Below are 57,671 nucleotides of genomic sequence, written 5' to 3'. Positions count from 1 at the left end.
GTTCCCGACCACGCTGAGGGCCGAGTACGGCGTCAGCATCAGGCCCGCGACGGCCACCGAACGGCCGAGCCCGTAGCCCTCGCCGGGCGGGCTCTGCGCGATGACCAGGACGCAGGTCAGAAGCACGTACATGCCGATCCCCGCGAGGACCGCGGTGAGGTGGGCGCCGAGCACCACCGGCAGCCGCGCCAGCCGGAAGTCGATCAGCGGGGCCGCGACGCGGCCGAACCAGCGCAACGCCATCAGCACGAGCAGCACGCCGACCCCCGCCACCACCAGCGTCCGGGGCGAGGCATAGCCCCAGAGCCCGCCACGGCTCACCGCCAGCAGCACGGCGAAGGTGCCGCCACCCAGCAGCAGCGCGCCCACCAGGTCCAGCCCACCGGGTGCGATCACCGCCGACGGCGGTACGACGACCACGCCGACGACCAGGGCGACCACCATCAGGGCGAAGCCGAACCAGAGGGCACCTTCGAGGCCCGCGACCATGGCCACGAACGAGACGAGCGGAAAGCCCAGGCCGGCGGCGGCGACGTTGGCCACCGAGAGCGTGGAGAGCCCGCCGGCGATCCGGTCCTCCGGAAGGACGTTGCGGGCGACGGCGAAGAGCAGCGGCGCGACGGCGTACGGGAACCCCTGGAGGGCGCGCCCGGCGAGGATGCCCCAGATCCCGAGTGGCAGCGCGGCCAGCAACGCGCCCAGCACGCCCAGCCCCAGGGTGACGATCAGCGTCGGACGCAGCCGACGGCCGACGCCGAGACGTCCCAGCAGCGGCGCCATGACGCCCGCGACCAGGAAGCTGCCGGTGAGCGCCCATTGGGCGGTGGCCAGCGCGACGCCCTCCTCGCGGGCGATCATCGGCACCAGGGGGGCGGCCAGGCTGACGGCGATCCCCGTCGCCAGCGCGACGAGCACCAGACCGTGGAAGCGCAGCCGGTCACTCACCTGCGCAGCGACCGGCCGGTGGCCGCGCCGACGCCGGAGGCGCCGCCGGACCCGATCTCCCCGAGGGTCGTGATGAGCATGTCGGTCAACCTAGCAAATGCTTGTTTTCCTGCGGCAGCCCTAGGGTTCCGGCATGACCGAACCCTCCGGCCGCCGCGAAGAGGTCCTGCGGCAGGCGGGCGAGCTGTTCGCCGCCAAGAGCATCGCCGGCACCACCGTGCGCGACATCGGCGACGCGGCCGCCATGCTCCCCGGCAGCCTGTACCACCACTTCCGCTCCAAGGACGCGATCGTCAGGGAGCTCCTGGAGCGTTACATGGTGGCGATCCGCGAGGACCTGGAGGGCGTGCTCTCCAGTGCGCCGGACACCCTGTCCGCCATCCGAGGGCTGGTGCGCCAGACGCTCACCCTCATCGCCGAGCACCCGCACGTCACGTCGATGTACCGGAGCGACCATCAGTACCTGCGCGAGCACGACCTGCTCCAGCCGGTCGAGGAGACGACCAGCAAGGTGCGGTCGCTCTGGATGGAGACCATCGAGGCGGGCGTCGCCGACGGCACGCTGCGCGACGACGTACCGACCGACGTGATCTACCAGACGATGCGCGACACCCTGTGGGCGACGCACCGCTGGCCCACCCGCGAGAACTACTCGACCGACGAGCTCGCGGACCTGCTCGTCCGCATCCTCCTCGACGGATCGGCCCGTCGCGCCGGGACTCCCTCCGACGCCTGACTGGAGCGCGTGCCGCCCACGACGGACAAGCCTCTGCACGGCGGGCGCCGCCGCTGCTGACGCCCACCCTCGGGGCTGTCGCCTCGTCGTCCTGGTCGCGGTGGTCGTCGCGGTCCTCACCTACCTGCGCGACAAGACCTGCGGGTTGCTCCGCGCGGCTCGCGTCTCAGGCCAGGACGGGGGCGACGCGCTCGGCGAACAGGGCCGGGTGCGTCATCGGCACCAGGTGCGCTCCGGCGGGGATCTCCACGACCACCCGCTCAGGCGCCGTCCCCGCGAGGGTCTGGACCCAGTCCCGCCGGGCGATCCGGTCGCGGACGCCGCGCACCAGCACGACCGGGCACCCGACCCGGGACAGCGTGACCTGGAGGCTGTCGTGGCGGCAGACGTCCATCGTGGCGTACATGGACCGCAGCGTCGTACGGCGGTACTGCCGGACGAGCGACGGCAGCTGGCGCGGTTCCTCGTGGACGGCGGTGCGCAGCCACAGCCCGGCCAGTCCGGCCCAGGAGCGAGCGCGCGGGTCGGTGGTGGGACCGACCAGGACGATCCGGCGCACCAGATCCGGGCGGAGCCGGGCCGCGTGAGCGACGAGCTGACAGCTCGAGGAGAGGGCGAACACCGTGGACGAGGGCGCGAGCCGGTCGCACAGCCGTCCGGCGAGCTGGGTCGGGGACGGAGTGCGCGCAGATTCGATCGGTGCGCCGTACCCAGGGAGCAGGTGGATCGTGGCGTGCCCCGCACCGAGCGCGGCGAGGGCGGGGCGCCACGCCTCGACCCCGAGGCCCAGGCCCGGCACGGCAGCCACCGGATCCGCGTCCATCACGGCTTGTCCGGCGGCTCGGCCACAGGAGCAGTGGGTGCCAGGGCCGCCACCGTGGCCAGGCCAGGGACGAGCTCGTGCAGGCCCGCCGCCCGTGCGGTGCGCGTGAAGGCCGCCGAGGCCCTGGTCACCCGCAGTGCCCCGCCGACCGATTCCAGATACGCCTTCGCGGCGGACAGAACCGCCAACGAGCCCCACCCGGCCTGAACGACCCGGCGGCAGTCGACGTCGAGCCGCAGGCAGCCCGCAGCGATCGCGTCGTCGATCCTGCGCTGCAGGTCCTCCTCCGCCTCGCCGTCGAGAACGTCGGCCACGCGCAGGGTCCCCTGACGCAGGGTGTAGCTGATGAGCAGTTGGGAGTACACGCACCTCGACCCGACCGATCCGCGAACCTGCGCCGCTGCTCGGCGTACCTCGCCCAGCGGTGTCCGGTACCCCCGTACAGACGTACGCCTGTCCCACCCCAGTGGGTGAACCTGTCGAGAACTCCGGGCGCGGTGCCGCCGAGCAGGCCCCAGGATCGGGGTCGATTCCTCAGCCGGTGCGGGCTACGGCGCGGGCCGCCGGGGCGGCTGCGGCGGGCGACGCAGGAGAAGAGCAGGGTCGAGGGTGCGCAGGGTGTCGGGCTTGAAGCCGTTCTCGACCCCCCAGAGCACCGCTTGCGCCCGGCTGGTCACCCCGATCTTGCGATAGGCCGTGCGGATGTGGGTCTTCACGGTGTTGACGCCGATGAAGGCACGCTTGGCGATCTCCTCGTTGCTCAGACCCTGGGTGATGAGCGCCATGATCTCGGCCTCACGAGACGACAGGTCGTGCGAGCGACCGGGCCAGTCGCCGGCGCCGCCCACACTCGTCTCGTCGTCGCCGGTGACGACGACGATCTCCCCGTTCATGACCCGCTGGAGGGCAGCCACGATCTCGGGGCCGGTGAGCACCTTGGACAGGTAGCCACTGGCGCCGGCGGCGAGCGCCTGCGTGACCATCTGCGGCTCCAGGTTCCAGCTGTAGACGACCACCTTGGCGCCACTGTCGCGGACGAAGTCCACGAGATCGACGCCGTCGCCCTCGATCTGGCCGAACGTGTCGTAGAGGACGATGTCCACGTCGCTGACGACGGGCACCGATGCGCCCGTCTCGACCACGTCGATGCGTTCATCCGCCAGGAACGCCGCCACCCCGGCGATGACGACCGCGTAGTCGTCGACGATCGCGATCCGAAGGGGCTGCTCCACCGTTCTCCTCATCAGCTCTGTCACCCGGCCCGATCTCGTCGATGCGGGCCGTCCCTACCCTCGCACGTCGGTCGGCGGCCATCACGTCACGACCACGACCCGGTGCCGAGACGACCGGGCACGGCTCACCTGCGCGGGTCATCATGGAGCACCGCGCGAGCGGCACCGAGGTGTGAGGCTCGCCACCCGGGGCAAGGGGAGATATGGCCGACGACCTCGGCAGCCTTCAGCTGCAGACTCTGCTCTCCCAGACTTCGGCCGGAATAGCCGCCACCGACGCACGTGGACGCATGACCCTGCTCAGCCCCGCCCTCCAGCACCTGTTCGGCGTCCAGGACAAGCCGTACGCCGAGGACGAGATCCCGGAGCGCTTCCGGCTCTACGACGAGAGCGGCACCGTCCCGCTCCGCCCGCACGAGGTGCCTCTGGTCCGGGCTCGCGCCGGCGAGGTCGTCACGGACGTGGTGGTGACCGCCCAGGTGCCGGAACGCGGACTGATCCACCTGCGCTGCAACGGTGCGCCGCTGCGGAACCAGGACGGCATCATCGTCGGCGGGATCGTCATGGTCGAGGACATCACCTCGGAGCGCGCCGCACTTCGTGAGCAGGCCGAGCTTCGCCGTCGCCTCATCGAAACCGTCAACCACGAGTTCCGGACCCCCCTCAGCACCCTGTTCGGACACGCCGAGCTCCTCGCCGACGCCAAGGACCGTCTCCCCGCAGACCTGGCGCGCAGCGCGACCGCTGCACTGAGGGCGGCCGAGTCCCTCAGCGACCTGGTGCACACGGTCTCCGACCTCGTCGACCTCGGCGAGGCGGCCCGCGTCGTACGCATCGCCACCGACCTGCGGCCGATGCTCGTGCAGGTGGCCGAGGAACAGCAGGCCGCCGCGACCACGGGCACCCGGGTGAGAGTCGAGGCGGACGAGCACGTCCGGGCACCTGTCGACCCGGACCGGCTGCGCAAGGCGATCGCAGCCCTCGTGGCGAACGCCGTCACGTACGCGCCGTCCGACAGCGAGGTGCTGGTGCGGGCCTGGACCGACGAGTGCCATCTGCATGTCGTGGTGATCGACCAGGGCAGCGGGATCCCGGCTGCGGATCACGAGCGGCTGGTCGAGCCCTTCGAACGAGGCAGCCACCCGCAGCAGGCCGTCAGCAGCCGGGGCCTCGGTCTCGCGGTCGCCCACACGGTTGCCCTCGCCCACGGCGGAGTCCTCGAGCTCGCGAACGCGGATCCGCGCGGCCTCCGAGCGACCCTCCTGCTGCCGTGTCTGACGACGGCGACCGATCGCGCAGTGGTGTAGGCGCCCGGTCTACGCTCGTCTCGAGTCAGCCGAGCGGTGGCGTTCGTCGCCGCTGGCTCGGGTCGTTTCTGAGCGCGGTCGGCGGGGAAGGAAGCGCCGTATGGGCACGACACCACCGATCCGGGTCGCGGTCTTCACGCCGCACCCCATCGTCGCCACCGGGATCGCCACGATCCTCGGGGAGACCCAGGGCCGGTTCGTCCCCGCGATCTTCGACATCGAGGGGCCCGAGCCCGACATCGCCCTGTACGACGTCGCCTTCCTCGCCGACGGCGACACCACCGCGCTCGACGTCCTGGTCGAGAAGACCGCGACCATCGTCATGCTCATCGGGACCACGCTGCGCCCGGACCTGACCGCGAGAGCCCTCGACCACGGCGCCGACGGCTTCTTCGACCTCGTCGCTCCCGTGAGCGAGGTCCTGCAGGCCCTGGAGTCGACCACCACCGGATGGCAGGCCGGCGACACCGGTCCGAACCCCACGGTCGGCTCGAGCAAGGAGTCCCGCACCGACCTCACCTCCGGCGACATCGGCCTGAGCGACCGCGAGCACCAGATCCTCGCCCTCATCGCCCAGGGCTACACCAACCGGGAGATCGCCCAGGAGATCTTCCTGGGCGTCAACACCGTCAAGACCCACATCCGTGGCGCCTACCGCAAGATCGGCGTGACCCACCGCTCGGGCGCCGTGGGGTGGGCCATCGACCACGGGTTGCCCTCGGACTGAGACCACCCGATCAGGGACGACACCGCCTCCGCGGGGTCCTCCCCTCCAGGGTGATCTCGACGACAGTCTCGCCTGGACCCGGGCCGGCACCCCGGTTAGGGAGCACTCTCAGAGTGTGCGAGAGCTCGCTCGGGGCTACTCGGTGCTGGGCGCGCCAGTTCGGCTGCCTGGTCCACGTGACCCCCAGCGCGACCGCCCACCGACCGACGGCCGCGGCACCCCGGGCCTCGCTCTCCTCTCCCGGGGAGAGAGCGGGGCCCGCAGGGTCCGGGTGGTCGTGACAGACGACAAGGAACTGAGGACATGGCAAGCCAGTCGCTGACCGACGAGCTCGAACAGGTCGTGAGCGCGCGCCTCGACGCTCTCAAGCCGCGCCTGCGCGGCTGGCTGCACGCCGGTGTCACGCCCGTGGTCCTGGCCGCGGGGATCGTCCTGGTCTGCTTGGCGCCGACCCCGGCCACCACCTGGGCCGCCGTCGTCTACTCCCTCGCCGGGCTGGTCCTGTTCGCGACCAGCGCCGTCTACCACGTCGGCACCTGGAGCCCCGGCGCCCACGGCGTACTCAAACGCGTGGACCACGCGAACATCTACCTGATCATCGCGGGCAGCTACACCCCGCTGGCGGCCACCGTGCTCACCGGCGGCACCCGGGAGGCACTCCTCGTCGTCATCTGGGTGGGTGCCGCCATGGGGGTCGTCTTCCGCGCGGTGTGGATCGACGCCCCGCGTCTGCTCTACACCGGCCTCTACCTCGTGCTGGGCTGGTCCTTCGCACCCTTCATTGGCGACCTCTTCGCCACCAGCGCGAGTGCCGGGATCCTCACCGTCGCCGGCGGCCTCCTGTACACCGCCGGAGGAGTCGTCTACGGACTCAGACGACCCGACCCCCGACCGACCTGGTTCGGCTTCCACGAGGTCTTCCACGCCCTGACCATCGGCGCCTGGGTCTGTCACTACGTCGCGATCTCGGTGCTGATCTACCAGCACTGAGCAGCACCGTCGGCGGACGTCGAGGCGATCGTCGCCTCGCGAAGCCGCCCGCGATCTCAGTCCTCACCTCACCCGTGGAGCCGGTCGATGACGTCGGCCAGGTCGCGGCCGATCTGCTCTCGATCGCCCGGCTCGAAGACGATCCGGCCCTCGACCATCACCTGGGTGACGTCGGCCGCGGTGGCCGCGAACACGGCCGTGCCGCCGTTCGCGCCGGTGCCGGCCGTGCGCGGGCTGGCGGTGTCGAGGGTGACGAGGTCGGCCCGGTGGCCCCGCTCGATCGCCCCCGCGTCGGGGAAGCCGAGGCTGCCGTGTCCCGTGGTGGTCGCGGCCGTGAGCAGCTCGGCGGCGCTCCAGTGGCCGCGCTGACGGGTGGCGAGCCGCTCGTCCATCTCGACCGCGCGCATCTCCTCGAAGAGGTCGATCACCGCGTGGCTGTCGGAGCCGAGGGTGAGCGGACTGCCCGCGTCGTGGAGCCGGCGGCTCGGACCGACGCCGTCGCCGAGGTCGCGCTCGGTGGTCGGGCAGAAGCAGGCGCGGGTGCGGGTCGCGCCGAGCCGGGCGATGTCGTCCGCGGTGAGGTGGGTCGCGTGCACCGCGCTGGTCATCGGGCCCAGGACGCCGTGGTCGGCGAGCAGCTGGGTGGGCGTGACGCCGTATGCCGCGAGGCAGCCGTCGTTCTCCTGCACCTGCTCGCTCAGGTGCACGTGGAGCGGTCGGCCGCTGCTCGCCTCGGCGACGGTGGCCAACTGCTCCGCGGGCACCGCTCGCACCGAGTGGATCGCCGCGCCGATCACCGTGCCGTCGTCGCCGGGCAGCTCGGCCACCCGCGCCGCCCACCGGTCGGCGTCGCCGTCGGAGTAGCGGACCTGCACCCCGTCGACCGGTTGCCCGAACCCGCTGGAGAGGTAGCAGGTATCGAGCAGCGCGATCCTGATCCCGGCGTCCCGGGCGGCCTCGATCAGGGCCCGGCCCATCGCGTTGGGGTCGTCGTACGGCGACCCGTCGGTCCGGTGGTGCAGGTAGTGGAACTCCCCGACCGTCGTGATCCCGGCCGCGACCATCTCCCGGTACGTCGCCCGGGCGAGCGCGAAGTAGGTGTCGGGGTCGAGCCGCTCGGCCACGGCGTACATCTGCTCGCGCCAGGTCCAGAACGTGCCCCGGTCGCGCTGGGTCCTCCCTCGGAGGGCTCGGTGGAAGGCGTGGCTGTGGCTGTTGGCCAGGCCGGGGAGGGTGAGGCCGGGTATCCGTGTCGGCCGGGGACCTCCGCCCGTTTCGGAACCAGCGGCAGCCAAGGAGTGTCCGAAGGGGCCGCCCACGGTGACGGAGGTGAACCGTCCCTCCTCGATGGCGACCAGCACCTCGTCGTGGACGGCGCCGTCGACCCAGGCCCGTTCCAGGAGGTACGACGCCGGGCTCACCCGGCCAGCCTCTCCAGGGTGTCGGCCAGCGCGGTGACGCCGGCGTGGCAGTCGGGCACGGTCGCGCTCTCGGCCGGGGAGTGCGAGACGCCGGTGGGGTTGCGGACGAACAGCATCGCGGTCGGCACGCCGGCCGCGGACAGGATGCCGGCGTCGTGGCCGGCCGCGGTCGGGATGATCGGCCAGTCGCGGTCGCCGTGGTCGGCCGCGATCGCGGCCGCCAGGTCCGAGGAGAAGGCCACGGCGCCCGACACCGACTCCGGGGTCACCGACAGCGCCGTCCCGTCGCGCGACGCCCGCTCGGTGCCGTGCCGGGTCACCTCCGCCACCAGCTCGGCCAGCGCGTCGTCGGAGGAGCAGCGCGCGTCCAGCCAGCCGGTCACCCGCGACGGCACGGCGTTGGTGCCGTTGGGGGCCACCTCGAGCCGGCCGAAGGTCGCCCGCTGACCGGCGAGGCGGGCCTGCTCGTCGGCGGCCAGCGCGGTCGTCGCGTACGCCAGCATCGGGTCGGCGCGGTCCTCCATGCGGGTGGCGCCGGCGTGGTTGGCCTCACCCGTGAAGTCGAACCGGTAGCGACCGTGCGGCCAGATCTCGCTCGCGACCCCCACCGCCGCGCCCCGGTCGACCAGGTCGCGGCCCTGCTCCACGTGCAGCTCGACGAACGTGCCGACGCCGTCGAGGAGGGTCGACGCGCCGCCGGCCACCACGTCGGCGAACGCCCGGCCGTCTCGGTCGCGCAGCTCGCGCGCCACGTCCCACGACACCGCCCCGGTCGCCAGCCGCGAGCCCAGGCAGGCCAGCCCGAAGCGGGAGCCCTCCTCCTCCACGAAGACCGAGACCCCGATCGGTCGGGCCGGCACGAAGCCGCGCTGCCGCAGCTCGTCGACCGCGGCCAGGGCGGAGACCACGCCGAGCGGACCGTCGTACGCGCCGCCGTCGAGCACGGAGTCGAGGTGCGAGCCCGTGAGCACCCCGGCTCCGCTCCCCGCGTCCCACCAGGCGACGACGTTGCCGATCTCGTCGGTCTCCACGCGCAGGCCGCGCGCCGTCGCCTGCTCACGGAACCACGCATCGAGCTCGCGCTCCGCGCCGGTGAAGGGCTGGCGGAAGTAGCCGCCCGACTCCGTCGACCGGCCGATCGGCGCGAGATCGGACCACATCCGCTCGAAGTCGTCGGGCACGAGGTCAGCCCTCCGCCATCGGGATGCGTACGCCGTGCTCGGCGGCCACCTCGGCCGCCCGGTCGTAGCCGGCGTCGACGTGGCGGATCACGCCCATGCCCGGGTCGTTGGTGAGCACCCGCTCGATCTTCTCCGCGGCCAGTGCCGTGCCGTCGGCCACGCAGACCTGACCGGCATGCAGCGAGCGGCCCATGCCCACACCCCCACCGTGGTGGAACGACACCCAGGTCGCGCCCGAGGCCGTGTTGACCAGCGCGTTGAGGACGGCCCAGTCCGCGATGGCGTCGGAGCCGTCGAGCATCGACTCCGTCTCGCGGTACGGCGAGGCGACCGAGCCGCAGTCGAGGTGGTCGCGGCCGATCACGATCGGCGCCCTCAGCTCCCCGTTGGCGACCATCTCGTTGAACTTCAGACCGGCCAGATGCCGTTCGCCGTACCCCAGCCAGCAGATCCGGGCCGGCAGACCCTGGAACTGCACCCGCTCCTGGGCCATGGTGATCCACTTGTGCAGCCGCTGATTGTCGGGGAACAGCTCCAGGATCGCCCGGTCCGTCGCGGCGATGTCGGCCGGGTCGCCGGACAGCGCGGCCCACCGGAACGGGCCCCGGCCCTCACAGAACAGCGGCCGGATATAGGCCGGCACGAAGCCCGGGAACTCGAAGGCCCGGTCGTAGCCGCCCTTGCGGGCCTCGTCGCGGATCGAGTTGCCGTAGTCGAAGACCTCGGCGCCCCGGTCCTGGAACTCGACCATCGCCCGCACGTGCACGGCCATCGAGGCCTGCGCCTGCTTGGTGAAGCCCTCGGGGTCGCGCGCCGCGTGGTCGGCCCAGTCCGCCACCGAGACGCCGACGGGCAGGTAGCTCAGCGGGTCGTGGGCCGAGGTCTGGTCGGTGACGATGTCGATCGGTGCCCCCAGCTCCAGCAGCCGCGGGAAGATCGCCGCGGCGTTGCCGAGCAGCCCGATCGACAGCGGCCGACGCTCGTCGCGCGCCGCCACCGCGCGGGCCACGGCATCCTCGACCGACTCGGCCTGCTCGTCGAGGTAGCGGTGCTCGAGGCGACGCGTGATCCGGGTCTGGTCGACGTCGACGCAGATCACGACGCCGTCGTTCATGGTCACCGCGAGCGGCTGGGCCCCGCCCATGCCGCCGAGGCCGGCTGTCAGGGTGATCGTGCCGGCCAACGTGCCGCGCTCCCCGGTGATCGAGCCACGCTCCCCGGTGATCGAGCCACGCTCCCCGGTGATCGAGCCTGTCGAGATCTTGTCGGCCACCGCGGCGAACGTCTCGAAGGTGCCCTGCAGGATGCCCTGGGTGCCGATGTAGATCCAGGAGCCGGCGGTCATCTGGCCGTACATCGTCAGACCGAGGTCCTCGAGGCGCCGGAACTCCTCCCAGTCTGCCCAGTCGCCCACCAGGTTCGAGTTGGCGATCAGCACTCGCGGCGCCCACTCGTGAGTGCGCATCACGCCGACCGGCTTGCCGGACTGCACGAGCATCGTCTCGTCGTCGGCGAGCGTGGTGAGCGTGCGCACCAGGGCGTCGTACGCCTCCCAGCTCCGGGCGGCCTTGCCGGTGCCGCCGTAGACGACGAGGTCCTCGGGGCGCTCGGCGTTGTCCGGGTCGAGGTTGTTCATCAGCATCCGCAGCGGTGCCTCGGTCTGCCACGAGCGAGCGGTCAGCTCCGTCCCGTGCGCGGCGTGGATCGGCAGTCTCTCGTTGGTCGAGCTTGTCGAGACCATCAGTTCAGCTCTCCGATCAGTTCTTCCACGGCGGCCAGGACGGCGCCTGAGTCGACCAGCCGGAAGGCGGTCTCGATCTCGGGTGAGAGGTGGCGGTCGGGACCGGGGCCCTCGATGCCGGCCTCGCGCAGGAGTCGTACGACGGCCGCGGTGGCCGGCGACGGGGTCAGCGGCGCCCGGAGGTCGAGCGCACGGGCGGCCGTCAGCACCTCGATCGCCACGACCCGGGTGAGCCCGTCGACGGAGCGCCGCAGCTTGCGGGCGGCCGACCAGCCCATCGACACGTGGTCCTCCTGCATGGCGCTGGAGGGGATCGAGTCGACCGACGCAGGTGCTGCGAGTCGCTTCAGCTCCGAGACGATCGCGGCCTGGGTGTACTGGGCGATCATGTGGCCGCTGTCGACCCCGGGGTCGTGGGCCAGGAACGGCGGCAGCCCGTGGTTGCGGGCCTTGTCGAGGAATCGGTCGGTGCGCCGCTCGCTGATCGACGCGACGTCGGCCGCCACGATCGCCAGGAAGTCGAGCACGTAGGCGACCGGGGCTCCGTGGAAGTTGCCGTTGCTCTCGACTGCGCCCCCGATGACCACCGGGTTGTCGACGGCGGACGCGAGCTCGCGCTCGGCCACCGTCGCGGCGTACTCGACGGTGTCGCGGGCCGCACCGTGCACCTGCGGTGAGCAGCGCAGGGAGTAGGCATCCTGGACCCGGTTGCAGTCGGGCCCGCGGTGCGAAGCGACGACGCCCGAGTCGGCGAGCAGCGCGACCAGGTTGGCCGCGGAGGACGCCTGGCCCGGGTGCGGCCGGATCGCCTGCAGCTCGGGGGCGAAGACCCGGTCCGTGGCGAGCTGGCCCTCGACCGACATGGCAGCGGCGATGTCGGCCGTGCGCAGCAGCCGACGAAGGTCCGTGATCGCGAGCACCAGCATGCCGAGCATCCCGTCGGTGCCGTTGATCAGCGCCAGACCCTCCTTGGCCTCGAACGTCACCGGCGCGAGGCCCGCGGCCGCGAGCGCCTCGGCGGCCGGCAGCAGCGTCCCGGACGCGTCCCGCACCTGGCCCTCCCCCATCAGGGCCAGCGCGCAGTGCGCGAGCGGCGCCAAGTCTCCCGAGCAGCCGAGTGAGCCGTACTCGTGCACGACCGGCGTGATCCCGGCCGAGATCAGGGCGGCCATCAGCTCCGCCGTCTCGGGGCGCACCCCGGTGTGGCCGGTCGCCAGGGTGGACAGCCGTAGGAGCATCAGCGCCCGCACCACCTCGCGCTCGACCTCGGGTCCGGATCCCGCCGCGTGCGAGCGCACCAGCGACCGCTGCAGCTGGGTCCGCATCTCGGTGGGGATGTGGCGGGTGGCCAGGGCGCCGAAGCCGGTCGAGATCCCGTACGCCGGTGTGGGGGCCGCGGCCAGCTCCTCGACCACCGCCCGGGCTCGGGCCATGGCGTCCCGGGCCTCCACCGAGATCCGGACCCTGGCGCCGTTGCGCGCGACTGCCACCACGTCCTCGACCGGCACCGGCCCGATCCCGACAGTCACCTCTTCGTCGTCCACGCCCCCATTCGACAGTCCCCGTCGGGGCAGCGCCATGGCACGTCAGGCACGACTGTCTCGGATCGGAGACAGATCGAGTCCCGTGGGCGTGGTGGAAGTAGCGGCCACGCCACGGGACTCGATCTTCACAGTGGGACGGGATCCGAATCGTCGCCACCGGAGTCCGGCTCTGCTCCCCGAACTCACTAGCCAGTGTGCGGAACGAGCCACTGAGACCTGATCGCCACGATTCGACAACGACTGCCGGCTCGCGAACGGCCTGCGTCGATCGGCGCGAGGTACCGGCCGAGACGAGCCGAGCAGTCCCCGACCTCCCAAATACCACGCGTTCCTCCCTCGTGCTCTCGTACCTCGATGGTGAGGCGTGGTGAAGCGCGACTAGCGTGGGGACGCCCGCGTACCGGTAGACGCGACACCCGACATGTCAGAGGGCAGCGTCCCGTCACTACTTCAGGAGGCCTGACGTTGGTCGCTCCGACCCGGATCGCGTCGGAGCTCCCTGCGCCCACCACCCAGCCACGCAGCAGCCCGCGAGTGGTGGTCGCCACGCTGTCGCTGTGCGGCATCGTGGTGTCTCTTCAGCAGACGGTGCTCCTCCCGCTGCTCCCCCGCCTTCCCGAGCTGCTCGACACCTCGGCCGACAGCGCGTCCTGGCTGGTGACCGCCACCCTGCTGACCGGCGCGATCGCTACCCCCACGGTGTCGCGCCTCGCCGACATGTACGGCAAACGGCGCATGATCGCCGTCGCCTTGGCTGTCTCGGTGCTGGGCTCACTGCTCGGCGCGCTGAGCCAGGCGCTCCCGCTGCTCATCACCGCCCGCGCGCTGCAGGGCGTCGGGATGTCGCTGATCCCCGTCGCCATCGCCATCATGCGCGACGAGCTGCCGCGCGACCGGGTGCCACTGGGCGTCGCCCTCATGAGCGCCACGCTGGCCATCGGCGCAGGCGCCGGCCCACCCCTCTCGGGTCTCATCTCCGAGCACCTCGACTGGCACGCCACGTTCTGGCTGACCGGCGTCGTCGGCCTCGTCCTGCTCATCGCTGCCCTGGCGATCCTCCCGGAGTCACCCGTCCGGACCCGTGGCACGTTCGACGTGCGCGGCGCCGTCCTGCTGTCGGTCGCGTTGACCGCCGTACTCCTCGCCCTCTCCAAGGGAGGCCAGTGGGGCTGGACGTCGTCGGCCACCATCGGCCTCGGAGCGGCCGGCCTGGCACTGCTCGCCGTCTGGGGTCCGCTCGAGCTCCGCACACCAAGCCCCCTGGTCGATCTGCGCGTGGCCCGGCGACCTGCGGTGCTCCTGGTCAACATCGCCTCCGTACTCGTCGGCTTCGCCATGTTCACCAACATGCTGCTGACCACGCAGCTCCTCCAGCTGCCCACCCAGACCGGCTACGGCCTGGGTCTGGACGCCCTGCACGCCGGCCTGTGGATGGTGCCCAACGCCATCGCCTTCGGAGTGATGGCTCCCGTGTCCGCCCGGCTGACCACCCGGATCAGTCCCCAGTTCACGATGGTCAGCGGCGCGACGATCATGAGCGTCGCCTACGTGGCCCGGGTGTTCCTCAACGACAACCTCACGCAGATCGTGATCGGCTCGGTGGCCGTCGGCATCGGAACCGCCATGGTGTACGGCGCGCTGCCGACACTGATCATGCGCGCGGTCCCGGTCACCGAAACCGCATCCGCCAACGGCCTGAACGTGCTGCTCCGCTCCCTCGGCACCTCGACCGCGAGCGCCACCACCGCCGCCGTCACCACCGCGTGGACCATCACCGTCGCCGGCCAGGCCTACCCGGACCTACGCGGACTCACCCTGCTGTTCTGGATCTCCGGCGCAGCCGCACTCCTCGCCGCCCTCCTCGGGGTGCCCATGCTGAAGATGCGCGACTTCGCCGAGGAAGCCGACCGCACCGGCACCGACCGCAGCGGCCGCCCGGCCAAGGTCGTCCGCGGTCAGGTCGTCGACCAGTGGGCGCGCCCCATCCGCACCGCCGTGGTCACCGTCCTGACCCCCGACGGCGACGCCGTGGACTGGGGACAGGCCGACTCCGACGGCCGGTTCACCGCAGCGATCCCGGCCGCCGCCGACTACCTCGTCGTCACCGCAGCCGAGGGCTGGCAGCCGCGCTCGCGCATCATGACCCTCGACAGCGACACCCCGCTGCCGGCGATCGTGCTGCGCGACCGGCTCACCCTCAAAGGCACCATCACCGACGCATCCGGGATGCCGATCAGCAACGCCCTCGTCGTCCTGACCCGCCAGTCCGGAGAAGCCGTCGACTCGATCCGCACCGATCACGAGGGCCGCTACGAGATCCCCCGCCCCGCCAACGGCCGCTACGTGCTGACCGCCCTGGACCCGGACGGAGCGATGGGAGCGCGCCCGGTCACCGTGTGGGAGGCAGCACGCAGCGTCGACCTGGCACTGGGAACACCCCTGGCCTGACCCGCCCGCAGCAGCACTCAGGACACCCCCAGGGTGCTCACTCGCGTGCGGCGATCGGCGACCGGCTGTCCGAGAGCCGTGACTCCGGCTACCGCCTGCGGGCAAGGCAGAAGGGCCCCTGACCCACGTTTTGGCAGGTCAGAGGCCCTTCGGTTCCCTGTGTGGCAGATGAAGGATTCGAACCTTCGAAGGCTACGCCGACGGATTTACAGTCCGCTCCCATTGGCCGCTCGGGCAATCTGCCGGGGATGTCGTCGCCCCGGCTTGGCCGGTGGACAACGAGACGAAAGAATAGCGCAGCACCGTCAGCAGCACGAAACCGTCACCCGAGGAGCAGGAATGGCCGACTCGTCCTTCGACATCGTCAGCAAGATCGACCGCCAGGAGGTCGACAACGCGCTGGGCCAGACCGCCCGCGAGATCGCCACCCGCTTCGACTTCAAGGGCACCGGCGCCACCATCGAGTGGCAGGGCGACGAGGCGATCGAGATCACCGCCTCCGCCGACGACCGGGCGAGCGCCGTACTCGACGTCTTCAAGGACAAGCTCATCAAGCGTCAGCAGAGCCTGAAGATCCTCGACGCCTCCGAACCGCGCGCCTCGGGCCAGCAGAGCAAGATCGGGATCGCCCTGAAGGAGGGCATCTCGTCGGAGGACGCCAAGAAGATCAGCAAGCTGATCCGCGACGAGGGCCCCAAGGGCGTCAAGGCGCAGATCCAGGGCGACGAGCTCCGGGTCTCCTCCAAGAAGCGCGACGACCTCCAGGCCGTCCAGGCCCTGGTTAAGCAGCAGGACTACGACTTCGCGGTGCAGTTCGCCAACTACCGCTGACCCCACCCTGCGAACGAGGACGCCGAGCCGGCAGTAGTTGCACAACTACTGCCGGCTCGGCGTCCTTGTCTTCCGGAGGACTCGCGGGCGAGCATTCGTGGTGGCGCCGGAACTCGTCCTAGACTCCTCTTAGTCGAGTTTTTTGATGCCGTTAGGAGAGGTTGGCCAATGACCACAGGACGCCGCCCGCGCGGGCACGGACCGACCGTCGCGGTGGTGGGTGCGGGCGCGGCCGGCACCCTCGTCGCGCTCCACCTGACCCGGACCGCGGCCCGCCGCAGCACCGGACTCGACATCGTTCTGGTCGACCCCGTCGACCGGCGCGGCCAGGGCGTGGCGTTCGGCACCCCCGACGAGCAGCACCTGCTCAACGTGCCCGCCTCCGGCATGACGGCACTCCCCGAGGAGCCCGGCCACTTCGCCGCCTGGCGCCAGCGCGACGCCCAGGAGCTCGACCCCGACGCCGGCACCCTCCCCTACGACTTCGCGCCCCGGCGGCAGTGGGCCCGCTACCTCGACGAGACCCTCGAGGAGGCGCGGCACGCGTCCTTCGGCGAGGTCGGCCTGCGGCACGTCCGCCAGCAGGTCGTCGGGGTACGCCGGACCACCACCGGCATCTCGCTGCGCACGGCCAACGGCGGCGAGGTCGTCGCCGACGCCGTCGTGATCGCCTCCGGGCTCCCCGCGGCCGGCGACTCGTGGGCCCCCGAGTCGCTCGCCTCCTCCGCGTTCTTCGTGGCCGACCCGTGGGCCCGCGGCGCCCTCGACGTCGTACGCCGCGACCGCACCGGACCCGGCGACGTACTGCTGGTCGGCACCGGCCTGACCATGGTCGACGTCGCCTTCTCGCTGACCGACCAGGACAACCGCTCGGACCGGGTGGTGCACGCGACCTCGCGCAACGGCCGACTCCCCCAGGTGCACGCCCCGCAGCCCCAGCTCGCCGCGATCCCGGACATCTCCGAGTGGGGACCGAGCCTCGCCGAGGTGCGCGCGGCGGTCGAGCGGCACGTGGCCGAGGTGCGCGCGACCACCGGCGACTGGCGACCCGCGCTCGACGGGCTGCGGTTCCGCGTGCAGGAGCTGTGGGGTCGCCTCTCCGAGGAGGACCGGCTGGAGTTCCTGTCCCGCGACGCCGGACGCTGGAACACCTTCCGGCACCGGATGGCGCCCTCGAGCGCGGTCCGCCTCGACGCCCTGCAGGCCGAGCACCGCCTGGTGATCAACACCGGCCGGGTCGTGGGCGCCGAGCCGCTGCCCACCGGCGGACTCCGGGTCAGCCTCGACGACGGCAGCACCCGCGACGTCGGCTGGGTGGTCAACTGCACCGGCCCGCAGGCGGATCTCCGGCTGCTCGGCAACCCCGTCCTCGACGACCTGCTGCGCGAGCGCGGCGGCGCCACGCTCGCGTCGATCGACGTCGCCGGCCTCGGCCTGCGCACCGACGAGGGCCGACTGGTGGCCTCCGACGGCGAGACCGACACCCCGCTGTGGACCCTCGGCGCGCTGCGTCGCGGCGAGCTGTGGGAGACCACCGCCGTCCCCGAGATCCGGCTCCAGGCCGCCTCCGTCGCCCGGGCGGTGCTCGACGAGGTGGCTCCGCTCCCCCGTCGGCTCGCCGACGGCCGGGTCGTGGGCGGGCGGCACCCCGTCGCCCGGCCGCGCGACCCGCTGGGGCTGCCCCTGTCGACGACCAGCGAGGCCGCCAGCGCCTACAACGCCGGCCTCGAGCGGCTGATGCGACTCCAGGACGGTGCCGAGGAGCAGCTGCGCCGGGCCACCGAGCTCGACCCGGGCTTCGCGCTGGCGCACGCCGCACTGGCCATGCTCGGCCACGAGGCCGGTGCGGACGCCGACGTACGCGCCTCGCTCGAGGCGGCCCGCAAGGCCGCCCGTCAGCGCGGCGACGACCGCGAGCGCAGCCTCGTGGACGTCGTGGGCCTGCGGGTCAAGGACGTCCGCCGCGCCGGGTCGGATGCCCTGATGCACCACATCTCGCTGCACCCGCGCGACGTGCTCGCCGTCTCCGCGGCGGTCCCCACGATCGCCTTCTCCGGCGTCACCGACGTCCAGCAGGAGGCGTGGGACCTGGTCGAGGGGCTGGCTCCGGCGTACGGCGACCATTGGTGGTACATCTCGCTACTCGCCTTCACCCGCCAGGACCAGGGCCTCTTCGAGGAGGCCGGTCTGCTCGCCGAGAGCGCGCTGTCCTGCGAGCCGTCCTCCGGCCACGCGGTGCACGCGCAGACCCACGTCCTCTACGAGACCGGCCAGCACGAGGTCGGCCGGGTCTGGCTCGACCACTGGGTCGCGGAGAGCGGCCGCTCCGCGAGTCACCGTGCGCACTTCTCGTGGCACGCCGCCCTCCACGAGCTCGCGCTCGGCGATACCGAGGCGGTACGCCGGCGCTACTACTCACAGCTCGCCGCCCCCGAGGTCACCGGCGTGCGCGCCCTGATCGACTCCGCGTCGCTGCTGTGGCGCTGGCGGACGACCACGACCGGCTGGGACGCCGCCGTGGCGCTGGGCGCCCCGGGCGCGGCCGGCGGCGCGTTCCCCGGCGAGGTCGTCCAGCCCCCGGTCGCCCCGGTCCTGGCGGCCGTCGACCCCGCGCTGCTGGACCGGCCGCAGACGCCGTTCGTCGCGCTGCACGCGGCGATCGCCCTCGCCGCGGCCGGTGACACCGCCCGGCTGCGCGACCTGGCCGCGCACTGCCGCCGCTCGCGCGACGGCGTGCTCCGCGGCACGGTCGCGACCTTGTGCCAGGCCCTGGAGGCCACGGTCGAGTCGCGCTGGTCGGACGCCGCCACGCTGATCGAGGACGTGCTCCCGATGCTCGCCCGGGTCGGCGGCTCCGCGGCCCAGCGCGAGGTGGTCGAGGAGACGCTGCTGATCGCGCTGGTCAACGCCGGGATGCCCGAGCGGGCGCTGAAGGTGCTCGACGAGCGGCTGCACCGGCGCCCCTCGCCGCTGGACCAGCGGCGCCGGTGCTCCCTGGAGCCGGCGCCGGCCACGGTCCCGTCCTGACCTGACAGTGAGAGCCGGGCCGGACGTCCCCATGTCGTCCGGCCCTGGCGCTCGCCTCGGGGTCAGGTCAGGTCAGCCGAACCGGCCGTGGACGTAGTCCGCGGTCCGCTGGTCCTGCGGGTCCTCGAAGATCGCATCCGTCGGGCCGTGCTCGACGATCACGCCGGGCGTGCCCTGGGCCGCCAGGAAGAAGGCGCACTGGTCGGAGACCCGGTGCGCCTGCTGCATGTTGTGGGTGACGATCACGATCGTGACGTCCCGGGCGATCTCCCCGATCGTCTCCTCCACCACCCTCGTCGAGGTGGGGTCGAGGGCCGAGCAGGGCTCGTCCATGAGCAGGACCCGCGGCCGCACCGCGAGTGACCGGGCGATGCAGAGCCGCTGCTGCTGGCCGCCGGACAGGGCGGAGCCGGGCTGCTTGAGCCGGTCCTTGACCTCGGCCCAGAGCCCGGCGCGGGTCAGGGAGTCCTCGATCAGCGCCTCCCGGTCCGGGCGGGCGATCTTGGTGCCGGTGATCTTCAGGCCGGCGAGCACGTTGTCGGCGATCGACATCGCCGGGAACGGGTTGGGCTTCTGGAAGACCATCCCGATCGCCTTGCGGGCGTCGGTCAGCCGCCGGGCCGGGTCGTAGATGTCCTGACCGTCCAGGCGCACCTCCCCCGCGAGCTGGGCGCTCGGCACCAGCTCGTGCATCCGGTTGAGGATGCGCAGGAACGTCGACTTGCCGCACCCGGACGGCCCGATCAGCGCCGTCACCATGCCGGCGGGGATGTCGAGCGAGACCCGGTCCAGCACCTTGCGCTGGCCGAACCACGCCGAGACCCGGTCGGCCTCCAACGTCGCTGCGGTGGAGACCACCGTCGAGGCGGCCGCCGGCGCTGCGACCTCCGGACCGGGCGGGACCAACGGTGTCTCTGTCGTCTCGTCCTCCACGACGGCCGGCAGCACACCGGTCATCTCTGCACTCATCGCACCCTCCTGATCACTTCCCGGCCCGTCCGAGCCGGTGCCGACGTGTGGGGGCCGGCGAGCAGCCGGCCCCCACACTGTTTGTCGACGTAGAAACTCTACTTCGACTTGACCTTCGCCGTCTTGGACTTCGCCGGGAGGTACGACGCGTCACCCGCGTAGTCGACCCGCACCTTCCAGGTGCCCTTGGGCAGCTTCGGCAGCTTCACCGTCGCCTTGCCCGCCTTGATCGTGACGACGACCTTCTTGACGGCCTTGCCCTTGGTCAGCACGACCGTGGCCTTGCCGCCCGCCTTCACGAGACCCGCGGGAGCGGCGACGGTGATCGTCGCCTTGCCGGCCTTCTTGCGGGTCGGCTTCTTCGTCACCTTCAGCACCGGCTTGGGGCCTGCGGCCTTGGCCACCGTCACCGTCGCGGCCACCGACTCGGAGGCCACGAACGCGTTCGGCACACCGGCGTAGACGACCTTCAGCGAGTGCGCACCCGGCGCCAGCGCGGTCGCTCCCACGGGCAGGGTCGCGGTCCCCGCCGCCGTCAGCGTGGCCGTGGCCAGCGTCTGGGCGCCGAGCACCAGTCGGACAGAGCCCGACGGCTTCGCGGCGCCGGAGGCGGCGGTGACCGTCGCCCCCACCGCGGCGGCCCTGCCGTAGGCGAACGCCGGCCAGGCGACGGCCACCGAGGTGGCGACCGGCTGCAGCTGGGGATTCGGGTCCGAGCCCAGGATCGGCGCGGTCGTGACCTGCCAGGTGGTGCCGGTGACCTTGACGTACGCCGCGGCGTACGCCGTGCTCACGCCCTTGGTCGCCGAGCTCGTGCGCAGCCGCAGCTCGTAGACGCCCGCGAAGCTCGGGCTGCTCTCGGGGTTCGGGAACGCGGCCTTGACGTCGGCCAGCGTGTAGCCGGCCGCCGTCGTGCGGACGAACGGCTTGCCGTTCAGCCCGGGAGCGGGCGTCACGGCACCGTCGCCGCTGAACTTGTCCGTGCCGCTGACCTGGACGCCGGGCCAGGCACCCTGGGCGGTACTGGTCTGCGGCAGGTGCACGAACAGCGAGGCGTAGGCGTCATCCGCACGCACCGTCGCGTCGGCCGCCGCGAAGGCGGCGATCGGCGTCGTGGTGCTGCCCGTGGTGACCTGGTTGCCTGCGGCGTCGTACAGCTTGAGCGCCACGGCGCTCTTGTCGGGATCGGCGACGGTCGCGTTGTCGCCGTCGTACCAGTCGTCCGCGCCGGCACCGAGGGCGACGCCCCCGACGGTGGACAGGGCGAGCGTGAGGCCGAGTACGGCGACCCACGTCTTCTTCACTCTGATCTTCATCATCTTCTCCTTGTGATCTTGGGGTGACCGCGCGGTCGGCCGACCGGGTCAGGGGACGAGCGCGTCGGCATCGCCACAGGGCGCGGAGCCGCCTCGCACGAGCTCCCAGCGACCGTCGTCGACCCGGAGGTCGGCGGTGTCGTAGGGGTTCGCGGAGAGGGTCCCGGCCTCGGGGGTGCCGAGGACGAGCCGTAGCTGGACATAGCCGTCGTAGGTCGCGGGGAAGGCGGTGACGAAGTCACCGATCGACCAGGCGTCCTCGGTGACCCGCGACGCAGGCCGCTCGGGGTCCGCGAGCTCGCCGGCGGCCGTGATGGCCGTCCCGCTGAACTCCTCGATCCCGACGCCCTCGCGCGGTTGGTACGCGAAGAGCGTGGCGACGGCCCCGGTGGGTTCCACCTCCGAGGGCAGTCCCGTCTCCCCCACCACGAGATCGGCGAACGGTCGGTCCGCGACCTTGCCCTCGGTGACGGTCTTCCCGTCGGCCGAGCACAGGGTGAGCAGTCCGGCGGACTGCGGGTCGTCGTACGGCACGGTGCGCATGGCGCCGTCCTGCTTCTCGTCCTGCTCCTGCCCGGGCCAGAGGACGAATCCGGCCACGATCACCACGCCGGCCACGAGGACGGCGAGTGCTGCCCGCAGGGGCGTGAGCGTGATGGTCATGGCGTGGTGGTCCCTCTCGGCCGACGAGCGGACTCAGTCGACCGGGATCTCGGCGTTGTTGGTCCCGTACACGCGGTAGTTCGGCGTGACGCCGGCCGCCTCGAGCAGGGCCTTGCCGGCGGGCGTGCGGACGAACGGCGCGGGGCCGCCGGGGTTGTAGAACAGCGCCTTGACCCAGTTCAGCGTGCTGCCGGGCTGCCACGGGGTCGTGCTGTTGAGGTCACGCTCGCGCACGATCGCGTTGTAGGCGAAGTTGCCGCCGTACGCCGCGGTGGGCTGGTTGACGTCGGCGTCGCTCGCCCCGTCCAGGAGCTGGATCCCCGAGGCGGACGCCGCGGTGCGGTGCCCGGTCTCGGTGTTGTAGTTGTTCGTCTTCGCACCGTCGGAGGTCTGCGTGTAGTACCCGGCGTTCAGGGTGCGGTACCGCCCGCGCGGGAACGGCACGATCGCGTTCTTGCGCTGCGCCTCGGGCAGGCTGGTGACCGAGATGGGGTCGTTCTGCTGCACCTGGATGCTGTTCGGGTTGCCCCGCCCCGCGAAGCTGCCGTTGCCCGGGTTCTGGCGCTTGACGTTCGCGACGAAGGTGTTCCACATGCCGGCGTCGAGAGGGAGGATCAGCGGGACGATCGTCTCGTTGGCGACGGCAGGGTCCGAACCCGGGACGGCTGGTGTGCCCCACCCGGTGATGTCGCCCCACTTCTTCCACTCACCGCTGTAGATGTTCAGGATCGCCGCGGCGGACAGCGTCGTGGGGGCGTTGGTCGTCGTCGCGGTGGCGATGAGCTGCCGGTCGGTGGCGATCTGGACTCGGATCAGCTTGGTCCCCAGCTTGTTCTGCGCCTCGTTCTGGTAGTCCCTCCCGCCAGGGACGGCGTCGAGCGGGTCGGGGCTGCGGCCCACGTCGATCCAGCCCTGGTCGTCGTTGATGATCGCGTCGCGACCGCCGCCGCCACCACCGCTCGGGCGGACCACCAGGTCCTGGCCCGCGCGCAGGGAGATGGTCGGGTTGAGCAGCTTGATGTCGTCCTGCTTGACGTACTTCGCCCCGCCCACGTCCACCGTCGGCAGCAGCCGCGGGTCGGTGAACGCGCTCCGGCCCTGGGCGTCGCCGGACGAGTCGAAGTTCACGAACCGCCAGCGGTTGCCGGCGGTGTTGTAGCCGGGCAGCTGGTGGTAACCGTCAGCCAGGAAGTTGAACGAGTTCTGGATGATGTCGGACCCGGTGGACACGACGTCGTTGGGCTGCGGCGAGGGGTCGGCCTGGGCGGGCGCGGCCGAGAGGCCGAGCGCGCCGGTCGTCGCGAGGGCGACGATCGTCGCACCCAGACGCTTGCGGTGCTGGTGCATTGAGTTGCCTTTCCTGAGTGAATTACCCGAGATAGACGGCAAACGGATGCCGCGGACAGTGGACGGGACGCTCAGATGAGCGCCGGGAGGAGGCGAGAGGCGACGGAGGTGGCGAGCCACAGCGCGGCCAGGACGCAGGGTGCCCCCGCGATCCAGGTCGCGGCCCGGGACCAGGACGTCCAGGACCAGGCGAACCCCACGAGCGCGATCACCAGGACCTGCAGGGACAGGGCCAGCAGGGCCAGGGTCGTGGTGTCGGTCCGGGTCGACATCAGTTCGACCGCGGTGTCCTTGGTCGAGACGGGGCCGGGCGCGACGGCGCCCTCGGCGAGCGCCGCGTCGACGTAGACGGTCTCCTTCGGCTGCAGCCCGCCCAGGCCGCCCCCACGGGAGGCGGTCACCAGTGTCAGCCGTGCCGCTCCGGCTGCGGGAGCCGGCAGGGTGGGGTCGCCGTCGGTCCGGGCACCGACCACCTCGTAGCTGAAGACCCCCTGGCCGGTGGTCACCGTGAGCGGAGCGCCCAGGGGGAGCTCGGCGATCCGCGCGAACGGAGCACCGAAGCTCAGCGACCGGCCGGCGACCATGCTGACGCCCTGCTGACCGGGGAGCACGCTGCCGAGCACGTGGCCGGCACCGTCCTGCAGCTGGCTCGGCCTGCTGCCCTCGACGACCACCAGGTCCTCGATGCCGGCCGCCGGGGCGGAGAGCAGCGCCACCGGGCTGCCGGGCTCGATCGGCGCACCGGTCGGCGCGGTCCCCTCGGCCAGCTCGGTGCGCAGCCGGTCGTACAGCGCGCTCTGGGACTGCCCCTGCTCGAGCCCGCTCAGCCCGAACAGGTAGACCAGGAGCCAGGTCACCAGGAGCGAGACCCCGATCAGGACCTGCGAGGAGATCCGGCGACCGCTCTCCTCGTCCCGCCCCGGCGGCGGCGAGGCGTCGACCTCGCCCGGGTGCAGGGTCGTACGACGCGCGACCGACTCGACCGTGCTCATCTACGCCGCCAACGGCGCGCCTCGGCCCAGGCCGCCCGGCCGGCCACGGCGAGCTCCTCGGACCAACGCAGCACGGTGCCGGCCAGCGCGCTCGCGATGGCGAGCAGCAGCAGGAACGGGATCCCGAGCCGACCCAGGTCCGACGACTGCCCGGCGGTCGCCACGGTGGCCGCCTCGACGACCGGTACCGCACTGCCCGAAGGCACTGCCGCGGGGACCGGGGCGGTCGGGACCGGCACCGCCGGGGCGGGGACGGCCGGCACCGCGGCGGGCGGGGCGCTCGGAGTCGCCGCCGCCGGAGCCGAGGGCTCTGCTGTGGGAGTCGGCGAGGCGGCCGGCTTCACCCGGGAGAAGTCACACACCTCGTCCCGCTCCGGCGAGGGCGCATCGAGCGCCGGGACTGCTCCGTCCTGGGCCCGTACCGCGGCCACCGCACTGAGCACGTAGTCCTGCTCGGCCCCGAGCCCGTTGGCGGCGGTCACCGGGAGATAGCCCGCGGGCAGCTGCCCGTTGGCCGTGCCCGCGCGCTGGCCCCGGGTGTGGGAGTAGCAGAGCAGCTTCGCGAACCGGGTCGCGGTGCTGTCGTCCAGGCCGCTGGTCCCGATGACGGCATAGACCGGCAGGGCTCCGGGGTAGGCGGCAGCGCCGCCCTCCGTGTCGAGCTGGTCGTAGGCGAGTCGCCAGGTGCCGGCGGCCTTGTCCGCCCTCAGCAGGTCCGCCGCGGCACGGAGTCCCGCGGTGTCGGGCCGGACGAAGGTGCGGCCCGACGCGTCGGCGAAGGTCTGGGCCGGCTTCACCGTGGAGGTGGTCTGCAGCGCTGCCGTCCGCAGGTTGTAGCGCTCCGCCGCGGACACCGAGACCAGGCCGAGCACGAACCGGTAGCCGACCGGCTGACGGCCCTGCTGGCGCAGCGGCAGCGTGGTCAGGTCGTTGCCGTCGAAGCGGCAGACCGTCGAGACCGCGGAGTTGCTGTACTGCATGTTCAGCAGTACGGCGCCGAGGTTCGACGGCGGGTTGGCCACCAGCTGCAGGAACGGGGTCGGGCTGTTCTCGTAGCATCGGTTCTGGTCCTGGTACCACTTCGGCGCGACGAACTCGTCGAGCAGCGGCCAGTTGTCGACCGGCAGCTCCAGGCGCCGGTAGGCCTCGTTGACCTTCATCCCCCACGGGTCCGCGTAGCCGTCCAGCCAGGCGCGGGCCTCCGGGTCGGCGTCTAGCCACGACGTCAGGGCCCAGACGAGGTCGGTGCTCGCGGAGAAGACCTGCAGCGCCGCGGCGGCCTCGAGCGAGGAGTTGCGGGGGAGGCCCGGGTTCAGGGCCTGGAACTCCGGGTCCAGGGTGATGTTGAGCGGGTTGGTGCCGATGCTGTCGTGGTTGTCGCGCACGACAGCCGCAGCCGGGTACGACGCGCTGAGCAGCTTGGCGACCAGCCGCGCGTTCAGGTTCAGCTGCTCGCGCCGCTGCTTGGCCGGATCGTCGATCGTGAAGGCGATGGCGAAGCCCCCGAGGGCGACCGGCGCCTGGGCGACCGGTCGGACGTACCCGTCCTCCGGCGGCGCCGAGCTGAGCGCCGCCTCGGCCTCGCCGGACTCGACCAGGTCGCGCGCCAGGGCGTCGGACTGCTGGACGTGGGTGAAGCCGAACAGCGACTTGGTCGTGCAGAACGCCGGCTGCCAGGACGCGGTGAGCTCGTTGAGCACGACCGAGCCCATCAGCTCCAGCGGCGCCTCCTTGCCCACGACGTCGCAGACGTCGCCGGTCACGGCGAAGTCGAGGGGGACGCTGATCCGGTTGCGCCAGTTCGACGCCGACCACCACAGGTTGCCGCGCACCGCCTGGTCGGGCGTCTCGCTCGAGCTGGGGACGCCGGGTTCGTAGGCACCGGTGCGCCGGCAGTTCGTGTCGGCGGTGGTGAGCTGCTGGTCGCTCAGCGGCACTCCGGCCTTGGTCGTCTGGTGCTCGCCGTCGGGCAGTGCGTGGCCCCAGGCGTCGCAGCTCAGCCCGACGACGGGGACCGCGACGAGCGAGCACGCCACGGTCGCCGAGCAGCCCAGGGACGCGTTCTCGGCGCCCGTCCAGACCGCGAAGTCCGCCTCTCCGCGCCCGTCGGTGCCGGTGATGCCGTACGTCGTGTTGCTCGGCACCCCGCCGCTCTCGGCGCTGTCGGACTCCGGGGGCAGGGCCATGCACCCCTCCGCCGGGTCGGGACCGCCGTAGTAGACCTCGCCCCCGGCGGCCCGGAAGGGCAGCCACCGAGCGGTGAGCGGATCGCTGAGGCCGGCACAGGCCGTGGGCAGCGGGTCCGGCTGGCCGACGACGGCGGCCCGCTCGGCGGCGGGCGCAAAGGCGTCGAAGCGCCAGGAAGGGAGTTGGGACGCCGCCGCGAGGTAGCGCTCGGCAGCGGTCTGGGTCCAGCAGGTCTCCGGGGTCAACCGGTCCTGCCCCTGCGGGACGGTGCCCGTGATGTCCAGGCCCCGGCACTGCAGCAGCACGAAGGGGTACTCCTGGTTGCGGCCCTCGGAGGCGTTCGGGTCGCCAACGACACCGCCGGTGGGGACCGCGCCGGACCAGGAGACGTGGATCTCCTGCCGACCGCGCAGGTGAGCGGTCTCGGAGACCGAGAGCGTGACCTCCTTGCGGCTGACCTCGGTGCGCGTGCCGTCCTGGTCGATGAACGCCCGAGTCGCCGTCACGGTCTTCGTCACCGCCGAGCCGGTGACCGCGCCTGCCGGGGCCTGGACCAGCGGCAGCACCGCCGCCACGGTCGCGAACAGCAGCGCCCCGGCGAACATCACCCGCGAGACGCGTCGGCGGGGGGCGCTCATCGACGGCCTCGCCGTCGCCCGAGGACCTGGCCGACGGTCGCCGGCACGACCAGCGCACCGAGGAACAGGCCGACCACGAGGACGACGAGAACCCCGCGGGACCCGGCGGAGCCGTCGGCGTCGAGCGTGGTGGCCACCACCGGAGCCGTCGCGGCGCCGGTGGTGCCGCCGTCGGCGCCGGGCTCGCCGGACACGACCGGGTCGACCCCGGCCTGCGGCACGTCGAGCAGGCCGTCCCCATCGCTGTCGGCAGCGACCGGAGCCGCTCCCCCACTGGCGGCGGGCGCCGTGGGTGCCACGGCTCCGCCGCCCGCTCCGGCACCGGGCTTGCCGCCCTTGCCGCCCTTGGTGTCCGCGGGCACCTGCCCGTTCTCGTCCGGGTTCTCGTTGAAGGCCCCCACGCCGTCCGCGCACGGCCCCTGTCCCGGCCGGTCGCAGTCGGCGGGGAACGGCGCGATCTTGGCGAGGTGGTTCTCGGCGGGCTTGCCGGCGACGAAGGTCGGGTTGTGGCAGTTCTTGACGTTCTGGATGATCGACGCGTCGAACTGGACCTTGCTGTCGGCCAGCTGGAGCTTGTTGACCTGGGTGAAGCCGGCCTGGACCAGGTTGATCGGGAGCGGGGAGTAGCCGATCCGCCCGATCGTCGCCTGGCCCTCGCAGATCGACTGCTTGAGGAAGTCGACGATCGTCTGCCGCTTGGCCGTGGTCATCCGCGAGTCGTCGGCGGCCGTCGGGATGATCGCGTAGACGTACGACGACAGCGGGTAGGTGCGCTTGTCGGCGTTGACGTAGACCTTGTCGAGCTTCTGGGTCAGGTAGTTCGGGTCGTTCGGGTCGTCGTTGATCTCGGCGGCCGTGAGCGCGACCGCGACGTTGTACTGGGTGGGCAGGGTGAAGTAGCCGGCCTTGTTCAGCACCTTGGCCACCGGGTAGCGCGCCATCAGCGGGTAGGAGTACTCCTCCATGGCGATCGCACCGTTGGCGCCCTTGCTCTTGACGTAGTTCATGACTCCGTCCGAGCCCGACTGCGCCTTCTGCTGGCCGCGGGTCTGGCCGCAGTTGACCGGGAAGTAGTCGGTCGGTGCGAGCTTGCCGCCGTTGCAGGCCTGCCACTGGGCGGGGTACTGGCTGACCATCCAGGTCGTGAACTGGTTGGTGATGCCCGCACCGTCGGCCCGCACGACCGGGATGATCGGGATCGACGGCAGCGCCCGGCCGTTGTTGTCCTGGGTCACCGCGGGGTCGTTCCAGTTGCTGATCTGGTTGGTGAAGATCTTCGCGACCGTCTCGCCCGAGAGCCGCAGGTTGCGGACCATCTTCCCGCCGACCTCGACGTGGTACGGGAACGACGTGCCCCCCGCCACCACCGGCAGGTAGGCGAACGAGCGGCCCAGGGGCGAGTCGGTGGCACCGGTCGTCGGGTCCTTGCCGCGGTAGGGCGAGTCGGTCACCCCGAAGTCGGTGGACTTGTTGGCGTAGTCCTTGCGCCCCTGGGCGGCGCCATTGGCGGTGTAGACGACCTTCAGTCCCTTGGAGTTGCCGTCGGCGACCCACTGGTTGACCGCGTTGGCGGCCCACGAGGAGCCCGACCCCTGGACCAGGGCGTACGACGGCGCGGCGCTGGCGCCGCTGGGACCGGCGAGCAGGGCGACGTGGAACGCGAGCAGGATCGCGACCGCTCGGCGCAGCCGGGGCAGGCAGGAGGTCATCGGGACTTCTTTCCGCCGGCGACGAGCCGGGCCAGGACGAACAGGATGAGGACGACGGCCAGCAGGACGGTCGCCGCGGCGTACGCGCGCTCCTCCATCTGGGGGTTGCCGGTCTGGACGGCGGCGTAGATGAACAGCGGCAGCGAGTTCATCGGGTCCTGGACCGGGTTGGCGTTGAAGTACGTCGAGGCGCCGGAGGTCAGCAGCACCGGGGCGGTCTCGCCCACGGCGCGGGCGATGCCGAGGATCAGCGCGGTCGCGAGGCCGGGCTTGGCCGTCGGGAGGACGACCCGCCAGACCGTCTGCCACTTCCCCGCGCCCAGGGCGTACGACGCCTCGCGCAGACCGCCGGGCACGACACCGAGGACGACGAAGCTGGCCCGCGCCATGATCGGCAGCGCCATCACCGCCAGCGCGAACGCGGCGGCGAGGCCGCTGGTGGGCATGCCGAGGTAGACCAGGCAGATCGTGTAGATGAACAGGCCGGCCACGATCGAGGGCAGCGCGGTCATCGCCTCGATGACCGTGCGGACCAGGTCGGCCAGCCGGCCTCCCACCTCGGAGATGTAGACCGCCGACGCGACACCGAGCGGCATCGCGATGCTGACCGCGATGGCCACCTCGATCAGGGTGCCGACGATGGCGTGCAGGATGCCGCCCCTCGTGAACGGGTCGTCGGCGCGCACCCCGGCCATGTCGGAGGTGTAGAAGTTCGCATGGGTCAGCGCCGGCAGCCCCTTCCAGACCGTCATCACCACCACGCTGACCAGCGCGAGGCCGATCAGGGTGGGCGCGGCGATCACGGCCGTCGTGACCACCCGGTCGACGACCACCTCACGCGGCTGGGTCAGCCCGGTCAGGCCGGCGTAGAAGACGACGAACACGGCGTACCCGACGATGACGAAGCCGACCGCTCCCTCGAACGGGAGGATCCGGGTGTAGAAGAGCCAGGTGGTCGCGAGCGAGGCGGCGGCGGCGCCCCCGAGGGTCTGCAGGTCCTCACGGGTGCGCGCGCTCGGACGCCGCACGTCCTCGTCGACGACCGGGGCGGGCGGCACGGGAGCGACCGGCGCAGGGATCGGGGCCGGCTCGCGCCGCCGCCGGCCCGGCGGCCGGGTAGCGGTCTGGGTCACAGGTCCGTCACCTCCCGGCCACGCGAGCGGGAGACGATGACCGCGGCGAAGCTGTTGACGACCAGCGTCATGCAGAACAGCACGAAGCCCGCGGTGAGCAGCGCGGACAGCTGGGCGGCCGACGCCTCCTTGAAGCTGGACGCGATGAGCGAGGAGATCGTCGAGGTGCCCGCCTCGAGCACGTAGGGCTTGATCTCGAAGGTCTGGGAGATGACCAGCACCACCGAGATGGTCTCGCCGAGCGCCCGGCCGAGCGCGAGCATGGTGCCGCCCACCATGCCGCTGCGACCGAAGGGCAGCACCACGGTGCGCACCATCGCCCAGCGGGTGGCCCCGAGGGCGAGGGCCGCCTCCTTCTCGTTGACCGGCGCCTCGGAGAAGACCTCGCGCATCACCGAGGTGGCCATCGGGAAGATCATCATCGAGACCGCGATGGCCGCGATGAACGCCGAGCCGGCGTACGACGGGTAGCCCGGCAGCTGGTTCCAGATCGGGTAGTCGACGTCGGTGCGCACGTGGAAGAGCGGGAACCAGCCGAGGTGCTTGCTGAGCCAGTGGGCCACCTCGGTGGCGTGCGGCTGGATGACGAACAGCACCCAGAGCCCGAAGACGATGCCGGGGACGGCGGCCATCATGTCGACCAGCCGGATCAGGCTCGGCCGCAGCCGCGCCGGCGCCCAGTCGGAGATGAACAGCGCGGTCAGCACCGACAGCGGGACGGCGACGACGAGCGCGAGCAGGGCCACCTCGATGGTGCCGACCACCACGGCGGCGATGCCGATGATGTCCTGGCTGGGCAGCCAGCGGGACTCGGTGAAGAAGCCGAAGCCGTAGTGGCGCAGCGTCGGGATCGACTGAACGCCCAGGAAGATGCCGATCGAGGAGACGATCGCGAGCACGAGCAGCCCGGTCGCCCGGACCGCGTTGAGGTAGAGACGGTCCTGCAGCGACTCGCGGCTCCGGATGACGCGGGGGCGGTCCTCCTCGGAGACGTCCTCCACGAGCTCGGGCACCGCAGTCATCGCATCCGTTCCTCGGTTGTCGCAGGGCACGGCCAGGACCGGCACCCTTCTTGTCCGAGAGCAAGGTACTGAAAGTCGATCAGATTGATTGGATTTTGACGGATTGGTCTAGCCCGGTCCACAAAAGAGACCGCCCGCCTGAGGAGGGGTGCAATCCCCTCAGGCGGGCGGTCGATCGGAGGCGCGGGAACGCGCGAGCCACAAAGTACTCAAAGTTCATGGAACTGGTAGCCCTTTGGCCGGGAGGTCTAGAACTCCTCGGCCCGGATCAGGTGGACTCCGGTAGACACTCGGGCAGGACCACCCGCCTGAGGAGGGGTGCAATCTCCTCAGACGGGTGGCCGTTCGTGGGTACGGCGGGGCGAGGCATGTCTCTCTCGTCGGCGCCGCAGCAGGCGCTTCCGACTAGAGAGTCATGCCTTCAGCCCGCCGTCAGCGGCGCGACCATGGTGGCGCCGGCGACCGCCGTCAGCCAGACCCGCGCGCCCTGCTCCAGCCCGACCGAGCGGGCATGGGTCCGGGTCATCACGACCGTGACGTCACCGGCGTCGGTGGCGACCGTGGCCCGCACCTCGAAGCCGATGCGCAGCACCCGGGTCGCGGTGCCGGGGACCCCGCCCCCGACCGGGGTCGCGGAGACCTCGATGTCGTGCGGTCGCACGAGCTGGCCGTGGAGGCTGGTGACCTCGCCGAGGAAGCTCATCACGAAGTCGTTCGCCGGCTCGTCGTAGAGCTGGTCGGGGGTGCCGACCTGCTCGACCCGGCCCTCGTTGATGACGACGATCTCGTCGGCGACCTCGAGGGCCTCCTCCTGGTCGTGGGTCACGAAGACGGTGGTCACGTGGACTTCGTCGTGCAGGCGCCGGAGCCAGTCGCGCAGCTCCTTGCGCACCTTGGCGTCGAGCGCCCCGAACGGCTCGTCGAGCAGCAGGACGGTCGGCTCGACCGCGAGCGCCCGCGCCAGCGCCATGCGCTGTCGCTGGCCGCCGGAGAGCTGTGCCGGCAGCCGGTGCGAGAACTGCGACAGGTGCACGAGCTTGAGCAGCTCGTCGACGCGCGCCGCTATCTCGGCCTTGGGCCGCTTGCGGATCTCCAGACCGAAGGCGACGTTGCGGGCCACGGACAGGTGCTTGAACGCCGCGTAGTGCTGGAACACGAACCCCACGTTGCGCTTCTGGACCGGCAGCCTGGTGGCGTCCTTGCCCTCGATCACGACCGACCCGCTGTCCGGGGACTCGAGGCCGGCGATGATCCGCAGCAGCGTGGTCTTGCCGCCGCCGCTCGGGCCGAGCAGTGCGGTGAGCTGCCCCTTCGGCAGCGAGAGGTTGATGTTCTCGAGGACGACGAAGTCGCCGTAGCGCTTCGAGACGCCGGAGACGTCGATACTCATGTTCTGGACCTTTCGAGGCGGGTCTCGCGCGAGCGCAGCAGGAAGACCACGAGGATGGCGACCACGGAGACGCTGGCGAGCAGGAAGGCGATCGCGTAGGCACCCTGCTGGTCGAAGTTGAGGTACTTCTCCTCGACCGCGAGGGTGGCCGTCCGGGTCTCTCCGAGCACGTTGCCGGAGACGACCTTGACCGCACCGAACTCGCCGAGCGACCGGGCCAGCGTGAGCACGACGCCGTAGATGACGGCCCACTTGATACTCGGCAGGGTGATCCGCCAGAACGTCTGCGCGCCGCTGGCGCCCAGGCTGTACGCCGCCTGCTCCTGCTCGACACCGAGCTCCTGGAGCACCGGCACGACCTCGCGGATGACGAGGGGGAGGGAGACGAACGCCGTCGCCATGATGATGCCGGGCGTCGAGAAGATGACCTGGAAGCCCCAGCTCTCCAGCGTCGGCCCCATCCAGCCGTTGCGCCCGCCGTACACGAGCACGAGCGCCAGGCCGACCACGATCGGCGAGACCGACAGTGGCAGGTCGAGCAGGGAGCTGACCACGCGCTTGCCGGGGAACTCGTTGCGCACCAGCAGCAACGACATGGTCACCCCGAAGACCGTGTTGATCGCCGTCGCGATGACCGCCGCGATCGCCGTCAGCCGCAACGCGGCCACCATGTCGGGGTCCTCGACGATGCTGCGCATCGCCTCGCCGCCGTTCTCGAAGGTGTTGGTGACGACCAGCGCGACCGGCCACACGACGAGCAGCACGAGATAGGCGATCACGACGGTCCGGATCAGGTACGTCGTGGGGCTCTTGGGGTAGCGGTGTCGCTCAGCCACGTCGCGCCACCCTTCGCTGGACGAGGTCGAGCACGATGATCACGGCGAGCGAGATCAGCAGCAGCAGCGTCGCGATCGACGCGGCGGACGCCCGATTGTCGTTCTCGATCGCGCTGAGGATCCGCACCGACGTCACCTCCGACTCGAAGGGGAGGTTGCCGGACAGGAGCACGAGCGAGCCGTACTCGCCGACCGCGCGTGCGAACGACAGCGCCGCTCCCGCCGCGATCGCCGGCACCAGCGCCGGCAGGATGATCCGCCGGAACGTGGTGAACCTGCTGGCACCGAGCGAGGCAGCCGCCTCCTCGACCTCCTGGTCCAGCTCCTCCAGCACCGGCTGCACCGTCCGCACGATGAAGGGCAGGGTGACGAAGAGGAACGCCAGGTAGATCGACCACTGCGTGTTGGCGAAGTGGAGTCCCAGCGGACTGTCGTTGCCGTACAGGGAGAGCAGGACCAGGCCCGCGACGATCGTCGGCAGCGCGAACGGGATGTCGATGACGAGCTCGAGCAGGCCCTTGCCCGGGAACCGGTCCCGGACGAGGACCCACGCGACCATCGTCCCGATCACGATGTTGACGAGCGTCACGGCGAACGCTGCCGTCACGGTGACCCGGATGGCGGCTGCGGTCTGCTCATTGGAGATGGCTCGCCAGAACCCGTCCCATCCGCCCGCTGCTGCCGTGGCTACGACAGCAGCGAGCGGGATGATAACGAGCAGGCTGAACCAGATCATGGTCACCCCCAGCCCGATCCCGGACGTCCGGGTCAGGTTGTGGGTCGGCGTACGCCGGGCGGCGGCCGGACGTACGGCCTCGATATGCACGCTCATGGCACCCTCGCGTGAATCTCGGTCGCTCGGACCGCGGACTACTCGGAGGCCTTGCCGGACTTCGCGATCGCGTCGGTGACGATGCCCAGCGACTGGCCGTCCTCGCCGGTACCGAAGAGCTTGTCAGCGACGCCGCTCCAGTCGCCGCCGCCGAAGTTGTTGTCGAGCGTCAGCAGGTTCGCGACCGCCGGGAACGGGTCCTCCGGGTCGGCCGCCCCCTCGATGTCGGACGGCTCGAGACCGACCGCAGCGAAGTCGACGGTGCCCGGCTCAGCGGTGTTGACGGGCCGGAAGCCGCTCAGCGCGAACTGGCGCTGACCCTCCTCGCTGAGCACGAAGTCGAGCCAGTCCTGCGACGGAGCGCTGGCGTCCTCGAGGATCGCGCCCGGGTTCTCGATCAGCATCGTGGTCTCCGGGATCACGTAATCGAAGCCCTCACCCTGCTGGTTGGCGAGGATCGCCTCGTTCTCGTAGGCGAGCAGCACATCGCCGTTGCCCTGGAGGAAGCTCGTGGTCGCGTCACGGCCGGAGCCGGTCAGCGAGACGACATTGGCGAACAACTCGTTGACGAACTCGGTCGCCTCGGCCTCGGTGCCGCCGTTCTCGGTGATGTGGCCCCACGCCGCCAGCGCGTTCCAGCGCGCGGCACCTGAGGAGGCGGGGTTCGCGGTCACGATGCCGACGCCCGGCTTCACCAGGTCGTCCCAGCCCTGGATGTTCTTCGGATTGCCCTCGCGCACACCGAGCACGACGATCGAGGACGACACGATGCCCTTGTTGGGACCCTGGTTCCACGACGTCTCGACCAGGCCGGCGTCGACGAGGCGGGCGACATCGGTCGCCACCGAGAAGTGGACGTAGTCGGCGTCGAGACCCTCCGCGACGGCGCGGCTCTGGTCGCCGGAGGCGCCGTACGACGTCTTGAACCGGACGTCCTTGCCGGCATCGGTCTTGTTGAACTCGGTGGCGATCGCTTTGTTGGCGGCCTCGGGAACGGCGAAGCCGACGATGTTGATCGTCTCCCCGTCGTCCCCGGAACTGGAGCCGCCGCACGCCGCGAGGCCGAGAGCCATGATTCCGGTGGCGAGAACCGCCACCACGCGCTTGGTCTTCATCCTTCTGCACCCTTCGTCGAGCCGGCCCATCGAACCGGCCTTATTACTAATCTCGCCCAGAGTACTCGACTTAGGAGTCGATGCGCACCACGGTCCGCATCGTGTCGCGATACCGCCCGGAACGGGACGCGCGACCTCGCGGATCGCATTCCGATATCGTATATTTCATCGGTCGTCTCAGGTCCAGCACGGGAGACGCCTTCGGTCCGCCAGGTGGGGGTCTCTATCGTGGACAGAGTGGGCCATAGCATCGAAACTGGAACAGGTTCCAGTTTCGACTGTGATCGCCAGTAGGATCGACATGTTATCGGTCAACAATCGTCCGTAAAACGCACGAGCGTGTTCGGCAGAGCAAGGAAGTGGGCCCCAGGTGTCCAAGCAGGTCAAGCAGCTCGACCGGGTGATCATCCGGTTCGCGGGTGACTCCGGTGACGGCATGCAGCTGACGGGTGACCGGTTCACGTCGGAGTCGGCGGTGTTCGGCAACGACCTGATGACGCTGCCGAACTTCCCGGCCGAGATCCGGGCGCCCCAGGGGACCATCCCAGGCGTCTCGTCGTTCCAGGTGCACTTCGCCGACCACGACATCCTGACCGCCGGCGACGCGCCCGACGTACTGGTGGCGATGAACCCGGCGGCCCTGAAGGCCAACCTGGCCGACCTGCCCAAGGGCGCGCAGATCATCGTCGACACCCACGACTTCACGGCCCGCAACCTGACCAAGGCGGGTTACGACGCCAACCCCCTGGACGCGCTCGGCGACGCGGGCAGCCAGCTGGGCGAGTTCACCGTGCACCCGGTCGACCTGACCGGGATGACGGTGGAGGCGGTCAAGGAGTTCGGGCTGTCGCGCAAGGACGCGGCCCGGGCGAAGAACATGTTCGCCCTCGGCCTGCTGTCGTGGATGTACGGCCGCCCGACCGAGTCGACGACGGCCTTCCTCACCAAGCGGTTCGCGCGGGTGCCCGACATCCGCGACGCCAACATCACCGCGTTCAAGGCCGGCTGGAACTTCGGGGAGACCACCGAGACGTTCGCGGTGTCCTACGAGATCAAGCCCGCGCCCCAGCAGGCCGGCACCTACCGCAACATCTCCGGCAACCTGGCGCTGGCGTACGGCCTGGTGGCCGCCGGCGTGCAGTCGGGCCTGCCGGTCTTCCTCGGCACCTACCCGATCACCCCGGCCTCCGACATCCTCCACGAGCTGAGCAAGCACAAGTCGTTCGGCATCACGACCTTCCAGGCCGAGGACGAGATCGCCGGCGTAGGTGCCGCGATCGGCGCGTCGTTCGCCGGCTCGCTCGGCGTCACCTCGACCTCGGGCCCCGGTGTCGCGCTGAAGTCCGAGGCGATCGGGCTGGCCGTGATGACCGAGCTCCCGCTGCTGGTGGTCAACGTCCAGCGCGGCGGTCCGTCGACCGGGCTGCCCACCAAGACCGAGCAGGCCGACCTGCTGCAGGCGATGTTCGGCCGCAACGGCGAGGCGCCGGTCCCGATCGTCGCCGCCCAGTCCCCCGGCGACTGCTTCGACGCCGCCGTCGAGGCCGCCCGGATCGCCATCACCTACCGCACCCCGGTGCTGCTGCTCTCCGACGGCTACCTGGCCAACGGCTCCGAGCCGTGGGCCATCCCGGACGTCGACTCGCTCCCCGCCATCGACCCCGCCTTCGCCACCGAGCACAACCACACCAAGGCGGACGGCACGACGGATTTCTGGCCCTACCTGCGAGACGAGGAGACCCTGGCCCGTCCGTGGGCCGTCCCCGGCACCGCCGGCCTGGAGAACCGCATCGGCGGTCTGGAGAAGGGCGACGGGCACGGCAACATCTCCTACGATCCGGCCAACCACGAGCTGATGGTCCGCACCCGTCAGGCCAAGATCGACGGAATCGCCGACTCGCTGCCGCCGCTGGAGGTCGACGACCCCTCGGGTGCGGCCAAGGTCTGCGTGCTGGGCTGGGGCTCGACGTACGGCCCGATCGGCGCGGCCGCCCGCCGGGTTCGCAAGGCCGGCTTCAACGTCGCCCAGGTGCACCTGCGCCACCTCAACCCGTTCCCGAAGGACCTGGGCGAGATCCTCGCCCGCTACGACAAGGTGCTGATCCCCGAGATGAACCTCGGCCAGCTCTCGCTGCTGATCCGGGCCAGGTACCTCGTCGACGCCATCGGCTACAACCAGGTCAACGGCATGCCCATCAAGGCGGCCCAGCTCGCCGAGGCGGTCGGTGCGCTGGTCGCCGACGCCGAGGGCATCGTCGTCGACCTCACCACCAGCTCCACCCAGGAGGTTTCCGAATGAGCACCGAACAGCTTCCCTTCCCCGGCGTCCGCTCCGGCGTCGAGGACGTCCCGAGCGCCGACGAGGCGCAGACCGCCAAGCAGTTCACCTCCGACCAGGAGGTCCGCTGGTGCCCCGGCTGCGGCGACTACGCCGTCCTGAAGGCCGTCCAGGGCTTCCTGCCCGAGCTCGGCCTGCGCCGCGAGAACATCGTCTTCGTCTCCGGCATCGGCTGCTCCAGCCGGTTCCCGTACTACCTCGACACCTTCGGCATGCACTCGATCCACGGCCGCGCGCCGTCGATCGCGACCGGGATCGCCACCGCCCGCGCGGACCTCTCGGTCTGGGTCGTCACCGGAGACGGCGACGCGCTCTCGATCGGTGGCAACCACCTGATCCACGCGCTGCGTCGCAACGTGAACATGACGATCCTGCTGTTCAACAACCGGATCTACGGCCTCACCAAGGGCCAGTACTCCCCCACCTCGGAAGCCGGCAAGGTCACCAAGTCGACGCCGATGGGCTCGGTCGACCACCCCTTCAACCCCGTCTCCCTCGCCCTGGGCGCCGAGGCCGGGTTCGTCGCCCGGACCATCGACTCCGACCGCAAGCACCTCACCTCGGTGCTCTCGGCCGCCGCCGCCCACCGCGGCACCTCGCTGGTCGAGATCTACCAGAACTGCCCGATCTTCAACGACGGTGCCTTCGACGCGATCAAGAACAACGACACCAAGGCCGACGCGATCATCCCCCTGGTCCACGGGGAGCCGATCACGTTCAGCGGTGGCACCAAGGGCCTGGTCCGCGACAACTCGTCCGGCGGCGTCAAGATCGTCGAGGTCGCCGATGTGGGGACCGACGCCCTGCTCGTCCACGACGCCGCGAACCCCGACCCCTCGCAGGCGTTCGCCATCTCGCGGCTCACCGACATGGGCTACCTCAACCAGACGCCGATCGGCATCTTCCGCCAGGTCGCTCGCCCGACGTACGACGACCAGGCCCGCGCCCAGGTCACCTCGGCGAGCGAGGCCACCCCCGGCACGCCCACCGAGCGGCTGGCCGCCCTGATCGGCGGCGGCGACACCTGGACCGTGGTCTGAGACCCAGCCCACCGGCTCCGCGACAAGCACCGAGGCCCGTCCCCCTGCGGGGGCCGGGCCTCGGTCGCGTCCAGGACGTCTCTAGCAGCGCGCGCGGCGGCAGGCCGTGTAGATCTTGTCGGTGCGCGCGGCCTGGTACCTCGCGGTGCTCTTGACCGCGCCCTTGTAGAACCAGGTGGACCGGGTGCCGCTCGGGAAGGCGACCCGCACCACGAAACGACCCTTGCGGTCGGCCCGGACCCGCTTCCAGGTGCGCCAGGCCTTGTGCGGGCCGAGCTTGCGCTTGAAGACGACGACCTTGCGCGACCCCTCGGGGCTGACCCGGCCCTTGATGAACCAGGAGCTGCCCCGCCTGACGCTGCGGTCGTTGAGCTCGCGGGGGAGCTTGGCGCGGGCGGCGAGCGGTACGACGGGGGCGGCGGCCGCGACCGCGCCGGACGACCCGGCCGGGGCCGCGACGGCCGACGACGAGAACGTCAGCGGCGTCAGGCCCAGGAGGGCGAGGCCGAGCAGGGCGGCCAGGAGACGGTGCGTGCGCATGGGACGAGTTTCCCCTCGAGATCAGCGACGATGGACATCAGACCCCGTGCCCGCTCCACGGCGGCACCAAACTCCGCACGGAATCGGGCAGGGGTCCGGCCCGACCCCGTGCTGGCACGGTGGAGTCGCGGCGCGGGCTGAGGCTGGGGTTTGCGGCGTACCTCATCTGGGACGCGTTCCCACGGTACTTCCCGCTCCTCGAACCGGCCGGCGCGAAGGGGTCAAGTGCCGAATTGCTCCTTACCGTTGCTAGTCTGCCCCCGTGGCGGAGCAACGGCGGGGATTCTTCTTCGGCGTCGCCGCGTACACCATGTGGGGCGTCTTCCCGCTCTACTTCCCGCTGCTGGAGCCCGCCGGCGCGGTCGAGATCCTCGCCCACCGGATCGTGTGGTCCGCGCTGGTCATGGGCGTCCTGGTGCTGGTGCTCCACCGGACCTCGCAGTTCCGCGCACTGGTCGCCGACCGCCGGACCCTGCTCGTGCTCACCGTGGCCGCCTCGGTGCTCGCGGTGAACTGGTGCACCTACATCTGGGGCGTCAACAACGGCAAGGTCGTCGAGACGTCGCTGGGCTACTTCATCAACCCGCTCGTCACGGTGCTGTTCGCCGTGGTGCTGCTCGGTGAGCGGCTTCGCCGCCAGCAGTGGGTGGCGGTCGGGATCGCGACGCTCGCGGTCGCCGTCCTCACCTGGGACTACGGCCGGCTCCCGTGGGTCGCGCTCGTGCTCGCGTGCTCGTTCGGCGTCTACGGACTTGCCAAGAAGACCGCGAACGCCGGGGCCGTCGAGTCCCTCGCGCTCGAGTCACTGCTGCTCGCGCCACTGGCCGGCGCCTACCTGGTGTGGCTCGTCATGAGCGGAGGGTCCACCTTCGCATCGGACGGTCTCGGCCACAGCCTGCTCCTCGCCTCCGCCGGTGTCGTCACCGCGGTGCCGCTGATCTGCTTCGGCGCGGCCGCGACGCGCGTGTCCATGGTGACCCTCGGGCTGTTGCAATACCTCGCGCCGATCTTCCAGTTCGCCCTCGGGGTGCTGTGGTACCACGAGGACATGCCCGCCGGGCGGTGGGCAGGGTTCGTGCTGGTCTGGATCGCCCTGGCCCTCTTCACCGTCGAGGCCATCGGCCACCGGCGGCGTCAGCTGCGGCTCGCGGTCGAGGCCAGCGCGGCCTGACCACAAGGTCGTTCACCGGCCCGTCACCCGACGCACCCCGTCGCCTCACCTCTCATCCCTAGCGTGCGCATGCCCCCTGACGGATCGACTCGAGGACGACGCATGTCAGTTACGCCCGGACACCTGCCCGACGAGACGCCGGCGCCCGCCCGCCGTACCCTCCCCCTCCTCCCCTCCGGCCCGCACGGGTCGCGCAGCCGGATGACCTGCCTGCACCGCTGCGGCAACGCCTGCGACCACCCGGAGCCCAACACCTCCGCCAACAGCCACGTGCGCGAGGAGATCAGCAAGGTGGTGCAGCGCCGCTCCGTCCTGCAGGGCGCGGCGGTCGGCGTCGGCGCGCTGCTCGTCGGCGGCTTCACCGCCGGCGAGGCCGCAGCCGGGCACGGCCACGGTGGTCGCCCCGGGCACAGGCCCTCCGGCCAGCTGTCGCGTGCGACGTTCACCTCCGTGCCCCCGAACAAGCAGGACGCGATCGTCGTCCCCGACGGCTTCCGCCACCACGTGGTCGCCCGCTGGGGCGACCCCGTCGTCGCCGGCGCCCCCCGCTTCAACGCCTGGCGGCAGACGCCGGAGGCGGCGGCCAAGCAGTTCGGGTTCAACTGCGACTACGTCGGGCTGGTGCACCCCGGCGACCGCTCCGGCCGGATGCTGCTCGTGGTCAACCACGAGTACACGACTGCGGACCTGATGTTCCCCGCCGGCGTCTACGACGACGCGACCAAGATCCGCATCGAGATGCAGAACCACGGCATGTCCGTCCTGGGCGTCGCGCCGGGCCGCTCCCGGGGCTCCTGGGTCCCGGTCGACCCGCGCCGGTCGCGGCAGAACCGCCGGATCACGATCGACACCGAGTTCGAGCTCACCGGCCCCGCGGCCGGCCACCGGCAGCTGCGGACGACCTCGGACCCGACCGGCCGGAAGGTCCTCGGCACGCTCAACAACTGCGCCGGCGGCACCACCCCCTGGGGCACGGTCTTGTCGGGCGAGGAGAACTTCAACCAGTACTTCGACGCGTCCGGTCCGCTCGACCCGGCGTACGCCGCGTCGTACGCCCGCTACGGCATCAGCGGCAGCGGCCGGGGCTGGTCGTCCGTCGACCCGCGCTTCGACCTCACCACCGACCCGCACGAGCCGTTCCGGTTCGGCTGGGTGGTCGAGCTCGACCCGACCGACCCCGACTCGACCCCGCGCAAGCACACCATGCTCGGTCGGTTCAAGCACGAGGGTGCCAACGTGGCGATAGCGCGTGACGGCCGCGCGGTGGCCTACCTGGGCGACGACGAGCGCGGTGACTACCTCTACAAGTTCGTCTCCCGTGACCGCTTCGACCCGCGCAAGACCCGTCGGGCCAAGGCGCACAACCTGACGCTGCTCGAGCACGGGACGCTGTACGTCGCGAAGCTCACGGGCGACGGCACCGCGGACGGCGTGTACGACGGCACCGGGACGTGGATCCCGCTCGCGTCGGACACCAGGTCGTACGTGCCCGGCATGAGCGTGGCCGAGGTGCTCATCCACACCCGGCTCGCGGCCGACAAGGTGTCGCCGACGAGGATGGACCGGCCCGAGGACGTCGAGCCCAACCCGGTGAACGGCAAGGTCTACCTCGCGCTCACCAACAACTCCAACCGCGGCAGCGCCTCGCAGCCGGCCGACGAGGCCAATCCGCTCACGTCGTCGCAGACCCGGCCGGCGCTCGGAGCGCCGCTGCGGACCCAGTCGGGCAACCGCAACGGCTACGTCCTCGAGTTCACCGAGGCCCGCGACGACCACGCCGCCAAGACGTTCGCCTGGAACCTCTTCCTCGTCTGCGGCGACCCGGCGGCGCAGGAGACCTACTTCGGCGGCTTCGACAAGTCCCAGGTCAGCCCGATCAGCTGCCCGGACAACGTCGCCTTCGACCCGGCCGGCAACCTCTGGATCTCCACCGACGGCAACGTGCTCGGCTCCAACGACGGCGTCTTCCGGGTGCCGGTCGCGGGCCGCTCCCGCGGTCATGTCCAGCAGTTCGCCACCGTGCCGCTCGGTGCGGAGGCGTGCGGGCCGCTCATCTCCCCCGACGGCCGGTCACTCTTCATCGCGGTCCAGCACCCCGGAGAGGTCGACGTCGCGACCTTCGAGTCCCCCGCCAGCACCTGGCCGCACACCGACGCCTTCCCCCGCCCCTCGGTGGTCGTCGCCTACCAGGACCGCTGAGTCGGCGCAGATCCACCGACCGACCCCGCTGAGTCGGCGCAGATTCCCGGCCTCCGCCGGGGATCTGCGCCGATCGCGTGTCCCGGTAGTCGACCTCGCACGGGTGCGCGGTTCCTTCCGGCGGTGTGTCTTTGGTGAGCCTAGGCGGAGCGGACCGCCACGACGTCGGCGAAGGACTCCAGGGCGGCCCGGACCGGGCCCGCGGGAAGGACGGAGAGGCGCGCCTTGGCCTCCTCGGCCCGGGCGACGACGTAGGCACGCGCCTCGTCCATCGCGGGGTGCTTGCGCAGCAGGTCGAGCGTCTCGGCGTGCCGGTCGTCGTCGGTGAGGTCGGTGCCGAGCAGCTCCAGCAGCCGGGTGTCGGCCGGGTCGGTCGAGGCCCGCGCCATCAGCACCGGCAGCGTCGGCACCCCCTCGCGCAGGTCGGTGCCGGGCGTCTTGCCCGACTCCGCGGACTCGGAGGCGATGTCGAGGATGTCGTCGGAGAGCTGGAAGGCCGAGCCGACGATCTCGCCGTACGCCGCCAACGCCTCCTCGACCTCGCGGCTCGCGCCGCCGAACCGGGCGCCGTAGCGGGCCGAGGTGGCGATCAGCGAGCCGGTCTTGCCGGCGACGACGTCGAGGTAGTGGGCCAGCGGGTCCTCGTCCGGACCGGGGGTCACGGTCTCGAGGATCTGGCCCTCGACGAGCCGGGTGAACGTCTCGGCCTGGATCCGGACCGCGTCGGCGCCGAGCGTCGCGGTCAGCTCCGAGGAGCGGGCGAACAGGAAGTCGCCGGTCAGGATCGCGACGTGGTTGTCCCAGCGGGCGTTCGCGGAGTCGGCACCGCGGCGCAGCGCGGCCTCGTCCATGACGTCGTCGTGGTAGAGCGAGCCGACGTGGGTGATCTCCACGACGCAGGCGGCGGTGACCACCTCGTCGGCGCCGGGACGGTCACCGGCCTCGGCCGCGAGCAGCACCAGCAACGGCCGGAACCGCTTGCCGCCCGCGTCGAGCAGGTGGCTGGCGGCCTCGGTGACGTAGGGGAACCGGCTCTGGACGTGGCTGTACAGGGCCTTCTCGACCTCAACCAGTCGCGCCGTCAGCCGCTCCTCGAGTGCAGGGTCGGTCACCGGAAGTGCGAGGTTGCTGCCGTGCTGTGGAGTCACCTGATGAATTGTCCAGCATGGGCCGCGAGATCGAGAACAGGGCCGGGCACGAGGCCGAGGACGACGGTTCCGACGAGGCCGACCAGGATCGTCGCCGACGTCAGCACCGACGGGCTGGTCACGCTCGCCACCTCACCCTCGGGCTCGGTGAAGAACATCAGCCGGATGAAGCGGACGTAGAAGTAGACCGCGATGATGCTCGACACGATCGCGACGAGCACCACCGGCCACGCGCCGGCCGACAGGGCGACGGTGAAGACCGCCCACTTGCCGACGAAGCCCGCGGTCAGCGGGATGCCGGCCAACGAGAGCAGGAAGAACGCGAAGATCCCCCCGATCAGCGGGGACCGGCGACCGAGGCCGGTCCAGCGCTCGATGGCGTTCGCCTCGCCGCCCGAGTCGCGGACCAGGGTCACGATGGCGAACGCGCCGATCGTCGCGAAGCCGTACGTCGTCAGGTAGAACAGCACCGCCTGCAGGGAGGTGATCTCGCCGTCGGACAGCTCCGTGGCGCTCTGCACGCCCAGGACGCCGGTCAGCAGGAAGCCGGTGTGCGCGATCGAGGAGTACGCCAGCATCCGCTTGACGTCGGTCTGCACGATCGCGAGCGCGGCACCCACCAGCATGGTGAGGATCGCGACGATCCACAGCATCGGCTGCCAGTTCCAACGGTCCGCGCCGAAGGCGACGTAGAAGAGCCGCAGCAGGGCGCCGAAGGCCGCGATCTTGGTGCCCGCGGCCATGAACGCCGTCACGGCGGTCGGAGCACCCTGGTAGACGTCGGGGGTCCAGGACTGGAACGGCACCGCACCGACCTTGAACAGCAGGCCGACGGCCAGCATGCCCATCCCGATGTAGAGCAGCACCTGGTTGTCCACGTCGCCGCGCACCGCCGCGTCGATCCGCTCCAGCTGCATGGAGCCCGCGTAGCCGTACACGAGAGCCACGCCGTAGAGGAAGAAGCCGGAGGAGAAGGCGCCGAGCAGGAAGTACTTGAGCGCCGCCTCCTGGCTGAGCAGCCGACGCCGACGGGCCAGCCCGGACAGCAGGTAGAGCGGCAGCGAGAGCACCTCGAGCGCGACGAACATGGTCAGCAGGTCGTTGGCCGCCGGGAAGAGCAGCATGCCGCCGACGGCGAACATCAGCAGCGGGTAGACCTCGGTGTGGTCCAGGCCGCGGGTGGACGCCTGGCGCTCGGCCTCGGTGCCGGGCAGCGCGGCGGCCTGGCCGGCGAACGCGGAGACCCCCGCCTCGAGCCGACGCTCGGCGAACAGCAGCACGCCACCGATCGCGAAGACCAGGATCAGGCCCCAGATGAAGACGCTCGGGCCGTCGACGACGATCGTGCCCTCGGCAGCGACCAGCCCGCGGGCCGCACCGTCGCCGACCTTCGCCAGGTCGACGCCGACCCACACCGTGGCGGCCAGCGCGGCGACCAGGCCGACGGAGGACAGCACGACCTGGCTGAGGTAGCGGCGCTCGCGGGGCAGGAACGCCTCGACGAGCACGCCGAGGATGGCCACACCGAAGACGATCAGGATCGGCGAGAGCTCGGCGTACTCGATGGTGGGCTTGGTGAAGTCCATCAGTGAGCCTCCCCTTCGTCGTAGGAGTGCGGCGGGACGTCGGCATGGTCGACCGTCGGCGGGTCGTCGCTCACGCCCACGTGGGAGAGCAGCGACTCGACGGCCGGGTTCGCGACGTCGAGCAGCGGCGCCGGGTAGAAGCCGAACAGCACCAGCGCCACCATCAGCGGCGCGACGGCTGCGACCTCGCGAAGACTCGCGTCCTTGGTGCCCTCGACCTCGGGCGCCGTCGGGCCGGTCATCGTGCGCTGGTACATCCACAGCACGTAGATCGCGGCCAGCACGATGCCGGTGACCGCCACCGCGCCGACGTACCACTGGTAGTCGAAGGCGGCCAGGATCACCAGGAACTCCGAGACGAACGGGCTCAGGCCCGGCAGGCCCAGGGTCGCCAGGCCGGCGACCAGGAACAGGCCGGCGAGCACCGGGGTGGCCTTCTCCAGGCCGCCCATCTCGCTGATCAGCGTGGTGCCGCGGCGGCGGATCAGGTAGCCGGCCACCAGGAACAGCGCGGCCGTGCCGAGGCCGTGGTTGACCATGTAGAGGATCGAGCCGGTGCCGCCCTGGGTGCTGAACACGAAGATGCCGAGGGTGATGAAGCCGAAGTGGCTCAGCGAGGTCAGACCGATCAGGCGGAGCACGTCGTCCTGGCCGATCGCCACGAACGCGCCGTACACGATCGAGATCAGCGCGAGTACGACGACGACCGGCGTCGCCCACTCCGACGCCTCGGGGAACAGCCCCAGGCAGAACCGCAGCATCCCGAAGGTGCCGATCTTGTCGAGCACGCAGACCAGCAGCACGCTGGTGCCGGGCGTGGCCTTCTCGGTGGTGTCGGCCAGCCAGGTGTGCACCGGGAACAGCGGCGCCTTGATCGCGAACGCGATGAAGAACCCGGCGAACAGCCAGCGGCCGGCCTCGGTCGAGATGTCGAGCTCGGCCAGGTCGGAGAGCAGGTACGACGGCGAGCCCTGGTCGGCGGAGACGACGTACAGGCCGACGACCGAACCGAGCAGCACCAGACCGCCGCCGAGCTGGAACATCAGGAACTTCAGCGCGGCGGCCGAGCGGCCCTCGCGGCCGAAGCCACCGATCAGGAAGTACGCCGGGATCAGCGTCGCCTCGAAGACGACGTAGAAGAGGAACACGTCGGTGGCCGCGAAGACGGCCAGCGAGAGCGCCTCGAGCGCGAGCACCCAGCCGACGAACGCCGCCGGGCTCTCGTCGCCCTCGTGCCAGCCGGCGACCAGCACGATCGGCACCAGCAGCGCGGTGAGCAGGATCAGCAGCAGGCCCAGCCCGTCGACGCCGAGCGCGTAGTGGACGCCGAACGCCTCGATCCAGGTGTGCTGCTCCTCGAGCTGCATGCCGCCGTCGACGTCGTACTGCGCGGCGATCGCCGCGCCGACGGCGAGGGTGAGGACCGCGACCGCGACCCCGAACTGCTTGGCCAGCAGCGGGTTGGTCTTCGGCAGGAACGGCGCCACCACGGCACCCACGAGGGGCACCGCGATCAGCACGGTGAGCCAGGGGAACTCGTTCATGACAGGTTCACCGCCAGGAGGGCCAGGACGACGAGCAGGACGCCGCCGAGGAGGGACAGGGCGTAGGTGCGCACGAAGCCGTTCTGGGCCCGGCGGAGGAACCCGGCGATGCCGGCGACCTGGGCGGGTCCGCCCGCCATCACCCCGTCGACGCCGCTGCTGTCGATGCGGACCAGCGCGCGGGTCAGGGCGGCACCCGGCCGGACGACCAGGGTGTCGTTGATCGCGTCGCCGTACAGGTCGTTGCGGGCCGCCTTGGTGGCGAACGAGACGTCCTGGGGCGGGGTCAGCGCGACCTCGCGCTTGCCGACCAGGAACCACGCGGCCGCGACGCCGCAGGCGACGACCAGGACGGCGAGGGCGGTGACCGCGAGCGCCGGGATCGGCGGGTCGTGGTGCTCGGCGTGGCCGACCACCGGGGTCAGCCACTCGACGACCCAGTCACCGAGGAGCAGGACGCCGGACAGCACCGACATGGCGGCGAGCACGATCAGCGGGATGGTCATCACGCGCGGTGACTCGTGCGGGTGCACGTCGGCCTTCCAGCGCTTGTCGGTGAAGAAGGTGAGCAGCATCAGCCGGGTCATGTAGAAGCCGGTGATGCCGGCGCCCAGCAGGGCGAGCACGCCGACCACCCAGTTCTCGGCGAGCGCGGTCTCGATGATCTTGTCCTTGGACCAGAAGCCCGAGAAGCCGGGGAACCCGATGATCGCGAGGTAGCCCATCGCGAAGGTCAGGAAGGTGACCGGCATGGCGTGCCGCAGCGCGCCGTACCGGCGCATGTCGACGTCGTCGTTCATGCCGTGCATGACCGAGCCGGCGCCGAGGAACATGTTGGCCTTGAAGAAGCCGTGCGTCAGCAGGTGCAGGATCGCGAAGGCGTACCCGGCGACGCCGAGTCCGGCGGCGAGCATCATGTAGCCGATCTGGCTCATCGTGGAGCCGGCCAGCACCTTCTTGATGTCGTCCTTCGCGCAGCCGAGGATCGCACCCCACAGCAGCGTGACGGTCGCGACGAGGACCACCACCGTCTGGGCGTTCGGGGCGAGCTCGAAGATGAAGTTGGAGCGGACCACGAGGTAGACGCCGGCGGTGACCATGGTCGCCGCGTGGATGAGCGCCGACACCGGGGTCGGGCCCTCCATCGCGTCGAGCAGCCAGGCCTGCAGCGGCACCTGGGCGGACTTGCCACAGGCACCGAGGAGCAGCAGCAGGCCGATCGCGGTCAGGGTGTTCTCGGTGGCGCCCGAGGCCAGCTCGCTGACCCCCGAGAAGCTCGTGGTGCCGAAGGTGACGAACATCAGCGCGATGGCCAGCGCGAGGCCGATGTCACCGACCCGGTTCATCACGAAGGCCTTCTTGGCGGCGGCCGCCGCGGAGGGCTTGTGCTGCCAGAAGCCGATCAGCAGGTACGACGCCAGGCCGACGCCCTCCCAGCCCAGGAACAGGGCCAGGTAGTTCTCCGCGAGGACCAGCATCAGCATCGCGGCGACGAACAGGTTGAGGTAGCCGAAGAACCGACGCCGGCGCGGGTCGTGCTCCATGTAGCCGATCGAGTAGACGTGGATCAGCGAGCCGACGCCGGTGATCAGCAGCAGGAACAGCGCCGACAGCGGGTCGTAGAGCAGGTCCATGCCGACGTGCAGGCCGCCGACGTCGATCCAGTCGTACAGCTCCTGGCCCACCGACCGGTCCGTGTCGTCGCGACCGAGCAGGGCCACGAACATCGCGACGCTGATCACGAAGGAGCCGGCCGACGTCGCGGTGCCGAGCAGGTGGCCCCACCGGTCGGTGGCCTTGCCGCCGAGCAGCAGGATCGCAGCGCCCAGCAGCGGGAGTGCGACCACCAGCCACATCAGCGAGAAGACGCCGGTCGAGGCGGACGGGTCGACCACGGGGATGTGGCCGCCCTCCACCGCCAGCGCAGGGGAGATGAGATGCATCGGGCTCGTCACGGCTCCTCAGTACTTCAGCAGGCTCGCGTCGTCGACCGAGGCCGAGCGACGAGTCCGGAAGATGGTCATGATGATCGCGAGCCCGACGACGACCTCGGCCGCAGCCACCACCATCACGAAGAAGGCGGCGATCTGGCCGTCGAGGTTGCCGTGCTGCTTGGCGAAGGCCACCAGCGCGAGGTTGCAGGCGTTGAGCATCAGCTCGACGCACATGAACACCACGATCGCGTTGCGACGGGTGAGCACCCCCACGCAGCCGATCGTGAACAGGATCGAGGACAGGATGATGTACGGCGTCACGTCGTCCATCAGCGGTCTCCTTCCACGTCGGCCACGTCGGATTCGGCGGCCACGTCGACCTGCTCGGGCACCTCGGCCTCGCCGGCCTGACTGGTCGGCATGCCGGTGCCCTGCTCGGTGTTGTGGCCGGAGCCTGCGGAGGTGTCGGCGGCGGAGCCGGACCCGCCGGGCAGACCGGCCAGCGAGCGCTGGACCCCCTCGATGTCGTCGGCCAGGGCCGGCGCGGACCGGACCGTGCCCCGGGCCGCCAGCACCCGGGAGACCGAGAGCGCCGAGGCGGTGCCGTCGGGCAGCAGGGCCGGGGTGTCGACCGCGTTGTGGCGGGCGAAGACGCCGGGAGCGGGCAGCGGCCCGAGGTGGGTGCCCTTCTCGGCGTAGTCGCGCACCCGCTCGGCGGCCAGGCTCCGCTGGGTCGCCTTGGGCGTGAGCCGCTCGCGGTGGGCGAGCACCATCGCGCCCATGGCGGCGGTGATGAGCAGCGCGCTGGTGACCTCGAAGGCGAAGACGTAGCGCGAGAACAGGATGTCGGCGAGCCGCTGGACGTTGCCGCCCTGGTTGGCCTCCTCCAGCCCCACGACGCTGCCGAGGGAGATCTGGGCCAGGCCGGTGACCAGCACCAAGCCGAGCACCAGGCCGGCGACCACGGCGAGCACCCGCTGACCGCGGATCGTCTCGACCGTGGAGTCGGAGGCGTCGACACCGACCAACATCAGCACGAAGAGGAAGAGCATCAAGATGGCGCCGGTGTAGACGATGATCTGCACCGCGAACAGGAACGGCGCCTCCAGCACGGCGTACAGCACGGCCAGGCTGATCATCACGACCGCGAGCAGCAGGGCGGCGTGCACCGCCTTGCGGACGAAGAGGATCCCGAGAGCCGCCAGCACCATGATCGGCGCCAGGATGTAGAAGGCAGGGCTCACGACACCGCCCCATCCTGCTCCGCGCCAGCGGAGCCCGTCGAACCGCGAGCGGAGCGAGCCTGGTTCGCCGGAACAGAAGGATCGGGGAGCGGAGCGACCCCCTCGACGTTCTGGGGGGTCTGGGGGGCGGAGCCCCCCTGGGTGCCCCGGTAGTAGGCGCCCTCGTCGTCGCCGAGACGCATCGGGTGCGGCGGCTGCTCCATGCCGGGGAGCAGCGGCGCGAGCAGGTCGGACTTCTCGTAGATCAGGTCCGCGCGGTTGTCGTCGGCCAGCTCGTACTCGTTGGTCATCGTCAGGGCCCGGGTCGGGCAGGCCTCGATGCACAGGCCGCACAGGATGCAGCGCAGGTAGTTGATCTGGTAGACGCGGCCGTAGCGCTCGCCGGGGCTGAAGCGGCCCTCGCCGTTGGCGCTGTCGTCGTTGGACGCACCCTCGACGTAGATCGCGTCGGCCGGGCAGGCCCACGCGCACAGCTCGCAGCCGATGCACTTCTCCAGCCCGTCGGGCCACCGGTTGAGCTGGTGGCGGCCGTGGAAGCGAGGTGCGGTCGGCTGCTTGTCGTAGGGGTACTGCTCGGTGACGACCTTCCTGAACATCGTCCGGAAGGTCACCCCGAACCCGGCGACCGGGTCCCAGAACTGCTCCTTCAACGTGGGCATCAGGATGTCTCCTCCGTCGTCCCGGCCGGGACCGTGGAACTGGATCTGAACGTGAGCGGCTCGGCCGCACCGCGGACCGGACCGCCGGTGGGCATCGGCGGGACCGGGAAGGCGCCGCTCGCCGGGGGCTCCGGCGCGACGGCCGGCGCCTCCTCGTGGTCGTCCTCGTCGGCGAAGAAGAAGAGCCCGAGGAAGAGCACGACGAGCACGCCGATCGCGACCAGGAGGTACTGCCGGTCGATACCGTCCTCCAGCGACATCGCCCGGATCGTCGCGACCGCGATGATCCAGAGCAGCGCGGCCGGGATCAGCCGCTTCCAGCCGAAGGCCATGAACTGGTCGTAGCGCAGCCGGGGCAGCGTGCCGCGCAGCCAGATGAAGACGAAGATGAACGCCATCACCTTGCCGAAGAACCACAGCACCGGCCAGTAGCCCTCGTTGAAGCCGGCGTAGAGGTGGTCGATCCAGAACGGCGCGTGCCACCCGCCGAGGAACAGCGTCGTCGCGAGCGCGGAGACGGTCGCCATGTTGATGTACTCGGCGAGGAAGAACAGCGCGAACTTCAGCGAGGAGTACTCGGTGTGGAAGCCGCCGACCAGCTCGCCCTCGGCCTCGGGGAGGTCGAACGGCGCGCGGTTGGTCTCCCCGATCATCGCGATCGTGTAGATGATGAACGACGGCGCCAGGATCAGGCCGAACCACAGGTTGTCCTGCGCCGCCACGATCTCCGAGGTCGACATCGAGCCGGCGTACAGGAACACCGCGACGAGCGCGAGGCCCATCGCGACCTCGTAGGAGATCATCTGCGCGCTCGAGCGCAGCCCGCCGAGCAGGGAGTACGTCGAGCCGCTGGACCAGCCGCCGAGCACGATGCCGTAGATGCCGATCGAGGCGATGGCCATCACGAACAGCACGGCGACCGGCATGTCGGTCAGCTGCAGCGGGGTGGTCTCACCGAAGAAGTTGACCTCGGGCCCGAACGGGATCACCGAGAAGGTGACGAACGCGGGGACCACGGCCAGCACCGGGGCGATCAGGAAGACCACCTTGTCGGCCGCCTTCGGGATCAGGTCCTCCTTCAGCGCGAGCTTCACGCCGTCGGCCAGTGACTGCAGCAACCCGAACGGGCCGTTGATGTTGGGGCCGATCCGGTGCTGCATCCGGGCCACGACCCGACGCTCGAACCAGATGTTGAACAGGGTGAGCAGCACCAGGACCACGAAGATCAGCAGGGTCTTGATGAGGATGATCCACCAGGGGTCGTTGCCGAAGCTCGCCAGGCTGGTGTCGTCGGCCGCCAGTGGGATCACGCGCCCGCTCCCTTCACGGTGACCGTCGAGCCGGGTGAGGCGAGGTCGGCGAGCACGCCGTTGCCGGAGGAGTTCGCCGGCAGCCACACCACGTCGTCGGGCAGCTCCTTGTTGATGACCGCCGGGAGCGTCAGCGAGCCGCGGTCACCGGTCAGGGTGACCAGTCGGCCGTGCTGCTCGAAGATCGTCGCCGGCACCCGCACCACGGGCATCCGGGCGGTGGCCCGCAGGTGGTCGTCGCCGTCCTGCATCGAGCCCAGGTCGATCAGCTGCTTCCAGCTGGCGACGCGTACGCCGGCGCTCGCAGCCGGCTGGACCGGCTCGACCGCGGGCGACGCGGGACGGGCACCGTCCCACGGGCCCATCTCGGACATCCGGGCCCGCACGTCGGCGACGGTGCGGAAGCCGAGCGGGCGGCCCAGCTCCTCGGCGATGCCGGCGAGGATCCGCAGGTCGGGCAGCGAGGCCGGGTTGGTGAAGACCGCCTCGAAGGGCCGCGGGCGGCCCTCCCAGGTGACGAAGGTGCCGGCCTTGTCGCTGACCGGGGCCACCGGGAACACCACGTCGGCGGCCCGGGTCACCTCGGTCTCGCGCAGCTCCAGGGCGACGACGAACGACGCCGCCTCGACCGCGGCCCGGGTGGCGGCCGGGTCGGCCGTGTCGTCGGGGTCGACGCCGCCGATGACCAGGCCGCCCAGCTGACCGGCGACCAGCGCGGCCACGATCGCGTCGGCGTCCCGGCCGGGGGTGTCGGGCAGGGAGTCGACGCCCCAGCTCGCGGCCGCGTCCACCCGGGCGACCGGGTCGGCCACCGGACGTCCGCCGGGCAGCAGGTTGGGCAGGCAGCCGGCCTCGACCGCGCCACGGTCACCGGCCCGGCGCGGCACCCAGGCGAGCTTCGCGCCGGTCTTGCGAGCCAGCGCGGCGGCGGCCGAGAGCGCGCCCGGCGAGGTGGCGAGCCGCTCCCCCACCAGCAGCACCGCGGTGCCGTCGATGCCGTGCTCGGCGTGCTCGACCAGGCCGGCGATGGCCGACGCCTCGGCGCCCGGCGCCGCGATGACGGCCTTGCCGCCCATCTTGCGCAGCCCGCGCGAGCGGTACGGCGCGACGGCGAGCACCCGGGTGCCGTGGTGCTTGTTGGCCTTGCGCAGCCGCAGGAAGATCGCGCCCGCCTCGTCCTCGGGCTCCAGCCCGAGGAGGACGACGGTCTTCGCGAGCTCGAGGTCGGCGTACGTCGGGGAGCCGTCGGAGGGGTGCGTGAGCACGACGTCGGAGGCCAGGAAGTCGGCCTCCTCGGCCGACAGCGGGCGGGCCCGGAAGTCGATGTCGTTGGTGCCGAGGGCGACCCGGGCGAAGGCGCTGTAGGCGTACGCGTCCTCGGCCGTGACCCGGCCGCCGGTGAGCACGCCGGTGGCGCCGGCGGCCTGCAGGCCACGCGCCGCGACGGCGAACGCCTCGGGCCACGAGGCCGGCCGCAACGACCCGTCCTCATCTCGGACCTGCGGGTAGGTCAGCCGGTCCGGCTGCTGCGCGTAGGTGAACGCGAAGCGGTCCTTGTCGGTGATCCACTCCTCGTTGACCTCGGGGTCGTTGCCGGCGAGGCGACGCATCACCTTGCCGCGCCGGTGGTCGACGCGGATCGCGGAGCCGCAGGCGTCGTGCTCGGCGACCGCGGGCGTGGAGACCAGGTCGAACGGGCGGGAGCGGAAGCGGTACTCGGCGGAGGTCAGCGCGCCGACCGGGCAGATCTGGATCGTGTTGCCGGAGAAGTAGCTCTGCAGCGGCTCCTTCTCGTAGATGCCGACCTGCTGGAGCGCGCCCCGCTCGACCAGCGCGATGAACGGGTCACCCGCGATCTGCTCGGAGAACCGGGTGCACCGCGCGCAGAGCACGCAGCGCTCGCGGTCCAGGAGCACCTGCGCGGAGATGTTGATCGGCTTGGGGTAGGTGCGCTTGACCCCGTCGAACCGGGTCTCACCCCGGCCGTTGGACATCGCCTGGTTCTGCAGCGGGCACTCGCCGCCCTTGTCGCACACCGGGCAGTCCAGGGGGTGGTTGACCAGCAGGAACTCCATGATCCCCTGCTGCGCCTTGTCGGCGACCGGGCTGGTGGCCTGGGTGCTGACGACCATGCCCTCGGCGACCGGCAGCGTGCAGGAGGCCTGCGGCTTCGGGAAGCCGCGGCCGTTGCCGGCGTCGGGGATGTCGACCAGGCACTGCCGGCAGGCGCCGACCGGCTCGAGCAGCGGGTGGTCGCAGAACCGCGGGATCTGCACGCCGACCTGCTCGGCCGCGCGGATCACCAGGGTGTCCTTGGGGACGCTGACCTGAACCCCGTCGATCGTCAGGGTGACGAGATCCGTCTTCTCGACTCCGTTGGTTGAGCCTGTCGAAACCGTCATGCGCTTGCTCCAGCGGTCACGAACGAGGTGGAGGCGGCCGGGTCGAACGGGCAGCCGCCGTGGGTCAGGTGGGCGAGGTACTCGTCGCGGAAGTACTTGATCGAGCTGGTGATCGGGCTGGTCGCCCCGTCACCGAGGGCGCAGAAGGCCCGGCCCAGGATGTTGTCGCACTGGTCGAGGAGCAGCTCGAGGTCGGCCTCGGTGCCCTGCCCCCGCTCCAGCGCGGCCAGGGTCTGGACCAGCCACCACGTCCCCTCGCGGCACGGCGTGCACTTGCCGCAGGACTCGTGCTTGTAGAACTCCGTCCACCGCAGCACGGCCCGGACCACGCAGACGGTCTCGTCGAAGAGCTGCAGGGCGCGGGTGCCGAGCATCGACCCGGCCGCGGCCACGCCCTCGAAGTCCAGCGGGACGTCGAGGTGCTCGGCGGTGAACAGCGGGGTGCTCGACCCGCCGGGAGTCCAGAACTTCAGCTCGTGGCCCTCCCGCATGCCGCCCGCGAGGTCGATCAGCTGCCGCAGGGTGATGCCGAGCGGCGCCTCGTACTGGCCCGGCCGCTGGACGTGGCCGGAGAGGGAGAAGATGCCGAAGCCCTTGGACTTCTCGGTGCCCATGCTCGCGAACCACTCGGCGCCGCGGCCGATGATGCTCGGCACGGATGCGATCGACTCGACGTTGTTGATGACCGTCGGGCTGGCGTACAGGCCGGCGACGGCCGGGAACGGCGGGCGCAACCGGGGCTGGCCGCGACGGCCCTCCAGACCCTCCAGCAGCGCCGTCTCCTCGCCGCAGATGTAGGCGCCCGCACCGGCGTGCACGACGATGTCGAGGTCGTAGCCGGAGCCGTGGATGTCGGTGCCGAGGTGGCCGGCGGCGTACGCCTCGGCGACCGCGGCCTGCACCCGGCGGATCACGTGGAGCACCTCGCCGCGGATGTAGATGAACGCCTTGTTGGCCCGGATGGCGAAGGAGCTGATGATCACGCCCTCGACCAGGGTGTGCGGGCTGGCCATCATCAGCGGGATGTCCTTGCAGGTCCCCGGCTCGGACTCGTCGGCGTTGACGACGAGGTACTTCGGCCTCGGGTTGTCCTGCGGGATGAACGACCACTTCATGCCGGTCGGGAAGCCCGCGCCGCCGCGACCGCGCAGGCCGGAGTCCTTCACGGCCGCGATGATGTCGTCAGGGGCCATCGCGAGCGCCTTCTTCAGCGCGGCGTACCCGCCGTGCTGCTCGTACGACGCGAGGGTCCAGGCGCGCTCGGCGTCCCAGTTGTCGGTGAGCACCGGGGTCAGGACATCAGTCATCCGTCTTCTCCTCCACCGTTTCGCTCTGCACCGTTTCGCTCTGGGCCCGCGACGTGTCGGCCTGGGCCACCGCCTCGGTCTTGGTGTCGGCCACCTCGTTGGCCGACCCCGTCGTGCCCTCGGCGTCCGGCGACGGGGCGCTCCAGCCGCGCTCGCGGGCGATCCCGAGGCCGACCAGCGAGGCCGGGCCCGCGGCGGGTCCCTCGTCGACGCGGCCGTCGGGGAAGCCGGCCAGCACCCGCTCCGCCTCGCGCCACGTGCAGATGCGCGGGCCCCGGGTGGAGGTGACCTCCCGACCGGCGCGGAGGTCGTCGACCAGCTCCACCGCCGACTGCGGGGTCTGGTTGTCCATGAACTCCCAGTTGACCATCATCACCGGCGCGTAGTCGCACGCCGCGTTGCACTCCACGTGCTCGAGGGTGATCCTGCCGTCGGCGGTGGTCTCGTCGTTGCCGACGTCGAGGTGCTCCTTGAGCCGCTCGAAGATCACGTCGCCGCCCATCACCGCGCACAGCGTGTTGGTGCAGACCCCGACGTGGTAGTCGCCGACCGGCTTGCGCTTGTACATCGTGTAGAACGTCGCGACCCCGCTGACGTCCGCCGCGGAGATGCCGAGGATGTCGGCGCAGGCCTCGATCCCCTCCGGCGTGATCCGGCCCATGGCCGACTGCACCAGGTGCAGCATCGGCAGCAGGCCCGAGCGCGGCTCCGGGTAGCGGGCCGCGATCTGCTCCAGCTCGGCGTACGTCGCGTCGCTGATCTCGTTGCTCTGGATCGTCATCGGTCGACGCCTCCCATGACCGGGTCGATGGATGCGATCGCGACGATGACGTCGGCGACCATGCCGCCCTCGCTCATCACGCTCGTGGCCTGCAGATTGGTGAACGACGGGTCCCGGAAGTGGGCGCGGAACGGGCGGGTGCCGCCGTCGGAGACGACGTGGGCGCCGAGCTCGCCGCGCGGCGACTCGATCGGCACGTACGCCTGGCCGGCCGGGACCCGGAAGCCCTCGGTCACCAGCTTGAAGTGGTGGATCAGCGCCTCCATCGACTCGCCCATGATGTGGCGGATGTGGTCGAGGGAGTTGCCCATGCCGTCGGAGCCGATCGCGAGCTGGCTGGGCCAGGCGATCTTCTTGTCGCCCACCATCACCGGGGCGCCCTCGAGGCCGGCGAGCCGGTCGGCGGCCTGCTCGACGATCTTCAGCGACTCCCACATCTCGTTGAGGCGGATCCGGAACCGGCCGTAGGCGTCGGCCGTGTCCCAGGTCTGGACCTCGAAGTCGTAGGTCTCGTAGCCGGAGTAGGGCTCGGACTTGCGCAGGTCCCACGGGTAGCCGGTGCTGCGCAGCACCGGGCCGGTGAGGCCCAGGGCCAGGCAGCCCTCCAGGTCGAGGTGGCCGACGCCCTCGAGGCGGGCCTTGAAGATCGGGTTGGCGTTGCAGAGTGCGGCGTACTCCGGGAGCCGCTTCTTCATCAGGGCCACGAAGCCGCGGATCTCGTCGAGCGCACCCGGGGGCAGGTCCTGGGCGACGCCGCCCGGCCGGATGAACGCGTGGTTCATGCGCAGGCCGGTGATCAGCTCGAACAGGTCGAGGACCAGCTCGCGCTCGCGGAAGCCCATGGTCATGACCGTCAGCGCGCCGATCTCCATGCCGCCGGTGGCGATGCAGACCAGGTGGGAGGAGATCCGGTTGAGCTCCATCAGGAGCACCCGCATGACCTCGGCCTTCTCCGGCACCTGGTCCTCGATGTCGAGGAGCCGCTCGACGCCGAGGACGTAGGTCATCTCGTTGTAGAACGGCGAGAGGTAGTCCATCCGGGTGCAGAAGGTGACGCCCTGCACCCAGGAGCGGAACTCCATGTTCTTCTCGATGCCGGTGTGCAGGTACCCGATGCCGCAGCGGGCCTCGGTCACCGTCTCACCCTCGAGCTCGAGGATCAGCCGGAGCACGCCGTGCGTCGACGGGTGCTGCGGACCCATGTTGACCACGATCCGCTCGTCGGCCTCCTCCGCGAGGCCCTCGGCGATCTGGTCCCAGTCCTGGCCGGTGACCGTGAAGACGCGACCCTCGGTCGTGTCGCTCGTGCCGGCGTAGAGATCTTCGGTCGTGCTCATCAGTTGTACGACCTCCGCTGGTCGGGAGG

46 protein-coding genes and 1 tRNA gene (2 of these 47 only partly in view) are annotated in these 57,671 nt (G+C 71.1%); 11 read left to right on the top strand and 36 right to left on the bottom strand.

Annotated features, from left to right (window positions below; genetic code table 11):
• Nucleotides 1–945: the 5' portion of an MFS transporter gene (locus MUB56_RS07740; RefSeq protein WP_244931324.1), read on the bottom strand. It extends 462 nt beyond the left edge of the window; only the first 945 of its 1,407 coding nucleotides appear in the window; its start codon is at nucleotides 943–945; its stop codon lies off the left edge, out of view.
• 133 nt (nucleotides 946–1,078) lie between these two features.
• On the opposite strand from MUB56_RS07740, the gene MUB56_RS07735 reads away from it, so the two are divergent.
• Nucleotides 1,079–1,681, top strand: a complete 603-nt coding sequence (locus MUB56_RS07735) for a TetR/AcrR family transcriptional regulator (protein WP_244931323.1) — start codon at nucleotides 1,079–1,081, stop codon at nucleotides 1,679–1,681.
• A 166-nt stretch (nucleotides 1,682–1,847) separates the two neighbouring features.
• Here MUB56_RS07735 and MUB56_RS07730 read toward each other — a convergent pair whose 3' ends face one another.
• From MUB56_RS07730 to MUB56_RS07720, 3 genes are all read right to left on the bottom strand, one after another.
• Entirely contained in the window at nucleotides 1,848–2,489 is a 642-nt protein-coding gene (locus tag MUB56_RS07730; RefSeq protein WP_244931322.1) for an alpha/beta hydrolase, read from the bottom strand.
• A 14-nt stretch (nucleotides 2,490–2,503) separates the two neighbouring features.
• Entirely contained in the window at nucleotides 2,504–2,869 is a 366-nt protein-coding gene (locus tag MUB56_RS07725) for an STAS domain-containing protein (RefSeq protein WP_244931321.1), read from the bottom strand.
• 183 nt (nucleotides 2,870–3,052) lie between these two features.
• Nucleotides 3,053–3,736, bottom strand: a complete 684-nt coding sequence (locus MUB56_RS07720; RefSeq protein ID WP_244931320.1) for a response regulator transcription factor — start codon at nucleotides 3,734–3,736, stop codon at nucleotides 3,053–3,055.
• 203 nt (nucleotides 3,737–3,939) lie between these two features.
• Here MUB56_RS07720 and MUB56_RS07715 point away from each other — a divergent pair, with 203 nt between their 5' ends.
• The 3 genes from MUB56_RS07715 to MUB56_RS07705 all read left to right on the top strand — a co-directional run bounded on the left by MUB56_RS07715 (nucleotide 3,940) and on the right by MUB56_RS07705 (nucleotide 6,760).
• A complete protein-coding gene (locus MUB56_RS07715; RefSeq protein WP_244931319.1) occupies nucleotides 3,940–5,043 on the top strand; it encodes an ATP-binding protein in 1,104 nt (367 codons plus the stop codon).
• 100 nt (nucleotides 5,044–5,143) lie between these two features.
• Nucleotides 5,144–5,770 carry a response regulator transcription factor gene (locus MUB56_RS07710; RefSeq protein ID WP_244931318.1) on the top strand — a complete coding sequence of 209 codons (627 nt, stop codon included), beginning with the start codon at nucleotides 5,144–5,146 and terminating at the stop codon, nucleotides 5,768–5,770.
• Nucleotides 5,771–6,073: 303 nt separating this feature from the next.
• Nucleotides 6,074–6,760 (top strand): hemolysin III family protein, encoded by a 687-nt coding sequence (locus tag MUB56_RS07705; RefSeq protein WP_244931317.1) that lies wholly within the window; start codon nucleotides 6,074–6,076, stop codon nucleotides 6,758–6,760.
• Between the two features lie 68 nt (nucleotides 6,761–6,828).
• On the opposite strand, the gene MUB56_RS07700 is transcribed toward MUB56_RS07705, so the two are convergent.
• The 4 genes from MUB56_RS07700 to hutH are packed head-to-tail and all read right to left on the bottom strand — an operon-like array spanning nucleotide 6,829 to nucleotide 12,683.
• On the bottom strand, nucleotides 6,829–8,181 hold the full coding sequence (locus tag MUB56_RS07700) for a formimidoylglutamate deiminase (RefSeq protein ID WP_244931316.1): 1,353 nt from the start codon (nucleotides 8,179–8,181) through the stop codon (nucleotides 6,829–6,831).
• Nucleotides 8,178–9,362, bottom strand: a complete 1,185-nt coding sequence (locus tag MUB56_RS07695; RefSeq protein WP_244931315.1) for an allantoate amidohydrolase — start codon at nucleotides 9,360–9,362, stop codon at nucleotides 8,178–8,180. The genes MUB56_RS07700 and MUB56_RS07695 overlap by 4 nt, the downstream gene beginning before the upstream one ends.
• Nucleotides 9,363–9,366: 4 nt before the next feature.
• Nucleotides 9,367–11,103, bottom strand: a complete 1,737-nt coding sequence (gene hutU, locus MUB56_RS07690; RefSeq protein WP_244931314.1) for a urocanate hydratase — start codon at nucleotides 11,101–11,103, stop codon at nucleotides 9,367–9,369.
• Nucleotides 11,103–12,683 (bottom strand): histidine ammonia-lyase, encoded by a 1,581-nt coding sequence (gene hutH, locus MUB56_RS07685; protein WP_244931313.1) that lies wholly within the window; start codon nucleotides 12,681–12,683, stop codon nucleotides 11,103–11,105. Before hutH ends, hutU begins: the two co-directional genes overlap by 1 nt.
• Nucleotides 12,684–13,112: 429 nt before the next feature.
• Between hutH and MUB56_RS07680 the strand changes: the two genes are divergently transcribed.
• Nucleotides 13,113–15,095: an MFS transporter gene (locus tag MUB56_RS07680; RefSeq protein ID WP_244931312.1), complete on the top strand. Its 1,983-nt coding sequence runs from the start codon at nucleotides 13,113–13,115 to the stop codon at nucleotides 15,093–15,095.
• A gap of 162 nt (nucleotides 15,096–15,257) precedes the next feature.
• Here MUB56_RS07680 and MUB56_RS07675 read toward each other — a convergent pair.
• Nucleotides 15,258–15,339: transfer RNA gene (locus MUB56_RS07675), tRNA-Tyr, on the bottom strand.
• Between the two features lie 95 nt (nucleotides 15,340–15,434).
• Between MUB56_RS07675 and MUB56_RS07670 the strand changes: the two genes are divergently transcribed.
• Both MUB56_RS07670 and MUB56_RS07665 read left to right on the top strand, forming a co-directional pair.
• Nucleotides 15,435–15,926 (top strand): YajQ family cyclic di-GMP-binding protein, encoded by a 492-nt coding sequence (locus tag MUB56_RS07670; protein ID WP_244931311.1) that lies wholly within the window; start codon nucleotides 15,435–15,437, stop codon nucleotides 15,924–15,926.
• A gap of 168 nt (nucleotides 15,927–16,094) precedes the next feature.
• Entirely contained in the window at nucleotides 16,095–18,953 is a 2,859-nt protein-coding gene (locus MUB56_RS07665) for an FAD/NAD(P)-binding protein (protein ID WP_244931310.1), read from the top strand.
• Between the two features lie 72 nt (nucleotides 18,954–19,025).
• Here MUB56_RS07665 and MUB56_RS07660 read toward each other — a convergent pair whose 3' ends face one another.
• From MUB56_RS07660 to MUB56_RS07600, 13 genes are all read right to left on the bottom strand, one after another.
• The gene (locus MUB56_RS07660) at nucleotides 19,026–19,922 is read right to left on the bottom strand and encodes a phosphate ABC transporter ATP-binding protein (RefSeq protein WP_244931309.1); all 897 of its coding nucleotides are present in this window, start codon (nucleotides 19,920–19,922) and stop codon (nucleotides 19,026–19,028) included.
• Nucleotides 19,923–20,020: 98 nt separating this feature from the next.
• Nucleotides 20,021–21,238: an Ig-like domain repeat protein gene (locus MUB56_RS07655; RefSeq protein ID WP_244931308.1), complete on the bottom strand. Its 1,218-nt coding sequence runs from the start codon at nucleotides 21,236–21,238 to the stop codon at nucleotides 20,021–20,023.
• A 48-nt stretch (nucleotides 21,239–21,286) separates the two neighbouring features.
• The gene (locus MUB56_RS07650; protein ID WP_244931307.1) at nucleotides 21,287–21,901 is read right to left on the bottom strand and encodes a hypothetical protein; all 615 of its coding nucleotides are present in this window, start codon (nucleotides 21,899–21,901) and stop codon (nucleotides 21,287–21,289) included.
• 33 nt (nucleotides 21,902–21,934) lie between these two features.
• A complete protein-coding gene (locus tag MUB56_RS07645; RefSeq protein WP_244931306.1) occupies nucleotides 21,935–23,248 on the bottom strand; it encodes a substrate-binding domain-containing protein in 1,314 nt (437 codons plus the stop codon).
• 71 nt (nucleotides 23,249–23,319) lie between these two features.
• Nucleotides 23,320–24,240 carry a class E sortase gene (locus MUB56_RS07640; RefSeq protein WP_244931305.1) on the bottom strand — a complete coding sequence of 307 codons (921 nt, stop codon included), beginning with the start codon at nucleotides 24,238–24,240 and terminating at the stop codon, nucleotides 23,320–23,322.
• Nucleotides 24,237–27,065, bottom strand: coding sequence for a hypothetical protein (locus MUB56_RS07635; RefSeq protein WP_244931304.1), 2,829 nt, complete (start codon nucleotides 27,063–27,065; stop codon nucleotides 24,237–24,239). Before MUB56_RS07635 ends, MUB56_RS07640 begins: the two co-directional genes overlap by 4 nt.
• Nucleotides 27,062–28,774 carry a substrate-binding domain-containing protein gene (locus MUB56_RS07630; protein WP_244931303.1) on the bottom strand — a complete coding sequence of 571 codons (1,713 nt, stop codon included), beginning with the start codon at nucleotides 28,772–28,774 and terminating at the stop codon, nucleotides 27,062–27,064. The genes MUB56_RS07635 and MUB56_RS07630 overlap by 4 nt, the downstream gene beginning before the upstream one ends.
• Nucleotides 28,771–29,907: a phosphate ABC transporter permease PstA gene (gene pstA / locus MUB56_RS07625; protein WP_244931302.1), complete on the bottom strand. Its 1,137-nt coding sequence runs from the start codon at nucleotides 29,905–29,907 to the stop codon at nucleotides 28,771–28,773. Before pstA ends, MUB56_RS07630 begins: the two co-directional genes overlap by 4 nt.
• Nucleotides 29,904–30,929: a phosphate ABC transporter permease subunit PstC gene (pstC, locus tag MUB56_RS07620; protein WP_244931301.1), complete on the bottom strand. Its 1,026-nt coding sequence runs from the start codon at nucleotides 30,927–30,929 to the stop codon at nucleotides 29,904–29,906. Before pstC ends, pstA begins: the two co-directional genes overlap by 4 nt.
• A gap of 421 nt (nucleotides 30,930–31,350) precedes the next feature.
• Entirely contained in the window at nucleotides 31,351–32,319 is a 969-nt protein-coding gene (cysA, locus tag MUB56_RS07615) for a sulfate ABC transporter ATP-binding protein (RefSeq protein WP_244931300.1), read from the bottom strand.
• The gene (locus tag MUB56_RS07610) at nucleotides 32,316–33,155 is read right to left on the bottom strand and encodes a sulfate ABC transporter permease subunit (RefSeq protein ID WP_244931299.1); all 840 of its coding nucleotides are present in this window, start codon (nucleotides 33,153–33,155) and stop codon (nucleotides 32,316–32,318) included. The genes cysA and MUB56_RS07610 overlap by 4 nt, the downstream gene beginning before the upstream one ends.
• Nucleotides 33,148–33,987: a sulfate ABC transporter permease subunit CysT gene (gene cysT, locus MUB56_RS07605; protein ID WP_244931298.1), complete on the bottom strand. Its 840-nt coding sequence runs from the start codon at nucleotides 33,985–33,987 to the stop codon at nucleotides 33,148–33,150. The genes MUB56_RS07610 and cysT overlap by 8 nt, the downstream gene beginning before the upstream one ends.
• 38 nt (nucleotides 33,988–34,025) lie before the next feature.
• Nucleotides 34,026–35,102 (bottom strand): sulfate ABC transporter substrate-binding protein, encoded by a 1,077-nt coding sequence (locus MUB56_RS07600; protein WP_244931297.1) that lies wholly within the window; start codon nucleotides 35,100–35,102, stop codon nucleotides 34,026–34,028.
• A 370-nt stretch (nucleotides 35,103–35,472) separates the two neighbouring features.
• On the opposite strand from MUB56_RS07600, the gene MUB56_RS07595 reads away from it, so the two are divergent.
• Both MUB56_RS07595 and MUB56_RS07590 read left to right on the top strand, forming a co-directional pair.
• Complete coding sequence (locus tag MUB56_RS07595) at nucleotides 35,473–37,401, top strand: 2-oxoacid:acceptor oxidoreductase subunit alpha (protein ID WP_280637376.1); 1,929 nt, start codon at nucleotides 35,473–35,475, stop codon at nucleotides 37,399–37,401.
• Complete coding sequence (locus MUB56_RS07590; RefSeq protein WP_244931296.1) at nucleotides 37,398–38,480, top strand: 2-oxoacid:ferredoxin oxidoreductase subunit beta; 1,083 nt, start codon at nucleotides 37,398–37,400, stop codon at nucleotides 38,478–38,480. The genes MUB56_RS07595 and MUB56_RS07590 overlap by 4 nt, the downstream gene beginning before the upstream one ends.
• 81 nt (nucleotides 38,481–38,561) lie before the next feature.
• Here MUB56_RS07590 and MUB56_RS07585 read toward each other — a convergent pair whose 3' ends face one another.
• Nucleotides 38,562–39,020, bottom strand: coding sequence for a hypothetical protein (locus MUB56_RS07585; RefSeq protein WP_244931295.1), 459 nt, complete (start codon nucleotides 39,018–39,020; stop codon nucleotides 38,562–38,564).
• A gap of 262 nt (nucleotides 39,021–39,282) precedes the next feature.
• Between MUB56_RS07585 and rarD the strand changes: the two genes are divergently transcribed.
• Both rarD and MUB56_RS07575 read left to right on the top strand, forming a co-directional pair.
• Nucleotides 39,283–40,191 carry an EamA family transporter RarD gene (gene rarD / locus MUB56_RS07580; RefSeq protein WP_244931294.1) on the top strand — a complete coding sequence of 303 codons (909 nt, stop codon included), beginning with the start codon at nucleotides 39,283–39,285 and terminating at the stop codon, nucleotides 40,189–40,191.
• 102 nt (nucleotides 40,192–40,293) lie between these two features.
• Entirely contained in the window at nucleotides 40,294–42,390 is a 2,097-nt protein-coding gene (locus MUB56_RS07575) for a PhoX family phosphatase (protein WP_244931293.1), read from the top strand.
• A gap of 140 nt (nucleotides 42,391–42,530) precedes the next feature.
• Here MUB56_RS07575 and MUB56_RS07570 read toward each other — a convergent pair whose 3' ends face one another.
• From MUB56_RS07570 to MUB56_RS07510, 13 genes are all read right to left on the bottom strand, one after another.
• A complete protein-coding gene (locus tag MUB56_RS07570) occupies nucleotides 42,531–43,538 on the bottom strand; it encodes a polyprenyl synthetase family protein (RefSeq protein ID WP_244931292.1) in 1,008 nt (335 codons plus the stop codon).
• On the bottom strand, nucleotides 43,535–45,124 hold the full coding sequence (gene nuoN, locus MUB56_RS07565) for an NADH-quinone oxidoreductase subunit NuoN (RefSeq protein ID WP_244931291.1): 1,590 nt from the start codon (nucleotides 45,122–45,124) through the stop codon (nucleotides 43,535–43,537). The genes MUB56_RS07570 and nuoN overlap by 4 nt, the downstream gene beginning before the upstream one ends.
• Entirely contained in the window at nucleotides 45,124–46,668 is a 1,545-nt protein-coding gene (locus MUB56_RS07560) for an NADH-quinone oxidoreductase subunit M (RefSeq protein WP_244931290.1), read from the bottom strand. Before MUB56_RS07560 ends, nuoN begins: the two co-directional genes overlap by 1 nt.
• A complete protein-coding gene (nuoL, locus tag MUB56_RS07555) occupies nucleotides 46,665–48,524 on the bottom strand; it encodes an NADH-quinone oxidoreductase subunit L (protein ID WP_244932364.1) in 1,860 nt (619 codons plus the stop codon). Before nuoL ends, MUB56_RS07560 begins: the two co-directional genes overlap by 4 nt.
• A gap of 105 nt (nucleotides 48,525–48,629) precedes the next feature.
• Nucleotides 48,630–48,932, bottom strand: a complete 303-nt coding sequence (nuoK, locus tag MUB56_RS07550; protein WP_244931289.1) for an NADH-quinone oxidoreductase subunit NuoK — start codon at nucleotides 48,930–48,932, stop codon at nucleotides 48,630–48,632.
• On the bottom strand, nucleotides 48,932–49,846 hold the full coding sequence (locus tag MUB56_RS07545) for an NADH-quinone oxidoreductase subunit J (RefSeq protein WP_280637375.1): 915 nt from the start codon (nucleotides 49,844–49,846) through the stop codon (nucleotides 48,932–48,934). The genes nuoK and MUB56_RS07545 overlap by 1 nt, the downstream gene beginning before the upstream one ends.
• On the bottom strand, nucleotides 49,843–50,505 hold the full coding sequence (nuoI, locus tag MUB56_RS07540) for an NADH-quinone oxidoreductase subunit NuoI (protein WP_244931288.1): 663 nt from the start codon (nucleotides 50,503–50,505) through the stop codon (nucleotides 49,843–49,845). Before nuoI ends, MUB56_RS07545 begins: the two co-directional genes overlap by 4 nt.
• Nucleotides 50,505–51,815: an NADH-quinone oxidoreductase subunit NuoH gene (gene nuoH / locus MUB56_RS07535; RefSeq protein WP_244931287.1), complete on the bottom strand. Its 1,311-nt coding sequence runs from the start codon at nucleotides 51,813–51,815 to the stop codon at nucleotides 50,505–50,507. The genes nuoI and nuoH overlap by 1 nt, the downstream gene beginning before the upstream one ends.
• The gene (locus MUB56_RS07530; protein ID WP_244931286.1) at nucleotides 51,812–54,217 is read right to left on the bottom strand and encodes an NADH-quinone oxidoreductase subunit G; all 2,406 of its coding nucleotides are present in this window, start codon (nucleotides 54,215–54,217) and stop codon (nucleotides 51,812–51,814) included. The genes nuoH and MUB56_RS07530 overlap by 4 nt, the downstream gene beginning before the upstream one ends.
• Nucleotides 54,214–55,524 (bottom strand): NADH-quinone oxidoreductase subunit NuoF, encoded by a 1,311-nt coding sequence (gene nuoF, locus MUB56_RS07525; RefSeq protein WP_244931285.1) that lies wholly within the window; start codon nucleotides 55,522–55,524, stop codon nucleotides 54,214–54,216. The genes MUB56_RS07530 and nuoF overlap by 4 nt, the downstream gene beginning before the upstream one ends.
• The gene (nuoE, locus tag MUB56_RS07520) at nucleotides 55,517–56,305 is read right to left on the bottom strand and encodes an NADH-quinone oxidoreductase subunit NuoE (protein WP_244931284.1); all 789 of its coding nucleotides are present in this window, start codon (nucleotides 56,303–56,305) and stop codon (nucleotides 55,517–55,519) included. Before nuoE ends, nuoF begins: the two co-directional genes overlap by 8 nt.
• The gene (locus MUB56_RS07515; RefSeq protein ID WP_244931283.1) at nucleotides 56,302–57,642 is read right to left on the bottom strand and encodes an NADH-quinone oxidoreductase subunit D; all 1,341 of its coding nucleotides are present in this window, start codon (nucleotides 57,640–57,642) and stop codon (nucleotides 56,302–56,304) included. The genes nuoE and MUB56_RS07515 overlap by 4 nt, the downstream gene beginning before the upstream one ends.
• Nucleotides 57,642–57,671 carry the end of an NADH-quinone oxidoreductase subunit C gene (locus tag MUB56_RS07510; protein ID WP_244931282.1) on the bottom strand. Its footprint extends 702 nt past the window's final position, so the window shows 30 of its 732 coding nt (coding positions 703–732); its start codon lies off the right edge, out of view; it ends in the stop codon at nucleotides 57,642–57,644. Before MUB56_RS07510 ends, MUB56_RS07515 begins: the two co-directional genes overlap by 1 nt.

It is taken from the genome of Nocardioides sp. W7, assembly GCF_022919075.1.
Classification (GTDB): domain Bacteria; phylum Actinomycetota; class Actinomycetes; order Propionibacteriales; family Nocardioidaceae; genus Nocardioides.
Note: the sequence above shows the minus strand (reverse complement) of the source record. Positions and strands in the feature narration are given on the sequence as shown.

Coding starts and splice junctions, on each gene's coding strand:
- MUB56_RS07590 (WP_244931296.1), top strand. CDS start 37,398: ATGAGCACCGAACAGCTTCCCTTCCCCGGCGTCCGCTCCGGCGTCGAG.
- MUB56_RS07635 (WP_244931304.1), bottom strand. CDS start 27,065: ATGAGCGCCCCCCGCCGACGCGTCTCGCGGGTGATGTTCGCCGGGGCG.
- MUB56_RS07710 (WP_244931318.1), top strand. CDS start 5,144: ATGGGCACGACACCACCGATCCGGGTCGCGGTCTTCACGCCGCACCCC.
- MUB56_RS07630 (WP_244931303.1), bottom strand. CDS start 28,774: ATGACCTCCTGCCTGCCCCGGCTGCGCCGAGCGGTCGCGATCCTGCTC.
- MUB56_RS07665 (WP_244931310.1), top strand. CDS start 16,095: ATGACCACAGGACGCCGCCCGCGCGGGCACGGACCGACCGTCGCGGTG.
- MUB56_RS07560 (WP_244931290.1), bottom strand. CDS start 46,668: ATGAACGAGTTCCCCTGGCTCACCGTGCTGATCGCGGTGCCCCTCGTG.
- MUB56_RS07530 (WP_244931286.1), bottom strand. CDS start 54,217: ATGACGGTTTCGACAGGCTCAACCAACGGAGTCGAGAAGACGGATCTC.
- cysT (WP_244931298.1), bottom strand. CDS start 33,987: ATGAGCGTGCATATCGAGGCCGTACGTCCGGCCGCCGCCCGGCGTACG.
- MUB56_RS07600 (WP_244931297.1), bottom strand. CDS start 35,102: ATGAAGACCAAGCGCGTGGTGGCGGTTCTCGCCACCGGAATCATGGCT.
- MUB56_RS07640 (WP_244931305.1), bottom strand. CDS start 24,240: ATGAGCACGGTCGAGTCGGTCGCGCGTCGTACGACCCTGCACCCGGGC.
- nuoK (WP_244931289.1), bottom strand. CDS start 48,932: ATGGACGACGTGACGCCGTACATCATCCTGTCCTCGATCCTGTTCACG.
- cysA (WP_244931300.1), bottom strand. CDS start 32,319: ATGAGTATCGACGTCTCCGGCGTCTCGAAGCGCTACGGCGACTTCGTC.
- MUB56_RS07660 (WP_244931309.1), bottom strand. CDS start 19,922: ATGAGTGCAGAGATGACCGGTGTGCTGCCGGCCGTCGTGGAGGACGAG.
- nuoI (WP_244931288.1), bottom strand. CDS start 50,505: ATGCCCACGTTGAAGGAGCAGTTCTGGGACCCGGTCGCCGGGTTCGGG.
- pstC (WP_244931301.1), bottom strand. CDS start 30,929: ATGACTGCGGTGCCCGAGCTCGTGGAGGACGTCTCCGAGGAGGACCGC.
- MUB56_RS07655 (WP_244931308.1), bottom strand. CDS start 21,238: ATGAAGATCAGAGTGAAGAAGACGTGGGTCGCCGTACTCGGCCTCACG.
- nuoL (WP_244932364.1), bottom strand. CDS start 48,524: ATGTGGCTGGTGGTCGCACTCCCGCTGCTGGGCGCTGCGATCCTGCTG.
- MUB56_RS07515 (WP_244931283.1), bottom strand. CDS start 57,642: ATGAGCACGACCGAAGATCTCTACGCCGGCACGAGCGACACGACCGAG.
- MUB56_RS07735 (WP_244931323.1), top strand. CDS start 1,079: ATGACCGAACCCTCCGGCCGCCGCGAAGAGGTCCTGCGGCAGGCGGGC.
- MUB56_RS07670 (WP_244931311.1), top strand. CDS start 15,435: ATGGCCGACTCGTCCTTCGACATCGTCAGCAAGATCGACCGCCAGGAG.
- MUB56_RS07575 (WP_244931293.1), top strand. CDS start 40,294: ATGTCAGTTACGCCCGGACACCTGCCCGACGAGACGCCGGCGCCCGCC.
- MUB56_RS07585 (WP_244931295.1), bottom strand. CDS start 39,020: ATGCGCACGCACCGTCTCCTGGCCGCCCTGCTCGGCCTCGCCCTCCTG.
- nuoF (WP_244931285.1), bottom strand. CDS start 55,524: ATGACTGATGTCCTGACCCCGGTGCTCACCGACAACTGGGACGCCGAG.
- MUB56_RS07645 (WP_244931306.1), bottom strand. CDS start 23,248: ATGCACCAGCACCGCAAGCGTCTGGGTGCGACGATCGTCGCCCTCGCG.
- MUB56_RS07715 (WP_244931319.1), top strand. CDS start 3,940: ATGGCCGACGACCTCGGCAGCCTTCAGCTGCAGACTCTGCTCTCCCAG.
- nuoN (WP_244931291.1), bottom strand. CDS start 45,124: ATGGACTTCACCAAGCCCACCATCGAGTACGCCGAGCTCTCGCCGATC.
- hutU (WP_244931314.1), bottom strand. CDS start 11,103: ATGGTCTCGACAAGCTCGACCAACGAGAGACTGCCGATCCACGCCGCG.
- MUB56_RS07650 (WP_244931307.1), bottom strand. CDS start 21,901: ATGACCATCACGCTCACGCCCCTGCGGGCAGCACTCGCCGTCCTCGTG.
- hutH (WP_244931313.1), bottom strand. CDS start 12,683: ATGGCGCTGCCCCGACGGGGACTGTCGAATGGGGGCGTGGACGACGAA.
- MUB56_RS07705 (WP_244931317.1), top strand. CDS start 6,074: ATGGCAAGCCAGTCGCTGACCGACGAGCTCGAACAGGTCGTGAGCGCG.
- nuoE (WP_244931284.1), bottom strand. CDS start 56,305: ATGACGATCCAGAGCAACGAGATCAGCGACGCGACGTACGCCGAGCTG.